At 67.4% G+C, this 55,577-nt stretch carries 53 protein-coding genes, 1 tRNA gene and 1 other RNA gene (2 of these 55 cut by a window edge); 32 read left to right on the forward strand and 23 right to left on the reverse strand.

Going from position 1 to position 55,577, the window contains the following annotated elements; all coding sequences use genetic code 11:
* Both SI859A1_RS01265 and SI859A1_RS01270 read right to left on the reverse strand, forming a co-directional pair.
* On the reverse strand, positions 1-1,063 hold the 5' portion of the coding sequence (locus SI859A1_RS01265) for an EAL domain-containing response regulator (protein ID WP_009208072.1). 134 nt of this gene lie to the left of the window's left edge; the window shows 1,063 of its 1,197 coding nt (coding positions 1-1,063); the start codon lies at positions 1,061-1,063; its stop codon lies off the left edge, out of view.
* Between the two features lie 419 nt (positions 1,064-1,482).
* Positions 1,483-1,572, reverse strand: a tRNA-Ser gene (locus tag SI859A1_RS01270).
* 348 nt (positions 1,573-1,920) lie between these two features.
* On the opposite strand from SI859A1_RS01270, the gene SI859A1_RS01275 reads away from it, so the two are divergent.
* From SI859A1_RS01275 to SI859A1_RS01290, 4 genes are all read left to right on the forward strand, one after another.
* On the forward strand, positions 1,921-2,214 hold the full coding sequence (locus SI859A1_RS01275; RefSeq protein WP_148233692.1) for a hypothetical protein: 294 nt from the start codon (positions 1,921-1,923) through the stop codon (positions 2,212-2,214).
* A 34-nt stretch (positions 2,215-2,248) separates the two neighbouring features.
* Positions 2,249-2,920 carry a peptide-methionine (S)-S-oxide reductase MsrA gene (msrA, locus tag SI859A1_RS01280; protein WP_009208073.1) on the forward strand — a complete coding sequence of 224 codons (672 nt, stop codon included), beginning with the start codon at positions 2,249-2,251 and terminating at the stop codon, positions 2,918-2,920.
* 339 nt (positions 2,921-3,259) lie between these two features.
* A complete protein-coding gene (locus tag SI859A1_RS01285) occupies positions 3,260-4,255 on the forward strand; it encodes a BMP family lipoprotein (protein ID WP_009208074.1) in 996 nt (331 codons plus the stop codon).
* Between the two features lie 143 nt (positions 4,256-4,398).
* On the forward strand, positions 4,399-5,340 hold the full coding sequence (locus SI859A1_RS01290) for a nucleoside hydrolase (RefSeq protein ID WP_040324963.1): 942 nt from the start codon (positions 4,399-4,401) through the stop codon (positions 5,338-5,340).
* 19 nt (positions 5,341-5,359) lie between these two features.
* Here the strand turns inward: SI859A1_RS01290 and SI859A1_RS01295 are convergent, their stop codons facing one another.
* Both SI859A1_RS01295 and SI859A1_RS01300 read right to left on the reverse strand, forming a co-directional pair.
* On the reverse strand, positions 5,360-5,581 hold the full coding sequence (locus SI859A1_RS01295; protein WP_024351583.1) for a SlyX family protein: 222 nt from the start codon (positions 5,579-5,581) through the stop codon (positions 5,360-5,362).
* Positions 5,578-6,030, reverse strand: a complete 453-nt coding sequence (locus SI859A1_RS01300; protein ID WP_009208076.1) for an acyl-CoA thioesterase — start codon at positions 6,028-6,030, stop codon at positions 5,578-5,580. The genes SI859A1_RS01295 and SI859A1_RS01300 overlap by 4 nt, the downstream gene beginning before the upstream one ends.
* A gap of 159 nt (positions 6,031-6,189) precedes the next feature.
* Here SI859A1_RS01300 and SI859A1_RS01305 point away from each other — a divergent pair, with 159 nt between their 5' ends.
* Genes SI859A1_RS01305 through deoA form a run of 8 tightly spaced genes read left to right on the forward strand, consistent with a single transcriptional unit; the run spans position 6,190 to position 13,539 of the window.
* Positions 6,190-7,722: an ABC transporter ATP-binding protein gene (locus tag SI859A1_RS01305; RefSeq protein WP_009208077.1), complete on the forward strand. Its 1,533-nt coding sequence runs from the start codon at positions 6,190-6,192 to the stop codon at positions 7,720-7,722.
* Complete coding sequence (locus SI859A1_RS01310; protein ID WP_009208078.1) at positions 7,719-8,156, forward strand: VOC family protein; 438 nt, start codon at positions 7,719-7,721, stop codon at positions 8,154-8,156. Before SI859A1_RS01305 ends, SI859A1_RS01310 begins: the two co-directional genes overlap by 4 nt.
* A gap of 7 nt (positions 8,157-8,163) precedes the next feature.
* Entirely contained in the window at positions 8,164-9,306 is a 1,143-nt protein-coding gene (locus SI859A1_RS01315) for an ABC transporter permease (RefSeq protein ID WP_009208079.1), read from the forward strand.
* Positions 9,306-10,274, forward strand: a complete 969-nt coding sequence (locus SI859A1_RS01320; RefSeq protein WP_009208080.1) for an ABC transporter permease — start codon at positions 9,306-9,308, stop codon at positions 10,272-10,274. Before SI859A1_RS01315 ends, SI859A1_RS01320 begins: the two co-directional genes overlap by 1 nt.
* 2 nt (positions 10,275-10,276) lie before the next feature.
* Positions 10,277-10,672 (forward strand): cytidine deaminase, encoded by a 396-nt coding sequence (locus tag SI859A1_RS01325; protein ID WP_009208081.1) that lies wholly within the window; start codon positions 10,277-10,279, stop codon positions 10,670-10,672.
* Entirely contained in the window at positions 10,669-11,475 is an 807-nt protein-coding gene (locus SI859A1_RS01330; RefSeq protein WP_009208082.1) for a purine-nucleoside phosphorylase, read from the forward strand. The genes SI859A1_RS01325 and SI859A1_RS01330 overlap by 4 nt, the downstream gene beginning before the upstream one ends.
* Positions 11,468-12,229 (forward strand): deoxyribose-phosphate aldolase, encoded by a 762-nt coding sequence (deoC, locus tag SI859A1_RS01335; protein WP_009208083.1) that lies wholly within the window; start codon positions 11,468-11,470, stop codon positions 12,227-12,229. The genes SI859A1_RS01330 and deoC overlap by 8 nt, the downstream gene beginning before the upstream one ends.
* Positions 12,229-13,539, forward strand: coding sequence for a thymidine phosphorylase (gene deoA, locus SI859A1_RS01340; RefSeq protein ID WP_009208084.1), 1,311 nt, complete (start codon positions 12,229-12,231; stop codon positions 13,537-13,539). Before deoC ends, deoA begins: the two co-directional genes overlap by 1 nt.
* An 18-nt stretch (positions 13,540-13,557) precedes the next feature.
* Here the strand turns inward: deoA and SI859A1_RS01345 are convergent, their stop codons facing one another.
* The 5 genes from SI859A1_RS01345 to SI859A1_RS01365 all read right to left on the reverse strand — a co-directional run bounded on the left by SI859A1_RS01345 (position 13,558) and on the right by SI859A1_RS01365 (position 17,736).
* Positions 13,558-14,094 carry a retropepsin-like aspartic protease family protein gene (locus SI859A1_RS01345; protein WP_009208085.1) on the reverse strand — a complete coding sequence of 179 codons (537 nt, stop codon included), beginning with the start codon at positions 14,092-14,094 and terminating at the stop codon, positions 13,558-13,560.
* A 136-nt stretch (positions 14,095-14,230) separates the two neighbouring features.
* Complete coding sequence (gene upp / locus SI859A1_RS01350; RefSeq protein WP_009208086.1) at positions 14,231-14,860, reverse strand: uracil phosphoribosyltransferase; 630 nt, start codon at positions 14,858-14,860, stop codon at positions 14,231-14,233.
* Positions 14,861-14,893: 33 nt separating this feature from the next.
* A complete protein-coding gene (add, locus tag SI859A1_RS01355; RefSeq protein WP_040326134.1) occupies positions 14,894-15,889 on the reverse strand; it encodes an adenosine deaminase in 996 nt (331 codons plus the stop codon).
* Positions 15,890-15,942: 53 nt separating this feature from the next.
* Positions 15,943-17,136: a phosphopentomutase gene (locus SI859A1_RS01360; RefSeq protein ID WP_040326135.1), complete on the reverse strand. Its 1,194-nt coding sequence runs from the start codon at positions 17,134-17,136 to the stop codon at positions 15,943-15,945.
* A gap of 135 nt (positions 17,137-17,271) precedes the next feature.
* Positions 17,272-17,736 (reverse strand): pilus assembly protein N-terminal domain-containing protein, encoded by a 465-nt coding sequence (locus tag SI859A1_RS01365; protein WP_148233693.1) that lies wholly within the window; start codon positions 17,734-17,736, stop codon positions 17,272-17,274.
* Positions 17,737-17,976: 240 nt separating this feature from the next.
* On the opposite strand from SI859A1_RS01365, the gene SI859A1_RS01370 reads away from it, so the two are divergent.
* The 9 genes from SI859A1_RS01370 (at position 17,977) to SI859A1_RS01410 (ending at position 26,893) form a co-directional block, all read left to right on the forward strand.
* Positions 17,977-18,162 carry a Flp family type IVb pilin gene (locus SI859A1_RS01370; protein ID WP_040324969.1) on the forward strand — a complete coding sequence of 62 codons (186 nt, stop codon included), beginning with the start codon at positions 17,977-17,979 and terminating at the stop codon, positions 18,160-18,162.
* 97 nt (positions 18,163-18,259) lie between these two features.
* Positions 18,260-18,772, forward strand: a complete 513-nt coding sequence (locus SI859A1_RS01375; RefSeq protein ID WP_009208090.1) for an A24 family peptidase — start codon at positions 18,260-18,262, stop codon at positions 18,770-18,772.
* 111 nt (positions 18,773-18,883) lie between these two features.
* Positions 18,884-19,702: a Flp pilus assembly protein CpaB gene (gene cpaB, locus SI859A1_RS01380; RefSeq protein WP_040324971.1), complete on the forward strand. Its 819-nt coding sequence runs from the start codon at positions 18,884-18,886 to the stop codon at positions 19,700-19,702.
* 35 nt (positions 19,703-19,737) lie between these two features.
* Positions 19,738-21,321 (forward strand): type II and III secretion system protein family protein, encoded by a 1,584-nt coding sequence (locus SI859A1_RS01385; RefSeq protein ID WP_148233694.1) that lies wholly within the window; start codon positions 19,738-19,740, stop codon positions 21,319-21,321.
* A gap of 68 nt (positions 21,322-21,389) precedes the next feature.
* Positions 21,390-22,052 (forward strand): CpaD family pilus assembly protein, encoded by a 663-nt coding sequence (locus tag SI859A1_RS01390; RefSeq protein WP_148233909.1) that lies wholly within the window; start codon positions 21,390-21,392, stop codon positions 22,050-22,052.
* Between the two features lie 17 nt (positions 22,053-22,069).
* The gene (locus tag SI859A1_RS01395) at positions 22,070-23,344 is read left to right on the forward strand and encodes a CpaE/TadZ family protein (RefSeq protein WP_148233695.1); all 1,275 of its coding nucleotides are present in this window, start codon (positions 22,070-22,072) and stop codon (positions 23,342-23,344) included.
* A 7-nt stretch (positions 23,345-23,351) separates the two neighbouring features.
* Positions 23,352-24,845, forward strand: coding sequence for a TadA family conjugal transfer-associated ATPase (locus SI859A1_RS01400; RefSeq protein WP_009208095.1), 1,494 nt, complete (start codon positions 23,352-23,354; stop codon positions 24,843-24,845).
* Positions 24,845-25,852, forward strand: coding sequence for a type II secretion system F family protein (locus SI859A1_RS01405; RefSeq protein ID WP_009208096.1), 1,008 nt, complete (start codon positions 24,845-24,847; stop codon positions 25,850-25,852). The genes SI859A1_RS01400 and SI859A1_RS01405 overlap by 1 nt, the downstream gene beginning before the upstream one ends.
* A 60-nt stretch (positions 25,853-25,912) precedes the next feature.
* Positions 25,913-26,893, forward strand: a complete 981-nt coding sequence (locus SI859A1_RS01410) for a type II secretion system F family protein (protein WP_040324973.1) — start codon at positions 25,913-25,915, stop codon at positions 26,891-26,893.
* Between the two features lie 307 nt (positions 26,894-27,200).
* Here the strand turns inward: SI859A1_RS01410 and SI859A1_RS01415 are convergent, their stop codons facing one another.
* Entirely contained in the window at positions 27,201-28,046 is an 846-nt protein-coding gene (locus tag SI859A1_RS01415) for a tetratricopeptide repeat protein (RefSeq protein ID WP_009208098.1), read from the reverse strand.
* Between the two features lie 105 nt (positions 28,047-28,151).
* On the opposite strand from SI859A1_RS01415, the gene SI859A1_RS01420 reads away from it, so the two are divergent.
* The 3 genes from SI859A1_RS01420 to SI859A1_RS20105 all read left to right on the forward strand — a co-directional run bounded on the left by SI859A1_RS01420 (position 28,152) and on the right by SI859A1_RS20105 (position 32,924).
* A complete protein-coding gene (locus SI859A1_RS01420; protein ID WP_009208099.1) occupies positions 28,152-29,561 on the forward strand; it encodes a leucyl aminopeptidase family protein in 1,410 nt (469 codons plus the stop codon).
* Between the two features lie 78 nt (positions 29,562-29,639).
* Positions 29,640-30,521: a C40 family peptidase gene (locus SI859A1_RS01425; protein WP_009208100.1), complete on the forward strand. Its 882-nt coding sequence runs from the start codon at positions 29,640-29,642 to the stop codon at positions 30,519-30,521.
* Between the two features lie 195 nt (positions 30,522-30,716).
* Positions 30,717-32,924 carry a methyl-accepting chemotaxis protein gene (locus SI859A1_RS20105; RefSeq protein ID WP_009208101.1) on the forward strand — a complete coding sequence of 736 codons (2,208 nt, stop codon included), beginning with the start codon at positions 30,717-30,719 and terminating at the stop codon, positions 32,922-32,924.
* A 97-nt stretch (positions 32,925-33,021) separates the two neighbouring features.
* On the opposite strand, the gene SI859A1_RS01435 is transcribed toward SI859A1_RS20105, so the two are convergent.
* The 9 genes from SI859A1_RS01435 to SI859A1_RS22345 all read right to left on the reverse strand — a co-directional run bounded on the left by SI859A1_RS01435 (position 33,022) and on the right by SI859A1_RS22345 (position 45,244).
* Positions 33,022-33,963 carry a 2-hydroxyacid dehydrogenase gene (locus tag SI859A1_RS01435; protein ID WP_009208102.1) on the reverse strand — a complete coding sequence of 314 codons (942 nt, stop codon included), beginning with the start codon at positions 33,961-33,963 and terminating at the stop codon, positions 33,022-33,024.
* A 3-nt stretch (positions 33,964-33,966) separates the two neighbouring features.
* Positions 33,967-34,626: an NUDIX domain-containing protein gene (locus SI859A1_RS01440; RefSeq protein WP_009208103.1), complete on the reverse strand. Its 660-nt coding sequence runs from the start codon at positions 34,624-34,626 to the stop codon at positions 33,967-33,969.
* On the reverse strand, positions 34,623-36,290 hold the full coding sequence (locus tag SI859A1_RS01445) for an ABC transporter ATP-binding protein (protein ID WP_244400856.1): 1,668 nt from the start codon (positions 36,288-36,290) through the stop codon (positions 34,623-34,625). Before SI859A1_RS01445 ends, SI859A1_RS01440 begins: the two co-directional genes overlap by 4 nt.
* A 23-nt stretch (positions 36,291-36,313) precedes the next feature.
* Entirely contained in the window at positions 36,314-37,315 is a 1,002-nt protein-coding gene (locus SI859A1_RS01450; RefSeq protein WP_009208104.1) for a cation diffusion facilitator family transporter, read from the reverse strand.
* 79 nt (positions 37,316-37,394) lie between these two features.
* Entirely contained in the window at positions 37,395-38,519 is a 1,125-nt protein-coding gene (locus tag SI859A1_RS01455) for an ABC transporter permease (RefSeq protein ID WP_029703493.1), read from the reverse strand.
* A gap of 110 nt (positions 38,520-38,629) precedes the next feature.
* Entirely contained in the window at positions 38,630-39,763 is a 1,134-nt protein-coding gene (locus tag SI859A1_RS01460) for a microcin C ABC transporter permease YejB (protein WP_040324975.1), read from the reverse strand.
* A 148-nt stretch (positions 39,764-39,911) separates the two neighbouring features.
* Entirely contained in the window at positions 39,912-41,792 is a 1,881-nt protein-coding gene (locus tag SI859A1_RS01465) for an extracellular solute-binding protein (protein ID WP_009208106.1), read from the reverse strand.
* A complete protein-coding gene (locus SI859A1_RS01470) occupies positions 41,792-43,642 on the reverse strand; it encodes an extracellular solute-binding protein (RefSeq protein ID WP_009208107.1) in 1,851 nt (616 codons plus the stop codon). The genes SI859A1_RS01465 and SI859A1_RS01470 overlap by 1 nt, the downstream gene beginning before the upstream one ends.
* 324 nt (positions 43,643-43,966) lie before the next feature.
* Positions 43,967-45,244, reverse strand: a complete 1,278-nt coding sequence (locus SI859A1_RS22345; protein WP_081451304.1) for a c-type cytochrome — start codon at positions 45,242-45,244, stop codon at positions 43,967-43,969.
* A gap of 193 nt (positions 45,245-45,437) precedes the next feature.
* On the opposite strand from SI859A1_RS22345, the gene SI859A1_RS01480 reads away from it, so the two are divergent.
* Complete coding sequence (locus SI859A1_RS01480; protein WP_009208109.1) at positions 45,438-46,172, forward strand: 3-deoxy-manno-octulosonate cytidylyltransferase; 735 nt, start codon at positions 45,438-45,440, stop codon at positions 46,170-46,172.
* Positions 46,169-47,053, forward strand: coding sequence for a prephenate dehydratase (locus SI859A1_RS01485; RefSeq protein WP_009208110.1), 885 nt, complete (start codon positions 46,169-46,171; stop codon positions 47,051-47,053). Before SI859A1_RS01480 ends, SI859A1_RS01485 begins: the two co-directional genes overlap by 4 nt.
* A 24-nt stretch (positions 47,054-47,077) precedes the next feature.
* Here SI859A1_RS01485 and nudC read toward each other — a convergent pair whose 3' ends face one another.
* Positions 47,078-48,037 (reverse strand): NAD(+) diphosphatase, encoded by a 960-nt coding sequence (gene nudC, locus SI859A1_RS01490; RefSeq protein WP_009208111.1) that lies wholly within the window; start codon positions 48,035-48,037, stop codon positions 47,078-47,080.
* 27 nt (positions 48,038-48,064) lie between these two features.
* On the reverse strand, positions 48,065-48,478 hold the full coding sequence (locus SI859A1_RS01495; protein WP_009208112.1) for an HIT domain-containing protein: 414 nt from the start codon (positions 48,476-48,478) through the stop codon (positions 48,065-48,067).
* 67 nt (positions 48,479-48,545) lie between these two features.
* Here SI859A1_RS01495 and ffs point away from each other — a divergent pair.
* Positions 48,546-48,643, forward strand: an RNA gene (ffs, locus tag SI859A1_RS20655) — signal recognition particle sRNA small type.
* Between the two features lie 75 nt (positions 48,644-48,718).
* Here ffs and SI859A1_RS01500 read toward each other — a convergent pair.
* Positions 48,719-49,321: a methyltransferase family protein gene (locus SI859A1_RS01500; protein WP_009208113.1), complete on the reverse strand. Its 603-nt coding sequence runs from the start codon at positions 49,319-49,321 to the stop codon at positions 48,719-48,721.
* 250 nt (positions 49,322-49,571) lie between these two features.
* On the opposite strand from SI859A1_RS01500, the gene SI859A1_RS01505 reads away from it, so the two are divergent.
* The 3 genes from SI859A1_RS01505 to recR are packed head-to-tail and all read left to right on the forward strand — an operon-like array spanning position 49,572 to position 52,456.
* Positions 49,572-51,491 carry a DNA polymerase III subunit gamma/tau gene (locus SI859A1_RS01505; RefSeq protein WP_009208114.1) on the forward strand — a complete coding sequence of 640 codons (1,920 nt, stop codon included), beginning with the start codon at positions 49,572-49,574 and terminating at the stop codon, positions 51,489-51,491.
* A gap of 9 nt (positions 51,492-51,500) precedes the next feature.
* Positions 51,501-51,824 (forward strand): YbaB/EbfC family nucleoid-associated protein, encoded by a 324-nt coding sequence (locus tag SI859A1_RS01510; protein ID WP_009208115.1) that lies wholly within the window; start codon positions 51,501-51,503, stop codon positions 51,822-51,824.
* A 26-nt stretch (positions 51,825-51,850) separates the two neighbouring features.
* A complete protein-coding gene (gene recR, locus SI859A1_RS01515) occupies positions 51,851-52,456 on the forward strand; it encodes a recombination mediator RecR (protein ID WP_009208116.1) in 606 nt (201 codons plus the stop codon).
* Between the two features lie 26 nt (positions 52,457-52,482).
* Here recR and SI859A1_RS01520 read toward each other — a convergent pair whose 3' ends face one another.
* Positions 52,483-52,875 carry a GFA family protein gene (locus tag SI859A1_RS01520; protein WP_009208117.1) on the reverse strand — a complete coding sequence of 131 codons (393 nt, stop codon included), beginning with the start codon at positions 52,873-52,875 and terminating at the stop codon, positions 52,483-52,485.
* Positions 52,876-52,996: 121 nt separating this feature from the next.
* Here SI859A1_RS01520 and SI859A1_RS01525 point away from each other — a divergent pair, with 121 nt between their 5' ends.
* Both SI859A1_RS01525 and SI859A1_RS01530 read left to right on the forward strand, forming a co-directional pair.
* On the forward strand, positions 52,997-54,229 hold the full coding sequence (locus tag SI859A1_RS01525; protein WP_009208118.1) for a lytic murein transglycosylase: 1,233 nt from the start codon (positions 52,997-52,999) through the stop codon (positions 54,227-54,229).
* A 378-nt stretch (positions 54,230-54,607) separates the two neighbouring features.
* Positions 54,608-55,577, forward strand: partial view of a ChaN family lipoprotein gene (locus tag SI859A1_RS01530; RefSeq protein ID WP_148233699.1) — the 5' portion only. It continues 338 nt past the right edge of the window; 970 of the gene's 1,308 nt are visible here — the first part of the coding sequence; the start codon lies at positions 54,608-54,610; the stop codon falls past the right edge of the window.

The following is a 55,577-nucleotide window of genomic DNA, read 5'->3' on the forward strand; positions in this document are numbered from 1 at the left end:
CGCTCGTCTCGACCCCCTCGGCCACCACAGCCATGCCCAGATCCTTCGCCGTGATCGCGGTGTTCTCCAGGAAACGCCGCGAGATGCGGTCGTGGACGCAGGCCTGGACGATGGATCGGTCGACCTTCAGCTCGCTGAACGGACACAGGCGCAGCAGCGCGAAATTGGCGCTGCCGGTGCCGTAATCGTCGATCGAGACGCCGAAGCCCGCCATGCGCGCCCGCGTCAGGATCTCGATCATGTCGGTCATCGAGCTGGGCAGGGCGGTTTCGGTCAGCTCGAAGGTGATGCCGGACGGGGCGAGGTCGCGCTCGGCCGCCAGACCGAACAGCGCCGGCATGACATGGGGCACCTCGATGATCCGGGCATCGAGATTGATCGAGACGCGGCGCGTGACGCCCTTGGCCCGCCATGCGGCGATGTCGTCCATGACCCGCGTCGCGATCTCGATGGTCAGGGGGGGAAGGTCGGCCTCGCGAAGACCGGGATGGAAGACCGCCTGCGGCCCCAGGATCTCGCCGCCGACGGTATCGAGACGGATCAGCGCCTCGAGGCCGGTGACTTCCAGCGAGACGAGATCCACCTGGGGCTGGTAATAGGGCAGCAGCGTTCCGCGCGCGGTGGTGGACGCTGCGCCGCTGGCCGGGCCCCTGGCAGGCTTCTGCGTCTGCGAACGGGCCTCGCAGGTCTCCAGGAGCGCAACGAAATCGGCTGTCCGGATCGGCTTCTTCAGGGAGCCGCAGATGTGCACGCCGAGCATCTCGCCCATGCGGCGAGCCGCGTCGAGAATGGCCTCGGATTCGCCGCTCGACAGCAGCACGGCGCCGCCATAGCCCTGCTCGCCGAGGCTGCGCAGATAGGCCAGGCCGTCCATCTTCGGCATGTTCAGGTCGAGCACGATGACGTCGATCGGATGGCGTGCGGCACGCAGCGCCGCCAGTCCCTCGACGCCGTCGCAGGCCGTCGTCACCGTATGGTCACCCAGGGACAGCACGACGCTCTCGGCCACTGCGAGAAAGACGGGGTCGTCGTCAACGACGAGAATATGATGCGCAGTCGCCATGAAGCCTCCTGGGGACCGCTAACATCCCAGCCGGGAACGAAAAAAACGGTTACCAGAGCAGGGCAGATGCGCGATTGTCCGACGGAAAGGTCAGGTATTTGCCAGCCGGGTATCGATCGGACCGCGTGGCCAGGCAGGGATCGTCACGTGGGCGCTGGCCGAGGGCCCGCCGCCTATGCCGGTTCGCGATGGCCGTCGGCGAGGATATTCAGGCTCGCAAGGCGTGGGGCAAAGAACAGGGACTACCCCTGTAGCGGATGAAGTCCCGCAAGGGCAGGTCCAGCGCCGTCGTTGTATCCTGTCAGCGATGTCGCAACTCGACATGACACGGTCCGCCGGGCTTCTCTTGCGTACGTCGAACCGACGGCGCGCGACGGCGCAGACTATGGCTGTCCGGTTCTGAAGATGAGTCGGGAGAATGGCGGTGAGAGAGGGATTCGAACCCTCGATACGGTTTCCCGTATACACGCGTTCCAGGCGTGCGCCTTCAACCACTCGGCCACCTCACCAGATGTTCGAGGCTACAAACGGGCGGTCTGGCCGTCTGTGACGCCTGAAAGGCGACCGGGCCGGAGCGCACCAAATCAGTGCGTTCGCGGCCCTCTCGAACGGCGCGGACTATAGCCAGAACGCTTCGCGGTTCAAGAGCCGATTTCGCCAAACCGTGATGCGGCCTTCCGTCGGTCGCGATTGTGCCGGCGCGTCAGTGCTCCCACCTATCCTCAGTGGGCCATTCGAATGTGCTAGTCTCGCCGTCACGGCTGCTTCGCCGCAGGCTGTCGGCATGATGGGTCGAGATGACGGGCCGGGCCGCCGGAAGCGCGAAGCGGGCCACGGAACGATGCGAGGGAGAGACGATGCGATTGTTGCTGCGCCTGATCGGAACGCTGTTCCTCTGCGTCTGCGTGGTGTTCGCCGTCGGCGACATCGCCCGCAGCCTGGCGGCCGAGACGGCGCGGCTTCTGACTGTCGCCGAGGCGCTGGCCCTGATCGGCAGCAGCCTGCCGCCGGCGACCGACAGCGCGACGCTCGCCACGGCGACCCGCGAGATCGGCGGCTGGTCCGTGGCCATCACCGCGGGCGTCGCCGGCCTCGTCTTCCTCGTCCTCGGCCGCACGCCATGGTCCCGGCGCCGGCCTTCGCCGCGCTGACCGGACCGCCAGAAACGACAGCTAGGAGCAGACCATGTATATTCTCGACATGTTTTCCAAGAAGATGAAGCTGCCGGGCGCCGAGGATGCGCTGCCGGGCCGCGATGCGCCGATCGAGACGGCGGAGACCCATTTCGTCAATGGCGAGGCGCTGAAGGGCCCGTTCGCCGACGGGCTGGAGACGGCGATCTTCGGAATGGGCTGCTTCTGGGGCGTCGAGCGCAAGTTCTGGCAACTGCCGGGGGTGGTGGTGACGGCCGCCGGCTATGCCGCCGGCACGACGCCGAACCCGACCTACCAGGAAGTCTGCACCGGCCAGACCGGTCACAACGAGGTGGTGCTGGTGGTCTTCGATCCGTCCAAGATCAGCTACGAGGCCTTGCTCAAGACCTTCTGGGAGGGCCACGATCCGACCCAGGGCATGCGCCAGGGCAACGACATGGGCACCCAGTATCGCTCGGGCATCTACCTGACCTCCGAGGATCAGCGGGCCGCCGCCGAGGCGTCGAAGGCCGCCTACCAGAAGGCGCTGACGGCCGCTGGCCACAAGGGGACGATCACCACCGAGATTCGCCCCGCCGGCGAGTTCTACTATGCCGAGGGCTATCACCAGCAATATCTGGCGAAGAATCCGAGCGGCTATTGCGGTGTCGGCGGGACCGGCGTGTCCTGCCCGGTGGGTCTCGGGGCAGAAGCGGCGCAATAGGCGCCGGCGGCGTGGCCGAGGTCGTGCACGAGCCATCGGTCGCTGCGGCACTTCGGGATCTCGTTCGTCGCCGGAGTGGCGGTTGGAGCGTCTCGGCATGGGTCCTCGGGTCAAGCCTGAGGATGACGCTGCGGATGGGGGCGTAGGAATCGCGTGCCGCGGCGCAGGGCGATCTGTCCGGTGCAGTGGCGGCGCGTACACCAAGTGATTTGAATCCGCGTGATTTCCGGCTTCTGCCGTGTCAGTCTTCGGGCCAGACGCGGGGCTGTCCCAGCGCCGCGAGCCAGACGGGTCCCAGGGCCTGTCGCCACCAGCCCATTGCAACAGGGATCCGATCACATGAAACAGTTCCTGGCCGGACTTCTGGCCGCCACGCTCCTTTCGGCTTCCTCGGCCTCGGCCGCCGATTTCGCCCCGGCGCTTCTCTACGACCTCGGCGGCAAGTTCGACAAATCCTTCAACGAGGCCGCCTATAACGGCGCCGAGAAGTACAAGGCCGACAGCGGCACCGAATATCGCGAATTCGAGATCACCAACGACGCCCAGCGCGAGCAGGCGCTTCGCCGGTTCGCCCGTGACGGCGCCAGCCCGATCATCTCGGTCGGCTTCAGCCAGGCCGCGGCGCTGGAAGCGGTGGCCAAGGAATATCCCGACACCCAGTTCGCCATCATCGACGCCGTCGTCGACGCGCCGAACGTCCAGTCGATCCTCTTCAAGGAAGAGGAGGGCTCCTACCTCGTCGGCATCCTGGCGGCGATGAAGTCGGAGACCGGCACGGTCGGCTTCGTCGGCGGCATGGACATTCCGCTGATCTCGAAATTCGCCTGCGGCTATGCCGGCGGCGTCAAGTCGGTGAAGGCGGACGCCAAGGTCCTGGAGAACATGACCGGCACGACGGGCGCGGCCTGGAACGATCCGGTGCGCGGCGGCGAACTGACCAAGTCGCAGATGGACCAGGGCGCCGACGTCGTCTTCCATGCTGCCGGCGGCACCGGCATCGGCGTGCTGCAGGCCGCGGCCGACGCGGGCAAATACGGCATCGGCGTCGATTCCAACCAGAACATGCTGTTTCCCGGCCACGTCCTGACCTCGATGGTCAAGCGCGTCGACACGGCGGTCTACACGACCTTCGAGGACGCGGCGAAGGGCGAGTGGAAGCCCGGTATCGTGACCCTCGGCCTCGAGAGTGACGGCGTCGCCTATGCCCTCGACGAGCACAATGCCGATCTGATCACCGAGGAGATGAAGGCCGCCGTCGACCAGGCGCGGCAGGACATCATCGACGGCAAGATCGAGGTGCACGACTACAGCACCGATTCCAGCTGCCCTTACTGATCCCTCGCGTCGTCGTGGCATGATCGAAAGGCGTCCCGTTCACGGGGCGCCTTTTTCGTATCGGGGCTCGGTACCTGCACGCTTTCGCCGTCCGGCGCGCGGTGCTATCGGCGGGCCGCGGACAACGGCGAAGGACAGGAACGATGACCCAGAAAGTAATCTTCGACACCGATCCCGGCCAGGACGACGCCGTTGCCATCCTGACGGCGCTCGCCTCGCCGGAGGAGCTCGACATTCTCGGCATCGTCACCGTGGCCGGCAACATTCCGCTGTCGTTGACCACGAAGAACGCGCTGAAGCTGCTGGAGCTGGCCGGCCGGCCGGAGATCCCGGTTCATGCCGGCTGCGAACGGCCGATGCTGCGCCCGCTGGTCACCGCCGAGCACGTGCATGGCCAGACCGGCCTCGACGGGCCGGACCTGCCGGAGCCGACGCTCACGGCGCGCGAGGGCCATGGCGTCGATTTCCTGATCGAGACGATCCGCGCCCATCCGGCCGGGACGATCAGGCTGATGGCGCTCGGCCCGCTGACCAATCTCGGCGTCGCCTTCACCAAGGCGCCCGACATCGCGGCGCGGCTGAAGGACATCGTCCTGATGGGCGGCGGCTGCTTCGAGTGCGGCAACATCACGCCGGCGGCCGAGTTCAACATCTATGTCGATCCCGAGGCCGCCGCGATCGTCTTCGCCAGCGGCGCGGCGATCACCGTCCTGCCCCTCGACGTGACCCATTTCATGCGCTCGACGCGCGCCCGGATCGCCGGCTTCGGCGATCTCGGCAACAGCTCGGGCGCCGCGGTCGCGGCGATGCTGAATTTTTCCGAACGCTTCGACGTGGAGAAATATGGCTGGGAGGGCGCGCCGCTGCACGATCCCTGCGTCACCGCCTTCGTGCTGCGCCCCGACATTTTCACGGCGCGCCCGGTCAATGTGGAGGTCGAGACCGGCAGTCTTCTGACCCGCGGCATGACGGTCTGCGACTATTGGGGCGTCACCGGCCGGCCGCAGAACGCCCATTGGGTGCGTTCGGGCGATTCCGATGCCTATTTCGCGCTTCTGACCGAGCGGATCGCCCGGCTGCTGTAACGTCCGGCCGGGCCGCCGCCTAGTAGTGCGGCGGCTTGGTGTTTTCCGGGCGCGGCATCGCCACGTCCTCCAGCGCCTCGAAGCGGTCGCCCAGCGAGCGCAGGCTGCGCTGCATCCGTTCGATCGCCGCGGAGGCCCGCTGCAGTTCCTCCGACAGATCCTCGATCATCTGCGCCTGGTGGGCCGCCATGATCTCCAGATCCTCGATCCGCTTTTCGTTGCCGTCGTCGGTCTCGCTCATATGGTCAGCTCCAGAAGCCTGTTGCGCAGCCGGTCGTCCAGCGGGGCCGGGCGGCGGGTGTGGCGGTCGACATAGACATGGACGAAGAACCCTTCCGCCGCCGCGGTGTCGGCCTCGCCGCGAAACAGCCCGACTTCGTAGCGCACCGATGAGGTGCCCAGCCGGCCCACCCTTATGCCGGCCGTGACCGGGTCGGGGAAGGCGAGTTCGGCAAAGTAGCGGCAGCTGGTCTCCACCACGAGCCCGATCCGGTCACCGCGATGGATGTCCAGAAGATCGTTGGCGATCAGCCAGCCATTCACCGCGCTGTCGAACAGGGCGTAGTGCACGACATTGTTCATGTGGCCGTAGATGTCGTTGTCCGACCAGCGCGTCGTCAACGGCACGAAGGCCCGGTAGGCCTCGCGTCGTCCCGGCCCCGGTCTGTCCTGTTGTCTGTCGTCCGGCATCGCCGCTCTCGTCCGTCGTCCCCGTTCGCCGACTCATCCCGTATGCGTGCCGCCAACGCAACGCCCGATCCGGCGATGCGGTGCGGGCCGCTTATGGACTGGCATTCACGGCCCCCGCTCTCTAAGCTCCGGCGAACGACGTCAGGCCAGAGAATCTGCATGCCCGATCCGGCGATCGAACTGATCGACATCGACAAAAGCTTTGGCGTGGTGCGGGCCAACAAGCGCATCAATCTGGCGGTGGAACGTGGCACGATCCACGGCATCATCGGCGAGAACGGCGCCGGCAAGTCGACGCTGATGTCGATCATCTACGGCTTCTACCAGGCCGATTCCGGCACGATCAAAGTCGGCGGCAAGACGGTGGACATCTCCGATCCGAACGCCGCCATCGCGGCGGGCATCGGCATGGTCCACCAGCATTTCATGCTGGTCGAGAACTTCACCGTGGTCGAGAACGTCATGCTCGGCGCCGAGCAGTCGCCGCTGCTGTTTTCCGGCATCGCCAGGGTGCGGGCCGAGCTGAAGCGGCTGGAGCGCGACCATTCGCTCGACGTCGACCCCGACGCCATCGTCGAGGAGCTTCCCGTCGGCCGCCAGCAGCGGGTCGAGATCCTCAAGGCACTGTATCGCGGCGCCGACATCCTGATCCTCGACGAGCCGACCGGCGTCCTGACCCCGGCCGAGGCCGACCACCTCTTCGCGGTGCTGCGGCAGCTGCGCGACGAAGGCAAGACGATCATCCTGATCACCCACAAGCTGCGGGAGATCATGGCGATCACCGACAATGTCTCGGTGATGCGGCAGGGCGAGATGGTGGCGACGCGCCGTACCGCCGATACCGATGTGGCCGAACTCGCCGAGCTGATGGTCGGGCGTCGCGTGCTCCTGACGGTGGACAAGGCGCCGGCCGCGCCGCGCGACGTGAAGCTGAGCGTGACGGGTCTGACGGTGCGCGACCGGCGCGGCGTCGTCATGGTCGAGGATGTGTCCTTCGACGTGAAGGCCGGCGAGATCGTCGGTATTGCCGGCGTCGCGGGCAACGGCCAGTCGGAACTTCTGGAGGCGTTGGCCGGTATCCGCCGGGCCGAAAGCGGCCGCATCGCCATGCTGGGGCGCGACATCGACCCCTCGCAGGAGGTCGATCCGGCCGAGATTCGCCGCATGGGCTGCGCCCATGTGCCGGAGGATCGCCACCATATGGGCCTCGTCCTGCCCTTCGAGGAAAACGAGAACGCCATTCTCGGCTACCAGGGCGATCCGCGCTTCGCCAAGGGGCCGCTGCTCGACCGCGACGCCATGCGCCGGGACGCCGAGGCCAAGATCAAGGCCTATGATATTCGTCCGCCGGACTGCCGGCTGAAGACCTCGAACTTTTCCGGCGGCAACCAGCAGAAGATCGTGCTGGCCCGCGAGATGGAGCGCGATCCGGACGTGCTGTTGATCGGCCAGCCGACCCGCGGCGTCGATGTCGGCGCGATCGAGTTCATCCACCGGCGTATCATCGAGATGCGAGACGCCGGCAAGGCGATCCTGCTCGTCTCGGTCGAGCTCGACGAGATCCGCGCCCTGTCGGACCGCATCCTCGTCATGTTCGCCGGCCGCATCGTCGGCGAGCGTAGCCCCGATGCCGGCGAAGGCGAGCTCGGCCTGCTGATGGCCGGGATCGAGGGCCAGGAGGCGGCGGAATGAGCGCGGCGCGGGTTTCCCTCGTCACGCTCGGCGTTGCCGATGTTGCGCGGGCCGTGGCCTTCTACGAGGCGCTGGGCTGGACGAAAGCGCCACAGAGCGTCGAATCGACGGCCTTCATGATCGGCGCGTCGATCGTCCTCGGCCTGTGGAATCGCGACGAGATGATCGCCGATGGCGGCGAGGGCGAATTGCCGGTGGGCTCCGGATCGGTGGCGCTGGCGGTGAATTTCGCCTCCGTCGACGCGGTCTCCGAGGCCTATGATCGGGCACTCGCGGCCGGTGCCCTGCCGGTGAAGCCGCCGGCAGAGGTCTTCTGGGGCGGGTTCTCCGGCAATTTCCGCGATCTCGACGGGCATCTGTGGGAATATGCCCACAACCCGTTCTTCAAGCTGTCCGACGACGGTCATCTCGACCTTCTCGCGAGCGACGAGTGACCCCCACATGAGCCGCCCCTACGCCAAGCTTCCGCCGTTGATCGACTACGGCCTGATCCCGCTGATCAATCTCGTCGTGGCCTTCGCCGTCGCCGGTCTCGTCGTCCTCGTCGTCGGCGAAAGCCCGGTCGAGGCCGCGGCGCTGATGATCCGCGGCGCCTTCGGCTATGGCGAGGGCATCGGCTTCACCCTCTATTACGCCACCAGCTTCATCTTCACCGGCCTCGCCGTGGCGGTCGCCTTTCATGGCGGGCTGTTCAATATCGGCGGGGAGGGGCAGGCTTATATCGGCGGCCTCGGCGTCGCCGCGGTGGCGCTGACGCTGGGCGGCATCCTGCCCTGGTGGCTGAATCTGCCGCTGGCGGTCGCCCTGTCCTGCGCCTTCGGCGCGGCCTGGGCCTTCATCCCGGCGATCCTGCAGGCCAAGCGCGGCAGCCACATCGTCATCACCACGATCATGTTCAATTTCATCGCCGCCGCGGTGATGGTCTATCTCCTCGTCGGCGCGCTGAAGCCCGCCGGCACCATGTCGCCGGGCACCGGTACCTTCGAGGCGGGCGGGCAATTGCCGAAGCTGAAGGAGCTGTTCGCGCTGTTCGGCTTCAATCTCGGCGGCGCCCCGCTCAACGTCTCGCTGTTCGTGGCGCTCGCCGCCGCCTTCTTCGTCTGGGTGCTGATCTGGCGCACGCGGCTCGGCTACGAGATCCGTACGCTGGGCTTTTCGCCGCGCGCCGCGCGCTATGCCGGCATGTCGCATACACGGCTGATCGTCGTGACCATGATGGTGTCCGGCGGGCTCGCCGGCATGATGGCGCTGAACCCGGTGATGGGCGACCAGTACCGGCTGCTGATCGATTTCCCCGGCGGCGCCGGCTTCGTCGGCATCGCCGTCGCGCTGATGGGGCGCGGCCACCCGGCCGGCATCATCCCTGCCGCCATCCTGTTCGGCGTCCTCTATCAAGGCGGGGCGGAACTCGCGTTCGACATGCCGGCGATCTCGCGCGACATGATCGTCATCATCCAGGGCCTCGTCATCCTGTTTGCCGGGGCCATGGAGAACATGTTCCGGCCCGGCGTCGGCGCGGCCTATCAATGGGTGCGGTTCCGCACCGCGGAGCCGGCGGGCGCCGATGTCGAGGAGTCCCGCTGATGGATGCCGGCGCCTGGATCAACGTCATCGATTCGACCATCCGGCTGTCCACGCCGCTGCTCTTCGCGGCGCTGGCGGGCCTGTATTCCGAACGCTCCGGCATTTTCGACATCTCGCTGGAAGGCAAGATGCTGATCGCCGCCTTCGCCTCGGCCTCGGCCGCGGCGGTCTGGGGCTCGGCGCTGCTCGGGCTGCTGGTCGGCGTTCTCGCCGCGACCGGCTTCTCGCTGATCCACGGCCTTGCCTCGATCACCTACCGCGGCAACCAGATCGTCTCGGGCGTCGCGATCAACTTCATCGCCGCCGGCCTGACCATCATCCTCGGCCAGGCCTGGTTCGCCCAGGGCGGGCGTACGCCGAGCCTGTCCGGCGACAGCCGCTTTGGCGCCATCGAACTGCCGGGGGCAGCCGTCATCGCCGACGTGCCGGTGATCGGCCCGATCTATGCCGACATCCTCTCCGGCCACGCGATCCTCGTCTATGTCGCCTTCCTGATGGTGCCGCTGACCTGGTGGGTGATGTTCCGCACCCGCTTCGGTCTGCGCTTGCGCGCCGTCGGCGAAAACCCTGCGGCGGTCGACACGGCGGGCATCTCGGTGACCTGGCTGCGCTACCGGGCGGTGATCATCTGCGGCATCCTCACCGGCTTTGCGGGGACCTATCTGGCGGTCGCGCAGGCGGCGGGCTTCACCCGCGACATGACCGCCGGCAAGGGCTACATCGCGCTGGCGGCGCTGATCTTCGCCAACTGGAAGCCGCTGCCGGTGATGCTGGCCTGCCTGCTCTTCGGCTTCCTCGACGCCATCTCGATCCGCGTCCAGGGCGTCGAGATTCCGCTGATCGGCGAGATTTCGGTGCAGTTCGTGCAGGCGCTGCCCTACATCCTCACCGTGATCCTGCTCGCCGGCTTCGTCGGCAAGGCCACTCCGCCCAAGGCCGGCGGCGTTCCCTATGTGAAAGAAAGATAGAAATGGCGGACGATCTCTTCGCGCTGGCGAAGTCCGCGATGCGGCGCGCCCACGCGCCCTATTCGAAATTCCCTGTCGGCGCGGCCCTGCGCACCACGGACGGACGCATCTTCTCCGGCTGCAATGTCGAGGTCGTCAGCTTTCCCGAAGGCTGGTGCGCCGAGACGACGGCGATCGGCCATCTGGTGATGGACGGCGGCGGGCGGATCGCCGAAGTCGCGGTGGTCGCCGAGAAGCTGCCGCTGTGCACCCCCTGCGGCGGCTGTCGGCAGCGCATCGCCGAATTCGCCGACGCGGGAACGAAGGTGCATCTGTGCGACGCCGAGGGCGGCGTTCGCGAGACCGTCACCATGGGCGAACTCCTGCCGCGCGCCTTCGACCCCCAGAGCCTGGCATGAGCGCGGCGGCCGATTATCTGCGGTACCGGCTCGGCGACCGCCGCCCGGTGGCCGCGATGGTGCTGGGTTCGGGACTGGGGCTGCTGGTCGATGCGATCGCGGATGCGGTCCGGATCCCCTTTGCCGAGGTTCCGGGCTTTCCGGTGAGTGCGGTGACCGGCCATGCCGGCGAGATCGTCGTCGGCCGGCTCGGCGGGCGCGACATCCTCGTCCTGTCGGGCCGCGTCCATTATTACGAGGCCGGCGATGCGGCGGTGATGCGCCCGGTGATCGCGGCGATCGCCGACCTTGGAATCGAGCGGCTGCTCCTGACCAATTCGGCCGGCTCGGTGCGCGAGGACATGCCGCCCAGCTCGGTGATGATGATCGAGGATCACATCAATTATTCCGGGCTCAACCCGCTGATCGGCGAAGCCTCCGACGCCCGCTTCGTCGGCATGACGGCGGCCTATGATGCCGAGCTGCGCGAGCGTCTTGCCACTGCGGCGGAGACGGCCGGCGAGACGCTGTTCGGCGGCGTCTACATGTGGTTCTCCGGCCCGTCCTTCGAGACGCCCGTCGAGATCCGCATGGCGCGCACGCTGGGCGCCGACGCGGTCGGCATGTCGACGGTGCCCGAAACCATCCTGGCGCGGTTCTTCGGCATGAGGGTCGTCGCCGCCTCGGTGATTACCAATTACGGGGCCGGCATGACCGGCGCCGAACTCTCCCATGCGGAGACCAAGGACATGGCGCCGAAGGGTGGCGCGCGGCTGGCGCGGATTCTCGGCGCCATGCTGGAAAACGGAGGCTTCGATGACTGATGCCGACATGCAGGCCCGCGCACGCCAACTGATCGCCTGCCTCGACCTGACCAATCTCAACGACGACTGCACCGAGGCCGATGTCGCGGCGCTCTGCGAGCGGGCGGCGACGCCGGAAGGGCCGGTGGCGGCGATCTGCATCTGGCCACAATTCGTCGCCTTCGCGCGCGAAAGGCTGGCGCCGGCCATCCGCATCGCGACGGTGGTGAACTTCCCGGCTGGCGGCGAGGATCTGGACGCGACCCTCGCCGAGACCCGGGTGGCGGTCGCCGACGGTGCCGAGGAGATCGACTTGGTGATCGCCTATCGGAAGATTCCGGCCGATCCGGATTTCGTCGAGAACCAGGTGCGCCAGGTGAAGGCGGTCTGCCGCACGGCGCGGCTGAAGACGATCCTGGAGACCGGCGAGATCGGCGACCCGGACGCGATCCGCGTGGCCTGCCAGGCGGCGCTCGACGGCGGGGCCGACTTCCTGAAGACCTCGACCGGCAAGGTCGCCGAGAACGCCACGCCCGTCTCCGCCCGGCTGCTGCTCGGCGCGATCGCCGATTCCGGCCGTGACGTTGGTTTCAAGCCGGCCGGCGGCATCAAGACCTTCGAGGACGCGAACGGCTATCTCGAACTCGCCGAGGCGATCTGCGGGCCCGGCTGGGCGACGCCGGAGCGCTTCCGTCTGGGCGCGTCCAGCGTCCTGGGCGATCTTCTCGCGGTGGCGGGCGGCAAGCCCCGGGCCGGCGGGGCGGCCGGCTACTGATGGCGATCCTGCCGCAGGAGTTCATCCGCGCCAAGCGCGACGGCGAGACCCTCGATCCGGACGCCATCAAGGCCTTCATCGCCGGCTTCGACGACGGCAGTGTCACCGAGGGGCAGGTCGCGGCCTTTGCCATGGCGGTGTTCTTCCGGGGCATGGCGCGGGACGAGACCGTCGCGCTGACCGAGGCGATGCGCGACAGCGGCGAGACGCTCGACTGGTCCGATCTCGACCGTCCGGTCGTCGACAAGCATTCGACCGGCGGCATCGGCGACAATGTCTCGCTGATGCTGGCGCCGATCGTTGCCGCCTGCGGCGCGGCCGTGCCGATGATCTCGGGCCGCGGGCTCGGCCATACGGGCGGCACGCTGGACAAGATGGAATCGATCCCCGGCTATTCGGTGACGCCCGACAATGCGACGTTCCGGCGAACCGTGCGCGAGGTCGGCTGCGCGATCATTGGCCAGACCGGCCAACTCGCCCCGGCGGACAAGCGCTTCTACGGCGTGCGGGATGTCACGGCGACGGTGGAATCGATCCCGCTGATCACCGCCTCGATCCTGTCGAAGAAGCTCGCCGGCGGGCTCGAAGGCCTGGTGCTCGATGTCAAATGCGGCTCCGGCGCCTTTATGGCCAGCGAGGCGGACGCCAGAGCGCTGGCAACGAGCCTCGTCGAGGTGGCCAACGGGGCGGGGCTGAAGACCACGGCGCTGATCACCCGCATGGACCAGGCGCTGGCCTCGGCCGCCGGCAACGCGGTGGAAGTGCGCAATGCCGTCCGCTTCCTGACCGGCGAGCACCGGGACGCGGCACTGGAGGAGGTGACGCTGGCGCTGGCGGCGGAGATGCTGGTGCTGGCAGGGCTTGCGCCGGATCTTACCGCCGCTGAAGCCAAGGCGCGCACCGCCCTCGACGACGGACGCGCAGCGGAGATCTTCGGCCGGATGGTGGCCGCGCTGGGCGGACCTGCCGATTTCGTCGAGCGGATGGATGCGTATCTGCCCAAGGCGCCTGTCATTCGACCGATTGCAGCGACGAGGCAGGGGACCGTCACGGCCGTCGATGCGCGGCAGCTCGGGCTTTGTATCGTCGGTCTCGGCGGTGGACGCACGCGGCCGCAGGACGCGGTCGACCATTCGGTCGGCCTGACGGAACTCGCCGCGATCGGCACGGTGCTGGGCGAAGGCGATCCGATCGCCATGGTTCATGCGCGGGACGGGGCGGCGGCCGAGGCGGCGGTCCGGGCAGCTTACAGCTTCGGCGATGCAGAGCCGGACGGCTCACGCCCGGCGGTCATCGACCGCATCGGCTGAGCGCCTCGGGCTGGGGTCTTATTGCTTCAGCGTCAGCTGATCGCTCGCGATCTCGAATTTCGACAGGCGGCCGAGGAAGCTCATGCCGAGGAGGGCGACGGGCAGGGTGCCGTCGCGGGTGACGAGCGTGTCGACGTCGCGCAGCTCGATCGGGCCGAGTTGCAGGCGCTCGACGGTGACGAGGGCGGCCGTGGTCTCGCCATTGGCCGTCTGCACCCGATAGCGATATTCGTCGAGTTGCGGGGCGACACCAAGGCGGCGAGCGGTGGTTTCATTGATGGAAACGTAAGTTGCGCCGGTATCCACCAGGACCGGGACGGAGCGGCCGTTCATCCGCGTGTCGGTCCGGAAATGGCCGCTGGCATCGGCGGCGAGGCGCGCGACGCGGCCGGACAGGCTGGCGGGACGTTCCACCGCCGCGTCGATGACCACGGGGGCGGGTTCGACGGTCTCCACCTGACCGGACAGCATGCCGGCGCGGTAGTGCTCGAAGGCCGAGGGCACGGCCAGCGCGACCAGCGAGGTCACGGCGAGGATGATGACGAAGTTCTGCATCCGGCTGTCCGACCCGTTGCGACTGGATCGGACAGTCTGGGCGCGGCCGGGTTAACCGGAGGCGAAAAGCCGGCGATGCCGGGCGGCAATCGCCCGGCGCGGTTGCCGATCGGTTAAGACCGGCCTGCCATGGCGGCTATTTGGTGCCGTACATCCGGTCGCCGGCATCGCCGAGGCCGGGCACGATGTAGCCCTTGTCGTTGAGGTGCCGATCGATCGAGGCGGTGAAGACCGGCACGTCCGGATGCGCCGTACGGAACCGCTCGATGCCTTCCGGGGCCGCGAGCAGGCAGAGGAAGCGGATGTTCTTCGCGCCGCGCTCCTTCAGCTTCTCGATCGCCGCGATGGCCGAATTGGCCGTTGCCAGCATCGGGTCGACGACGATGACGAGGCGGTTTTCCAGATCCTCGGGCGCCTTGAAGTAATATTCGACCGGTTGCAGCGTCTCGTGGTCGCGATAGAGCCCGATATGGGCGACGCGCGCGGCGGGCACGAGGTCGAGCATGCCCTCCAGAAGGCCGTTGCCGGCCCGCAGGATCGAGGCGAAGACCAGCTTCTTGCCTTCCAGCACGGGCGAATCCATTGCCTCCATCGGCGTCTCGATCCGGATCGTCGTCAGGTCGAGATTGCGCGTGACCTCGTAGCAGAGGAGCGTGGAGATCTCGCGCAGCAGCCGCCGGAAACTCGCCGTCGAGGTCTCCTTGTTGCGCATGATGGTGAGCTTGTGCTGGACCAGCGGGTGGTCGATCACGGTGACGCCGTCCATGGGGCCTCGCTTTCTGGCTGATTTGGCTTCTGCTTAACCGGACGATGACGGCGCGCCAAGGGCGATCGCCGAGACAACGAGCTGCTGGAGGAGACGCTGCCGGGTCGCCTCGTCGACGAAGGCGGCTTCGATGGCGTTGCGGGTGAAGCCGAGACGGTCGCCCGGCCCGAAGCCGGCAGACGCGGCAAAGGCGTATTCGGCCGCAAGATCGGTGGCGAAAAAGGGCGGGTCGTCGGAGTTCAGCGTGACCCGGCAGCCGGCTTCCACCAGCGGGCGCAGCGGATGCGAAGCCGCGTCCGGACAGACGCCGAGTGCAAGGTTGGAGTGGGGGCAGATTTCGAGGGCGATGCCTTTGTCGGCCAGCATCCGCACCACGTCCGGCGCCTCGACAGCGCGCACGCCATGGCCGATGCGGCTCGTTCGAAGAATCTCGACGGTCTCGCGGACATTCTCGGCCCCGTCGAATTCGCCGGCATGGGCGGTCAGGCCGAGCCCGGCGTCGCGGGCGATATCGAAGGCACGGGCGAAGTCCCGGGGCGTGCCGATCCGCTCGTCGCCGGCAAGGCCGAAGCCGGTCAGAAGCGGTTCGCGCACAGCATGGGTCGCGGCAAAGCGTGCGGCGGCCTCGACACGGTCGGCACCGAGATGGCGGACGCCGATGGCGATCATCCGCGCCTCGATGCCGGTCGCGGTCTTGGCGCGGCGGATACCTTCGGCGAGACCGGCCAGATAGGCTTCGCCGGGCACGCCGGCCGATGCCGCGTGGTCGGGCGACATGAAGAACTCGGCATAGACCGCGCCGGCGCGGGCAAGGCCGGTCAGATGGTCCTCGGCGAGGCGGCAATAGTCGGCCGCGTCGCGGAAGACCAGCGAGGCGCGATCATAGGCTGCGAGAAAGCTGGTGAAGTCGTGCCAGACATAGGCGCCGTCGCGGACGATGCCGCCGAGGTCGATGCCGTGGCGTTCGGCCAGTTCCAGCACCAGTGCCGGGCGGGCCGCGCCCTCGATATGGCAGTGGAGTTCGGCCATGGGGACGGCGCCGCCGGACCTTGCGCGGGCGAGGGCCGGGGCGGCGTCGGTATTCACAAAAAGCTCGTTCCGTGGCGGCCTTCCGGCAGGCCGAGATGCGCGGCGACGCTCTCGCCGATATCGGCGAAGGTCTCGCGATGGCCGATGGCGCGGGACGCGATGCCCGGCCCGAAGCCGAGCACGGGCACGTTCTCGCGGGTGTGGTCGGTGCCGCGGAAGGTCGGGTCGCAGCCGTGATCGGCGGTGATGATGGCGAGATCGCCCGGCCGCAGCCGCGCTTCGAGCTCGGGCAGCCGGGCGTCGAAGGCTTCCAGCGCCGCCGCATAGCCGGCCACATCGCGCCGGTGGCCGTAGAGCATGTCGAAATCGACGAAATTGGCGAAGACGATGTCGCCGTCGGCCGCGTCGTCCATGGCGTCCAGCATGGCGTCGAACAGCGCCATGTTGCCGTCGCCCTTGCGCACCTCGGAGATGCCCTGGTGGGCGAAGATATCGCCGATCTTGCCGATCGCGGTGACGCGGCGGCCGGCGGCGACGGCACGGTCGAGGATGGTGGGCTCGGGCGGAGGCACCGAATAGTCGCGGCGGTTGGCGGTCCGGCGGAAGGTCGCGGCGGTCTCGCCGATGAAGGGGCGGGCGATGACCCGGCCGATATTCAAGGGATCGACGTGCCGCCGTGCGACCGCGCAGAGCGCGTAGAGCCGCTCCAGGCCGAAATGGGTCTCGTGGGCGGCGATCTGCAGCACGCTGTCGGAGGAGGTGTAGAAGATCGGCTTGCCGGTCGCGATGCTCTCCTCGCCGAGATCTGCGATGATCGTGGTGCCCGACGCGTGGCAGTCGCCGAGAATGCCGGGAATGTCGGCGTCGTCGCCGATCTGCGCGATCAGGGAGGCGGGGAAGGTCGGCACGGTATGGGGAAAATAGCCCCAGTCGAAGGTCACCGGCACGCCGGCGATCTCCCAATGTCCGGACGGGGTGTCCTTGCCGTGGGAGACCTCGCCGGCCGAGCCCCAGAGGCCGTCGGGCGATCCGTTGCCGTCGAGGCCCGCGGCTTGGAAGAGACCGAGGCGGCGCATGTTGGGCACGGCAAGCGGACCCTGACGCAGTCCGGCACGATCGGCCTCGCCGGCTTCGGCGCGTTGCAGGATATGGCCGAAAGTGTCGGCTCCCACGTCGCCGAACGCCTCGGCGTCCCTTGCATGGCCGATCCCGAAGGAATCGAGAACGATCAAAACAGCGCGCGCCAACATTCTCTCCTTGCCGCGACCGGAGCCCCGGCCTGTCAGGCGCCGGCGGGCAGCCAAGGCCGACGCGGCGTGTGGTCAGCCAGATAGGCGGACCGGGACGGTTTCACAGGGGAGGTGGGGTGGCGCGGCGCAAGACTACTGCTTGGCGGCATCCATCGCCATGCCCTGGCGCTGGGCATATTGCTGCGCGGCCTCTCCGAAGCTGTCGACATTGTCGCCGATGGTCACGGTCGGCTCGCATTTGGGGGCGCAGGCATAGGTGACGCGGCTGGCCTGGCGGTAGACCCGCACCGTGTTGTCCTCGAAGCTCTGCACCGCCACCTGCTGGTCCATGACGATGTCGCCATTGGCGTCGAGGATGACGAGATTGGTGATGCCGTAGCTGCGGCCGGTGAGGACGAGGCGGTTCGAGGACAGCACCTCCACATCGACGATCGCCGGATTGCCGACGATCACCGTGGCAGCCGGGTTGTCGATCTGGACGATCCGGGCGTGATCCACCTCGACCGGCAGGACATCGCGGCTGTCGACGGCGGCGGCATTCCCGCATGCGGCGAGAACGGCGATCGCAGCCAGTGCGGCGCGCAGTGTGCTGGTCATGTGGCTCATCCCGTTCTGCTGCTGGAGTCCTCACTCTAGGTAGAACGGTCTTGGTAAACGCCGGATTAAGCCCGGTCGTGAAGCAAAGATGAAAATTCGATGCAAGTACCGAATGGAAAATAAACCACGCCGCTTAAGACGATCGCAACCGGCCAGCCTTAGACATGGCTCAATCCGATCGACAAGGCTGTCGACGGGGATACTGCTTCAAACGGGTATCTGGATATCAAGGAGTTCCCAATGTCCAAGCTTTTCGCTCGCTTCGCCAAGGATGAGTCCGGCGCAACCGCCATCGAATACGGCCTGATCGCCGCCATCATGGCTGTCGCCCTGATCGCCGCGTTCCCGTTCGTGACCGGCGGCCTCACCACCTCCTTCACCAACATCGGCACGATGCTCGGCTCCACGCCTGCCGCCATCAAGTAATCACGACGCGTCTCGCCGAGATGCAGTGTGATACCTTGATCATCAGGACCGGGACGGAGCAGACGCTTCGCCCGGTCCTGGCTCCTGGAGTGAGTGCATGACGGCCCTTGCGATCCTCGTCATCTTCCCCTTCGCCATGCTCTACGCGGCCGCGTCGGATCTGGTGTCGATGACCATCGCCAACCGTGTGTCCATCCTCCTCGCCCTGGCCTTTCCCGTCGTCGCCTATGCGGCCGGCATGGCGCCCGGTGCGATCGGTGCCCATCTCGGCATCGGCCTCGTCTGCCTGACCGTCTGCTTCGGCATGTTCGCCGCGGGCTGGATGGGCGGCGGCGACGCCAAGCTCCTGGCCGCCACCGCGGTGTGGTTCGGGCCCACCCCCATGCTCCTCGAATACATCCTCTTCGCCAGTATCTATGGCGGGCTCCTGACGATCGGGCTCCTGACCATCCGGGCCTTTCTGCAGCCCGTGACCGGCGTCGCCTTCATCGATCGCCTGCTCGAGCGGGAAACCGGTATTCCCTATGGGATCGCCCTCGGCCTTGCCGGCCTGACCGTCTATTCCGGCAGTGTCTGGATCGACATCGCGGCCCGCAGCGCCCCGTTCTGACGCCTGCCCGCCAAGGCGGAGAGATTTCGTTAACCATACATTGAGGGTTTGTCGGCGATAACCGTCGTGAACAGCCGCATGGTCGCGGCCTCGTTTGCGAGGAGTAGCCCGATGAATCTAGCCCGCATGGCAGTTGTGGCGGTCGCATTGGTCGCAGCCATGGGTGCGGCATTCGTCGCCTTGAACCTGCAGCCCGAAAAGGCCGAGCCGGTGATCATCACGGCGGCGCCGGCCGAGCCGCCGATCAAGCTCGCCGAAGTGCTGGTCACGTCCCGCGACCTGTCGATGGGCGAGGCGGTGGACGAGGCGCTCGACTGGCAGAGCTGGCCCGAGGACGGCATCGGACCGACGCTGATCCGCAAGTCCGACCGGCCCGACGCCCTCGAGACGCTCAAGGGATCGTTGGCCCGCCAGTCCTTCTTCGCCGGCGAACCGGTGCGCGAATCCAAGCTGATCCGTTCGGACCAGGGCTTCATGTCGGCCGTCCTGCCGGCCGGCAAGCGGGCGGTCGCCGTCCAGATCGCGGCCGAAACGTCGGCCGGCGGCTTCGTCCTGCCGAACGACCATGTCGACGTCATCATGACCCGCCGGGTTTCCAGCTCGGAAAACCGCGGCGACCAGGTCCTGACCGAGACCGTCCTGCGCAATCTGCGGGTCCTGGCCATCGACCAGACCATCCAGGAGAAGGACGGCGAGAAGGTCGTGGTCGGATCGACGGCGACGCTCGAAGTCGATCCCGAACAGGCCGAAGCCCTCACCGCCGCCCAGCAGATCGCCGACCGTCTGGTGCTGTCGCTGCGCTCGCTCGCCGATTCCGTGCCCGGTTCGCCCGGCTATGCGGCCTTCCTGCTCGCCCAGGAGAACGCCCGGAACGGCAAGATCCGGGTCGTGCGCTACGGCCAGTCCTCCGAAATCACCACCAAGGAATGACGGGCAACCCGATGAACGATTGGAGAGGATCCGACATGCTACGCGCCCGGCTTCGCAAACTGGTGGTCGTCATGGCCGCGGCGTCCACGGCACTCGCGCCGCTGGCAACGACCCTGCCGGCCCAGGCCGAGCAGACCGTCGTCAACGTCCGCCAGGGCTCCCAGTCCATCAATCTCGGTCTGAACAAGACCAAGGTCATCGTGCTCGAGGCCGATGCCCACGATATCCTGGTCGCGAACCCCGCGGTGGCCGACGCCGTCACGCGCGACGCCCGTCGCATCTATATCTTCGGCAAGCAGATCGGCCAGACCAACATCGTCGTCTTCGACCGACAGAACCGCCAGATCGCGTCCATCGACCTGAAGATCGAGCGCGACATCAACGGCCTCGAAGCGACGATCCGCAAATACGTCCCGTCCTCGGTGGTCCAGGTCGAGATGCTGAACGACAACGTCGTGCTGAACGGCACCGTGCAGACTCCCCAGGACGCCGCTAAGGTCGAGCGTCTGGCGCGGCTGTTCGTGACCGGCGGGGAGGGCACAACGGGTCAGTACATCCAGCAGGCCACCGCCTCGGGCGGGGCCGGCGGCGGCGATGGCGACGTCGGCTTCGCACAGGAAGACCGCCGCCAGAGCCAGATCGTCAATCTCCTGCAGATCCAGGGCGAGGACCAGGTGACGCTGAAGGTCACCGTCGCCGAGGTCCAGCGCTCGGTGGTCAAGCAGCTCGGCATTAACAGCACTGCGGGTAAAGGTGTAACCTACGGCCAGACTGACAGTCCGTTCGCCCTTGGTAAAGCGCTGTCCTCAAGCATGCTCGCGAGCGCAGGCAGTATTGGCGGCTTTGATATCACCGCGCAACTTAACGCCATGGAGCAGGCCGGTGTTATGCGCACGCTTGCCGAGCCTAGCTTGACGGCGATCTCAGGCGAGAAGGCCAGTTTCAAGGTCGGTGGCGAATTTACCGTACCTGATGCCCAGAGCTATGATCCCGGCACGCCCGCACGCAGGGAGTTCCAAGGGTACGATGGCAGCGGCCAAGCAATCTATGACACGATCCCAGCCGAGCCGCCGACTAGATCAATCGACAAAACTCGAGTCGAATACGGTATCGGTCTCGATTTTACTCCAGTTGTACTGTCACCGGGCCGCATCAGCCTAAAGATTAGGACCGCAGTATCCGAGCCGACTTTTGAGATGCCATTCAACATCTCGGGCGGCAAGGACGGCGGCGTCGGTACGGTCGGCATACGCAAACGTCTGGCCGATACGACTGTCGAACTGCCGTCGGGCGGCTCGCTGGTCATCGCTGGCCTGGTGCGCGACGAGGTTCGCCAGGTCATGTCGGGCTTCCCCGGCCTGTCGAAGATCCCGGTGCTGGGCACGCTGTTCCGCTCGCGCGACTTCCAGCGCTACGAGACCGAGCTGGTGATCATCGTCACGCCCTATCTGGTGCGCCCGGTTCCGCGCCAGGCACTGGCCCGCCCGGACGACGGCTTCGCCCTGTCCAGCGACGGTGCCGCCAACTTCCTCGGCCGCGTCAACCGCGTCTACGGCCACATGGAAACCAAGCTGCCACCCGGCCGGTATCACGGCGTCGTCGGCTTCATCTACAAATGACCGGTTCTGGGAGATCGCAGGTGCAAGACCGTTCGCAGATCATCGGCCGCCGCCGTCCCCGGACGTCCATGGCCGCCCTGTTGCCGCTGGCCGCGATGCTGATCGCCGGTGGTTGCGCCAACGTCCACAATGTCGAGGTCGGCTCGATCCCCGACGACTACCGCACGCGGCATCCGATCGTCGTGTCGGAGGACCAGGAAGCCATCGACATTCCGATCGTGATGTCCGACGCCCGCCTGTCCTACGCCAATCGCGGCCGCGTCGAGCATTTTGGCGACCGGTTCCGGGCCTCGGGCGCCGATTCCATCCAGGTGATGCTGCCGACCGGCTCGGCCAACCAGTATGCCGCCGAAAGGGTCAGCCACGAGATCGTCGAGGCGCTGCGCGGTCGCTACATCTCGCGCGACCGGATCTTCGTGCAGCCCTATTCGGCGGTGGGCGCCGAAGGACCGACGCCGATCCGGCTGACCTATGCGACGCTGGTCGCCAAGACCGGCCCCTGCGGTCGCTGGCCCGACGACATGACGGACACGTCCGAGAACAAGAACTACTTCAATTTCGGCTGCGCCAGTCAGCAGAACCTTGCCGCCCAGATCGCCGATCCGCGTGATCTGCTGTCGCCGCGCGGCGTCGATTCCATCGATGCCGGCCGACGCACCACGGTGCTCGACAATTACCGGCGCGGCGAGCCGACGACGACGGCGGCCGGTTCCAGCGAAATCGAATACTGATGGGAGCCGCGGAAACCATGTCTACCGCTTCGCGCGCCGCGCCGGACACCAGCTTCGACGATCCGGCCGGTCTGGAGAACGTCCGGCCGATCCCCCGCATCTCCATCCAGGCCTTCTGCGAAAGCGAGGCCGTGGCCCGGCCGATCGAGAATGCCGGGGCGGACCGCCGCATGGCCAAGACCCACATGCGGGTCAATCTCGGTGGCATCCGCGCCGCGGTGGAGCATTTCTCCGGCGCGCCGACGCCCAACCTCGTCATCCTGGAATCCAAGCTGCCGCCGCTCGAGCTGATCGCCGAGCTGGAATCCCTGTCGGAGGTCTGCGACCCGGGCTCCAAGGTGATCATCATCGGTCACTACAACGACGTGGCGCTCTACCGCGACCTGATGCATCGCGGCGTCTCGGAATATCTCGTCGCGCCGGTCTCGATCGCCGACATCATGACGATCATCGGCTCGCTGTTCACCGCGCCGGATTCCGAGCCGCTCGGCCGCTCGATCGCCTTTGTCGGCGCCAAGGGCGGCGTCGGTTCCTCGACGATCGCCCACAATCTGGCCTGGTCGATCTCCAAGCTGTTCTCCAGCGACGTGGTGATCGCCGATCTCGATCTGCCCTTCGGCACCGCCAACATCAATTTCGACCAGGACCCGGCCCAGGGCATCGCCGAGGCGGTGTTCTCGGCCGAGCGGATGGACGACACCATGCTCGACCGACTGCTGTCGAAATGCGCCGAGCATCTGTCACTGCTGGCCGCGCCGTCGCTGCTGGACCGCACCTACGACTTCTCGACCGAGGCCTTCTCGGCGCTGATCGAGACCGCCCAACGTGGCGCGCCGGTGGTGGCGCTCGACATCCCGCATGTGTGGAACGACTGGACCCGCAGCGTCCTCGCCTCGGCCGACCAGATCGTCATCACCGCGACGCCGGACCTGGCCAATCTGCGCAACGCCAAGAACCTCGTCGACATGCTGGCCAAGCTGCGGCCCAACGATCCGGTGCCGCACCTGATCCTCAATCAGCTGGCGATCCCGCGGCGTCCGGAAATCTCGCCCGAGGAATTCGCCGATCCCCTCGGCCTCGAGCCGATCGCCCAGATCAACTTCGACCCGCAGGCCTTCGGCAATGCGGCCAATAACGGGCAGATGCTCGCCGAACTCGACGGCAAGCATCCGGCCGTGGAGGCCTTCGAGCACGTCGCCCACGTCCTGACCGGACGCGGCACGGCCAAGAAGCCGAAGAAGCAGGGCCTTCTCCAGCGGCTGCGCCACAGCGGCAAAGCAACCAGGGAGTAGCTGCAGCATGTTCGGCAAACGCGGAGGCGAGCCTCGCAGCAATCCCGGCATGGGTCTGACCTCGACCCTGCCGAAGCCGTCGGCCGCGCCGGTCCCGGCGCCCAAGCCGCGCGAGCCCGTGTCGCGGGCGCCCGTCACGCCGCCGCCGGCGGCAGCGGCGCCGCGGGAAGCTGCCGCGACGAGCGACAATTCAGCGGCCGTGCGGCCGGACAGCTATTACGCCCGCAAGGCCGAGGTCTTCGCGGCGCTGATCGACACGATCGACCTGTCGCAGCTTGCCCGCCTCGACGCTGAGAGCGCGCGCGAGGAAATCCGCGACATCGTCAACGACATCGTCGCGATCAAGAGCTTCGCCATGTCGATCTCCGAACAGGAGGACATGCTCAGCGACATCTGCAACGACGTTCTCGGCTACGGGCCGCTGGAGCCGTTGCTGGCACGCGACGACATCGCCGACATCATGGTCAACGGCGCCCGCCAGACCTTCATCGAAGTCGCCGGCAAGGTGCTGGAGACCAATGTCCGCTTCCGCGACAACCAGCAGCTCCTGAACATCTGCCAGCGCATCGTCAGCCAGGTCGGCCGGCGCGTCGACGAGACCTCGCCGATCTGCGACGCGCGCCTGCCCGACGGCAGCCGCGTCAACGTCATCGCGCCGCCGCTGTCCATCGACGGCACCACGCTGACCATTCGTAAGTTCAAGAAGGACAAGCTCACCCTCGACCAGCTCGTCCAGTTCGGCGCGATCTCGCCGGAAGGCGCGCAGATCCTGCAGATCATCGGCCGGGTCCGCTGCAATGTGGTCATTTCCGGTGGTACCGGCTCGGGCAAGACGACGCTTCTGAACTGCCTGACCCGCTATATCGACACCGACGAGCGGATCATCACCTGCGAGGATTCGGCCGAGCTGCAGCTCCAGCAGCCCCATGTCGTGCGCCTGGAAACCCGTCCGCCCAACATCGAGGGCGAGGGCGAGATCACCATGCGCGATCTGGTCAAGAACTGCCTGCGCATGCGACCCGAACGCATCATCGTCGGCGAAGTGCGCGGACCGGAGGTTTTCGACCTCCTGCAGGCGATGAACACCGGCCATGACGGCTCGATGGGCACGATCCACGCCAACTCGCCGCGCGAGTGCCTGAACCGCATGGAATCGATGATTGCGATGGGCGGCTTCTCGCTGCCCTCGCGCACCGTCAAGGAGATCATCGTCGGCTCCATCGACGTCATCGTCCAGGCCGCGCGCCTGCGCGACGGGTCGCGCCGGATCACCCATATCACCGAAGTGCTCGGCATGGAGGGCGACGTGATCACGACGCAGGATCTGTTCGTCTACGACATGACCGGCGAGGACGCCCAGGGCCGGATCATCGGCCGCCACCGCTCCACCGGCATCGGCCGGCCGGCCTTCTGGGACCGGGCGCGCTACTACAACGAGGAGCAGCGCCTTGCCGCCGCCCTCGACGCCTCGGGCGCCGACGAGCCGGCGGGGATGCTGTAATGAACCCGGCCGGCATCATCCTGTTCATCCTGTTCTCGACGATCGCCGCCGGCGCGCTCGCCTTCGCCTTCCTGCAGCCGCGGATCGCCAAGGAACGCAAGGTGGAGAACCGGCGTGCGCAATATACGCGCGACGACACCGAGCGGCGTTCGCTGAAGGTCGCCCGCGACCGGCTGAAGGAGCAGGACAAGCGCCGCAAGACGATCCAGTCGTCGCTGAAGGAGCTGGAATCGCGCCAGAAGGAGCGCGACAAGCACACCGGCAAGCTGACCCTGCAGCGCCAGCTCGAACAGGCCGGCTGGACGATGAGCGTCAAGCAGTTCGTGCTGTTGAGCATTGTCATGGGGGTCGTCAGCCTGTTCGTGGCGGCGATCTTCGGCGCGCCGTTGCTGCTCCTGATCGGCGCGGTCGTCGTCGGCGGGCTCGGCCTGCCGCGCTTCCTCCTGTCGCGGGCGCGCAAGAAGCGCTTCCATAAGTTCGGCGAGGAATTTCCCAACGCCATCGATCTGATCGTGCGCGGCGTGAAATCGGGCCTGCCGCTGAACGACACGCTCAGGATCGTCTCCGGCGAGACGCTGGATCCGGTGCGCAGCGAGTTCCGCAAGATCATCGAGAGCCAGCAGATGGGCGTGCCGATCTCCGAGGCGGTCGAGAAGCTTTATCGCAACATTCCGACGCCCGAGGCGAACTTCTTCGCCATCGTCATCGCCATCCAGTCGCAGGCCGGCGGCAATCTGTCGGAAGCGCTGGGCAACCTGTCCAACGTGCTGCGCGACCGCAAGAAGATGCGGGCGAAGGTTCAGGCGATGTCGATGGAGGCCAAGGCCTCCGGCGGCATCATCGGCGCGCTGCCGGTGGTCGTCGCCGGCCTCGTCTACATCACCACGCCCGACTACATCTCCGTCCTGTTCACCACCGGTACCGGCCACCTGATCCTGGCGGTCTCGGGGCTGTGGATGGCGACCGGGGTCTTCGTGATGAAGAAGATGATCAGCTTCGATTTCTAAGGGCCGACCGGCGCCGCTCAGAAGGCGCAGCCGAAGCGGAAGGTGCAGACGAGTATGGATATGTTCGCGCTACTCGGGGTGTCCCCGGCGGTCGCCGCCAGCTTGGTCATGGCGATCGCGGTGTTCACCACATTCGTCGCCATCGCCATGCCGATGCTCGCCGGCAACCAGCTGAAGAGCCGGATGAAGGCGGTGGCGCTGGAGCGCGACGAGGTGCGGGCGCGCGAGCGGGCGCGCATGGCCGCCGAGAACGAGCGCGGCCGCTCTGGCCTGCGCCAGCAGGACAGCAAGGGCGTCGCCAGCCTCGTCGTCGAACGGCTCAACCTGCGCACGGCGCTGGCCGACGACAAGACCGTGTCGAGCCTGCGCAATGCCGGCTATCGCGGCCAGCGGCCGCTGACCCTGTTCCTGTTCGCGCGCGCCGTCCTGCCGCTATTGATGTTCGCCCTCGCGCTGTTCTACGTCTTCGGCCTCGGCCTTCTCGACACGCATCCGACGATGATGCGCATCGCGATCTGCCTCGGCGTCGCTTATGTCGGATTCGTCGCGCCGATCTTCTTTGTGAAGAACCGTGCCACCAAGCGCCGGCTGTCGATCAGCCGGGCCTGGCCGGATGCCCTGGATCTGCTGCTGATCTGCGTGGAATCGGGCAATTCGATCGAGGCGGCCTTTCGCCGGGTGGCCGAGGAGATCGGCATCCAGTCGATCCCGCTGGCCGAGGAGCTGGTGCTGGTCTGCGCCGAGCTTTCCTATCTGCCGGACCGCAAGGTGGCCTATGACAACCTCGCCACCCGAACCGGCCTAGACGGCGTGCGGACGGTCTGTACGGCGCTGGTCCAGGCCGAGCGCTACGGCACGCCGCTGGGCACCGCGCTGCGGACGCTGTCGCAGGAAAACCGCGATCAGCGGATGAACCTCGCCGAGAAGAAGGCCGCCGCGCTGCCGCCGAAGCTCACCGTACCGATGATCGTGTTCTTCCTGCCGGTGCTGTTCGCCGTCATCATCGGCCCGGCGATCATCAAGGTCATGGCCGTCCAGTAACGGCACCGTCAGCAGGGCGCCCGGCGCCGGCCGCCCGCCGGACCGGGTCTGGCCGCGCCGTGGAGTTGGCCTCGCAGGGCGCCGACCGGAACCTTCATGACCCGCGCAAAGACGATCCGGGAGCATCGCAGCGAAGCGTTGTCGCAGCACCCGAACACCTGAAGCTCGGCCACGGCTGTCCGACCTCCCTTGATCGCGGGGAACAAGGCCGGAGTGGGCCGCAGCTGCTGCCAACGCGAGAAGGGCGCACCCTGCAGGATGCGCCCTTCTCGTGTCTTCGCCTGTCAGCGTGAGGCGGTGGGGCCGATCAGTTCTCGGCCTTGTCCTTGTCCTTCAGCATCGCCCAGGTGTTCTGCTGGGCGAGCATCGCCTTGAGGAAGGCGACATTGGCTTCCGCCTCGGCCGGCGGCAGTTCGCTGCTGGCGATCTTCTCGGCCTCGTCGAAGCGACCCTGCAGGCCGACGACCAGTGCCAGGTTCTGGCGCACGCGGCTGTCGCTGCCGGGCTGGGAGGCAGCGGAGCGCAGATAGGATTCGGCCGACTTCAGATCGTTGCCGAGAAGGTAGGACATGCCGAGATTGGACAGGATCGTCGGCTCGTTCGGCTGCATGTCCAACGCCTTGCGATAGAGCGTGCGGGCCGGGACCTGCTGGCCCATCTGGTCGAGAATGGCACCCTCGGCAGAATAGAGCCGCCAGTCGGGATAGTCCGGCGTCTGGGCGCGGCGGATGGTCTCCAGCGCCTTGGGCAGGTCGCCGGCCGCGGCCAGCGCCTTGCCGTAGGCGGCGAGGACATCGCGATCTTCCGGATGGGCGATCGCCATCTGCTGCATCACTGCCAACGACTGGTCGTTGCGTCCGGCCATCTGCAGGGCGGCTGCATAGGAGAGGCCGGTGGGCTTGTTCTTGGGGTCGCGGTCATAGGCGGCGCCATAGGTGCGCACGGCCGACTGCAATTCGGTGGTGTTCATCTGGGCCACCGCTCGGCCCTGCTGCGCGGGGCGCTGGATCGAACCGGTGGTCTCGTTGGACACGGAGCCGCAGCCCTGGGTCACCATCAGGGCGAGGCACGCGCCAAGGAGCAGCCCCTGTTTCGCACGGCGTCCCGAACTAGTTCCGCGCCCGACCATGATCTGCTCCTGTTCCGCCTGCATGTCGGCCGCATCGAAAACGGGACGGCCTTCGACGGTGAGAGTATTTCGTTAACCCTAATGACCGGTTAATGCCGGTCTCAGGACGCAAACCTCAGGACACGCCCCATGCCGATCACCCTTGTCAGCGACAATGCCGCGACCGCCCTGCCTGTCTGGACGGCGACCCGTGACAGGCTCGACAACCTGCCGGAGGCGGCGCGGCGCTGGGCCAGGGCGACGCGGTTCGACGCCGGCGCCGGCCAGGTGCTGCTCGTGCCCGATGCCGACGGGGCGACCGCCGGCGCCGTTCTCGGCCTCGGCAAGGCCGCCGGAACGGGAGAGGGCGCGGCCGGACGCCGTGCGCTCGCCGCCGGTGCGCTGGCGACCCATCTGCCGGCGGGCAACTGGCAGTTTGCCGAGGGCGCCGATCTCGACGGATCGCTGGCGACACTGGCGGTGCTTCTCGGCGGCTATCGCTTCGATCGCTACCGGACCGGGGGCAAGGGCGAGGACGCGGCGGCCGACATCCGCTTCACGCCGCCCAGCGACGTGGACGCCGCCGAGGCACAGGCGCTGGCGGCCGGCGTGGCGCTGACCCGCGACCTCATCAACACCCCGACCAGCGACATGGGACCGGCCGAACTGGAAGCGGCGGCCCGGACGCTGGCCGATGCGTTCGGCGCGGCGGTGACGACGATCGAGGGTGACGCGCTGCTCGAGCAGAATTTCCCGATGATCCACGCCGTCGGCCGGGCCAGCGCCTCGGCGCCGCGCCTGATCGACATGCGCTGGGGCCGGGCGGACGCACCGAAGGTGACCCTCGTCGGCAAGGGCGTCTGCTTCGACACTGGCGGCCTCGACATCAAGCCGGCCTCGGGCATGCTCCTGATGAAGAAGGACATGGGCGGCGCCGCCAATGTGCTGGGCCTTGCCCACATGATCATGGCCTGCGGCCTCGATCTGCATCTGCGGGTGCTGATCCCGGCGGTGGAAAACGCGATCTCGGCCAATGCCTTCCGTCCCGGCGACATCTTGCACAGCCGCAAGGGCAAGACGGTTGAGATCGGCAACACCGACGCCGAGGGACGGCTGGTGCTCGCCGACGCGCTGGCGCTGGCCGACGAGGAGGCGCCGCAACTCCTGATCGACATGGCGACCCTGACCGGTGCGGCCCGTGTGGCGCTTGGGCCCGACCTGCCACCCTTCTTCACCGACGATGACGGCTTTGCCGGGGATCTCGCCACGGCGAGCATGGCGGTGGCCGACCCGGTCTGGCGGATGCCGCTCTGGGCGCCCTATGCCGCCAACCTCTCGTCACGGGTCGCCGACATCAACAATGTCACCAGCGACGGCTTCGCCGGTGCGGTGACGGCCGCGCTGTTCCTGCAGGGCTTCGTCGAAAAGGCCGAAAGCTGGTCGCATTTCGATGTCTATGGCTGGCGCGCCAAGGCGAGCCCGATCGGTCCTGTCGGCGGCGAGGCCCATGCCACCCGTGCGCTCTTCCAGGTGCTGAAGGCACGCTTTCCCCGGCGCTGACGGCCTGGGCCCGCAGGCGATCGGCCCGAGCGGGCCCGTCGCATCTTCTCCGTTTCGCACAGCAAGGCAGACGCGTTCATGACCGGCTCCCCCGATCCCCGCCTCAACGCCGTGCGCCCCGATCTCGCCGACCGCCGGCTCGAGGGGCAGGTCACGGCCGACCGCTTCGTCGACGGGGTCCCGCGCCGGATCATCGCCGCTCTGGCGCCGGTCCGGCGGCACCCGGCGGGCAATGCGCCGCTCGATACCGAGGCCCTGTTCGGTGAGGCCGTCACCGTCTTCGACGAGGACGACGAAGGCTGGGCCTGGGTCCAGCTCCGGAATGACGGCTATGTCGGCTATGTGCCGAGCGCGGCGCTCGGCCGGCCGGGCGCCGCCCCGACGCACCGGGTCTGCGTCCCGCGCACGCTGGTGTTTCCCGGCTACGACATCAAGCTGCCGCCGCTGCACGACCTGCCGATGGGCGCGGCCCTGGCGGTGGTCGGTGCCGGGCAGGACCATAACGCCGCCTATGCCCGGATCGAGCCGGCCGGCGCGGTCGTGCTCCAGCATCTGGAGCCGGTCGCCAGCGCCGCCGCCGACTATGCCGCCATCGCCGAGCGCTTCCTCGGCGTGCCCTATCTGTGGGGCGGCAAGAGCGCGTCGGGCATCGACTGTTCGGGCCTCGTCCAGATCGCCTGCCAGATGGCCGGGATCGACGCGCCGCGCGACACCGACATGCAGGAGCGCGCGCTCGGCACGCGGGTTGCCGGCGTCGAGGCGCTGCAGCGCGGCGATCTGGTCTTCTGGAAGGGACATGTCGGGATCATGCTCGACGGTGCCCGGCTTCTGCACGCCAACGCGCATCACATGCTGACGGCGATCGAGCCGCTGATGGAGACCATGGCGCGCTTCGAGGAGCGGGGCATCGCGGTTACCAGCGTCAGGCGATTGCGGCCCGCCGCTGCGGTCCACGGCTGATCCGCGCCCGGCTGCACCACGGCAAGGCATGGTGCGCCGCCGCCGCAGGACATCAGGAATTGCAATGGTTTGGCCAGCTTACGAAGCGCCGAAACCCCGGGTGGTTAAGCCCTTGTTAAACAGCGCAGCCTAGACGCATGGATTGCCGCGTTCGCCCTCCCCGAACGCCTTTGATGCCATAGGACATGCCCTGCCGTGCAGCTTTCGGACCTGAAGATTTCCACCCGTATCGCCGCGATCGCGGCGGTCAGTATCGCCGGCATGCTGGCTCTCGCTGCCATTTTCGTCACCGACCAGAGCATCCGGTCCGACTATGCGGCGGTGATCGACAGCGCACGTGACGCCGAACGCGTGACGCAGCGCATCGAGGTGGACTTCCTGCAGGCGCGGCGCGCGGAGAAGGACTTCTTCCTGCGCCGGACCGAGGCCGATATCGCCAAGCACGCCGCCGTCCGCGCCCGCCTCGCGGACGCGTTCCAGAACCTCTCCGACCGGTTGCAGGCGGGCGGTCTGAGCCAGCTGGCCGGCGAAGCGGAGGCTGTTCGCCGCAGCTTCACCCGCTATGGCGAGCTGTTCGAGCAGGCGGCGGCGGTCAATCGCTCGCTCGGCCTCGACGAGAACTCCGGCCTGCAGGGCGCGCTGCGGACTGCGGTCCACGATCTCGAAGCCGAACTGAGCGAGGTGGGCAATCCCTCGCTGCAGGTGATGATGCTGATGTTGCGCCGGCACGAGAAGGATTTCATCCTTCGCGGCGACCTCAAATATGTCGAGCGGCTCAACGCCCAGGCGAGCGACCTGGCGAGTGTCGGCCCGGCCGCCTTCGGTTCGGTGCAGACGCGCAACGCGGTCCTGGCCGACCTTGCGATCTACACCAGCAATTTTGCCGGCTATGCCGAGGCAATGGCGGCTGAAGCGGCGCTGCGTAAGGAACTGAGCGCGGTCTTCGCCGAGGTCGAGCCGCTGTTCCAGACGATCCTGTCGGGCGTGGCGGCGACGCGCGTCGATGCCGAGGCGGCCAGTGCCGCGGCCTCGTCCTTCGCCCTCAAGATCGTTCTGGCCCTGGCGGCCTTGCTGACGCTGATCATCGCGGCCACCGTTCTCGTCGTCGGTCGGTCGATCGCCACGCCGATCTCGGTCACCGCTGCCGCCATGCGCGACTTCGCCGCCGGCGACATGACCGCCCGCGTGCCCGACGGCGCCCGCAAGGACGAGATCGGCGACATGGTCAAGGCGCTGCTGTCGTTCCGCCGGTCGGAGGAGCAGAAGCGTGCGATGATCGCCGAACGCCAGGAAGCCGAGCGTCTGGGTCTGGAACAGCGGCGCAGCGCGGAGATCGACGCGGCGGAGACGGCGCGCCAGGCGTTCATCGCCGGCATCGCGCCGGCCTTCCGGGCGCTGTCGGAGGGTGACCTCACGGCCCGCCTCGACCGGGCGCGCATGGCGGGCTTCGAGGAGATCTGTGACCTCTACAACCAGTCGGTCGCCACCCTGGAGGAGACGGTGGGGGGCGTCGTCAACGCCGTCGGCTCGATCCGCATGGGGCTGGGGGAGATCACCACCGCCTCGAACGATCTCGCGCATCGCACCGAACAGCAGGCGGCCAGTCTCGAACAGACGGTCGCGGCGCTCAGCGTGGTGACGCAGGCGGTCAACGAAACGGCAGAGAGCGCCGGCAAGGCACAGCGCGTCGCATCGGACGCACGGGGCAAGGCCCAGAAGGGCGGCGAGGTCGTCGGCAAGGCGGTCGCGGCGATGGGCCAGATCGAGCACTCCTCGGAGAAGATCAACTCGATCATCTCGGTGATCGACGAGATCGCCTTCCAGACCAACCTGCTGGCGCTGAATGCCGGTGTCGAGGCGGCCCGGGCCGGCGAGGCGGGCAAGGGCTTTGCGGTCGTCGCCCAGGAAGTGCGCGGGCTTGCCCAGCGCTCGGCGGAAGCCGCCAAGGAAATCAAGACGCTGATCGCCACGTCCCGCGAGCAGGTCGGCACCGGCGTCGAACTGGTCACGGCCTCCGGCAAGTCGCTGGAAGAGATCGTCACCGAGGTTAGTGCCATGGCCGAGGTCATCTCGACCATTGCTTCGAGCGCTCGCGAACAGGCGACGAGCCTGCGCGAAGTCTCGGGTGCCGCCGACCAGATGGACAAGGTCACCCAGCAGAACGCCGCCATGGTGGAAGAGGCGACGGCTGCCAGCCAGTCGCTGGCCAAGGACGCCGATGCGCTGGATCAGCTCACCGGGCGGTTCCGTACGCGGGTCGAGCCGGTCCGCCAGACGCGCTTGTCGCGATCACGCCCGGTGGCTCCCAAGTCGCCCGTCATCCAGATGCGCCAGACCGGTCGCGGCAGTGCCGCGCCGGCCCGCAACACCGCGCCGCAGAACGAGGGCTGGGAAGAGTTCTGAGCCTTGTCACCGGGCGGCTCAGGCCGTCCCGATGCGCAGTCGAACGCCGGGCAGGGGCTTCCCCTGTCCGGCGTTTCTGCATGCGCTCAGCGGTCGGTCAGTAGCCGGCGGTGCGGTCGACGACGCCGCGCAACGGCTCGCCGCGCTCATGGGCCGCGATCTGGCGCATGACGGCGGGTGCCAGGGCGTCCGGGTCCGACACCGCCGCCGCATGGGGCGTCACGAAGACCCGCGGATGGCGCCAGAGCGGATGATCGGCTGGCAGCGGCTCGACATTGAAGACGTCGAGCGAGGCTTCCATCAGGGTGTCCTGCTCCAGCGCCTCGAGGATCGCGGCCTCGTTCTGCAGGCCGCCGCGCCCGGCATTGATCAGCACCGGACCGCCGAGCGGCGTGCGGCGCTTGAGGCGCGACAGGAACCCGGCGTCGATGATGCCGCGGGTCTCGGCGGTCAGCGGCAGCAGCACGACCACAATGTCCGAAGCCGCCAGGAAGCCATTCAGCCCGTCTTCGCCGGCAAAGGTCTCGACGCCTTCGGCCGTTTTTGCGGTGCGGCTCCAGCCGGCAACGTTGAAGCCGAGGGCACGCAGCTTGCCGGCCGCGTCGCGGCCGAGTTCGCCGAAGCCCATGATGCCGACGGTGATCTCTCTTGCCGCAGGCTGGAGACGCTCGTGCCAGATCGTCTGGGCCTGCTGGGTGCGATAGGCGCGCCCGCGGCGGAAATGATCGAGCACCCGCCACACGACATATTCGCTCATCCGCGCGGTGAGGTCGTCGGCGACGATGCGGACCACCGGCACGTCGGGCAGGGCCTTGTCGGCGAAGATGTGATCGACGCCGGCACCGAGCGAGAAGATCGCCTTGAGGTTCGGCAGGCCTTCCAGAAGGCCCGGCGGCTGCTTCCACACGACGGCGTATTCGATGGCCGGGTCGGCCGAATGGGCCGGCTCCAGAACGATGTCGCGGTCACCGTCGGCCGCCTCCAGGGCGGCGCGCCAGCGTTTCGGATCGAAGCCGGTGACGGAGAGGAGAAGGGTCATGGATCAGTCCTCCGGGCCGTCGAGGGTGCCGAGCAGCGCCTGGGCCCGCGAGCGGCCAAGCCGCGCGAACCAGTGGGCGCAGGCGATCAGATAGCCGTTCTCGACCCGCCGGTCGTCGACGGCGGCGACGAGGTCGTCGACCTTCGCAAGGATCGGGCGGATGTCCTCGTCCTCGTCGGCATTGCCGGCCGAAGTCGCAAGGTTCGACGCATCGACCAGCGCCAGGAAGATCGTCGCATGCTCGTCGGTGAGCCCGGGCGCTGCCAGCATCCGGAAGCAGTCCTCGACCGCCTGCGGAATGAGGCCCGTCTCCTCGGTCAGCTCGCGCCGCGCGGCGGCCTCGATGCTTTCGCCCGCATCGACCAGGCCGGCGGGCAGCTCCAGCGCGGCGCCGCATTCGGTCTTCAGCGCGGCGGCCAGGCGGAACTGGCGGATGACGACGATGGAATCCAGCACCGGGTCATAGGGGATGATGACGACCACCGAGCCGGTGTGCAGATATTCGCGCCGCACCGGGCCGACCATCCCTTCGCCATCGAGGCGGGCATGGCGCAGGGTGGCCACCTTGAAGTCGCGGAAGCCGCCATGCAGCAGCTCGTCGCTGACGAGCTCCGTCTCGATCGGCTGGTCGTCGAGCCTGTCGCGGTAGTGACCTGTACTCATTGCGATACAATTCCCGTCGGTGCGGCCTTGATGTCGAAGGCGGCGGCCATCAGCGCTTTGGTGTAATCGGTCTTCGGGTTGTCGAAGATCTCGTCGGACGGTCCCCGCTCCACCACGCGGCCATTGCGCATGACGATGACCTCGTTGGCCAAAGCCCGCACGACGCGCAGATCGTGGCTGATGAAGAGATAGGCCAGATTGTGCTTCTTCTGGAGATCGCGCAAAAGGTCCACCACCTGGGCCTGCACGCTCATGTCGAGGGCCGAGGTCGGCTCGTCGAGCATGACGAAGCGCGGATTGAGGACCATGGCCCTCGCGATCGCCACGCGCTGGCGCTGGCCGCCGGAAAATTCGTGCGGGAAGCGGAAGCGGGTGGCGGGGTCGATGCCGACCTCGTTCAGTGCGGTGACGACGCGGGCGTCGCGCTCGCTGGCCGACAGTTTGCGCTCGTGGATCTCCAGCCCCTCGGCGACGATGTCGGCGATAGGCATGCGCGGCGAGAGCGAGCCGAACGGGTCCTGGAAGACAATCTGCATGCGCTCGCGCAGCGGCTTCATCGCCTTGAAGGAGCGTTCGTCGATGCGTTCGCCGTCGAAGCGGATCTCGCCCGTCGAGCCGATCATCCGGGTGAGCGCCAGGCCCAGCGTGGTCTTGCCGGAGCCGGATTCACCGACGACGCCGACGGTCTGGCCGGCGTGCACGGTGAGGTCGATGCCGTCCACCGCCTTCACATGGTCGGTGGTGCGGCGGAAAAAGCCGGTCTTGATCGGGAACCAGACCTTCACGTCCTTGGCTTCGACGACCGCCGGGGAATTGGCATTGGCGGCCGGCGGCTGGCCCTTGGGCTCGGCCGCCAGAAGATGCTTGGTGTAATGGTGCTCGGGCGCCTCGAAGATGCGCTTGGTGGGCCCTTCCTCGACGATCTTGCCCCGGTACATCACGCAGACCCGGTCGGCGATGGCGCGCACGATGCCGAGATCGTGGGTGATGAACAGCATCCCCATGTTCTGCCGGGTCTGCATGACCTTCAGAAGTTCGAGGATCTGCGCCTGCACCGTCACGTCGAGGGCGGTGGTGGGCTCGTCGGCGATCAGAAGGTCCGGCTCGTTGGCGAGCGCCATGGCGATCATCACGCGCTGGCGCTGGCCGCCGGAGAGCTGGTGCGGATAGGCGTCGAGCCGCTTCTCCGGATCGCGGATGCCGACCTGCCGCATCAGTTCGAGCGTGCGCTCGCGGGCCTGCTTGTCGCGCATGCCGCGATGCAGCTTCAGGACCTCGCCGATCTGCCGCTCGATCGTGTGCAGCGGATTGAGCGACGACATCGGCTCCTGGAAGATCATCGAGATGCGGTTGCCGCGGACCTTGCGCAGGTCGCGCTCGTCGTCGTCGATCAGGTTCTGACCGTCGAACATCACCCGGCCCTCGCCGGGATGGCTGGCCGCCGGATAGGGCAGCAGCTTCAGGATCGACAGCGCCGACACCGACTTGCCGGAGCCGGATTCACCGACCAGCGCGACGGTCTCGCCCCGGCCGATGGAGAAGGAGACGTCGTCGACGGCGAGCTGCGTCTTGCCGCCCTGGGTGAAGGCGACCGACAGATTCTCGACGGACAGCAGCGTGTCCTGCGGTGCGGAAGGCTGGGCGATTTGGGCGGTCGGGCTCAAGCGTTGGAATCCTTGTTCCGGCGTCATCGCGGGGACGTGGCGGCCGCGCCTGGGGCGGGCATGTGACATGGGGCGGCGGCCGGTGCCTCGCCATGATGGTCATGGCCGTCGTCGGCGCAGATGCCGCGCTCGATCTCGACGGTCGCATGGTGGATGGCGAAGCGCTGGCGCAGTTCGGCCTTGATGGTGCGTACGACGGCCGTGCCGTCGGCTTCTTCCGCGATGCAGGCGTGCAAAGTGGCCATCGTGCGTTCCGGCGTGATCGACCAGGCGTGGACGTGGTGGACCTCGCGCAGGTCCGGCACAGCGGCAACCAGATGCGGCGCGATCTGCGCGATGTCGACGTCGCCGGGCGCGCCTTCGAGCAGCACATGGCCGGCGTCGCGCACCAGCCGCCAGGCCGAAACGAGGATGATCACCGAAACCAGCACCGACAGGATCGGGTCGATCGGGGTCCATCCGGTCCACAGGATGACGAGCGCGGCGAGGATCGCGGCCACCGAGCCGAGGAGATCGCCGAGGACATGCAGCACCGCGCCCCGGATGTTGAGATTGTCGCGGTCGGCGCCGTGGAGAACGAGGAAGACGCCGACATTGACCACAAGCCCGGCGACCGCGACCGCCATCATGGTGCCGCCAAGGATAGGGCTCGGCGCCTGCAGCCGGTGCCAGGCCTCGTAGATGATGAAGGCGGCGATCAGGAACAGGGCGAGGCCGTTGACGAAGGCGACGAGCACCTGGAAGCGGTCGTAGCCGAAGGTGCGGCGCGCATCGCTAGGCTTGCGGGCCAGCCGGAAGGCGAACCAGCCAAGCGCCAGGGCGACGAAGTCGGTCAGCATGTGACCGGCATCGGCGAGGAGCGCGAGCGAGCCGGAGACGAGACCGCCGATCACCTCGGCCACCATGAAGGCGCCGGTCAGCCCCGCGGCGATGGCAATCCGCGTCTCGTTGGCGCCCCCGGCATGGCCGGCAAAGCCATGCGCATGGTCGTGGCTGCCGTGGTGATGTTGGGAATGATCGCTCATGCGAGAGGCTCCGGCCGGCGGCTAGATCCGCCCCGGCTGCATCCACCGACGGAACGCGACGCCCCCCACGGTCCCCGCATCACCCGAAGCTCTTGCGGGGATCGAAGGCGTCGCGCACCGCCTCACCGACGAAGACCAGCAGCGACAGCATCAGCGAGATCACGAAGAAGCCCGAGAAGCCGAGCCAGGGCGCCTGCAGATTGTTCTTGCCCTGGGCCAGCAGCTCGCCGAGCGACGGCGAACCGGGCGGCAGGCCGAAGCCGAGGAAGTCGAGCGAGGTGAGGGTGGTGATCGAGCCGTTCAGGATGAAGGGCAGGAAGGTCAGCGTCGCCACCATCGCGTTGGGGAGGAGGTGTCGGGTCATGATCGTCCAGTCGCCGACGCCAAGGGCCCGGGCGGCGTTGACATATTCGAAGTTGCGGGCGCGCAGGAACTCGGCCCGCACCACGCCGACGAAGGCGACCCAGGAGAACAGCAGCATGATGCCGAGCAGCACCCAGAAGCCGGGGGGCAGGATCGCGGCGATGATCAGCAGCAGGTAGAGAACCGGGATCGACGACCAGATTTCGATGAAGCGCTGGAACAGGAGATCGAGCCAGCCGCCGAAATAGCCCTGCACCGCGCCTGCGGCGACGCCGATCACCGCCGAGGCGGCGGTCAGGATTAGGCCGAACATCACCGAAATGCGGAAGCCGTAGATCAGCCGTGCGGCGACGTCGCGAGCCTGGTCGTCGGTGCCCAGCCAGTTCATGTTGCCGAAGGTGCAGTTCGGGTCCTCGGCGCCGAGCGGATAGCGCTGGCAGCGCTCCTCCTTGGTGAACGTCCAGGAGGGCGCGGAGGGGGCCGGCGTCGGAATGGCGTTGTTGACGGTCTGGTAGGAATAGCGGATCGGCGGCCAGATCGCCCAGCCATTGGCGTCGATCTCGTCCTGCACGAAGGGGTCGCGATAGTTCGTCACCGGCAGGAAGCCGCCGAACACCTCCTCGGGATAGTCGACGACGATCGGGTAGTAGAATTCGCCCTTGTACTCGACCAGCAGCGGCCGGTCATTGGCGACGAGTTCGGCCAGCCCGGTGATCACGAACAGGATCAGGAAGATCCACAGCGACCAGAAGCCCCGCCGGTTGGCGGTGAAGTTCTGCCAGCGGCGGCGGTTCAGGGGCGACAGGCGCGGGCGCTTCGTCGTCTCCGATTCCGGCGCCATCTGGGCGATGCCGGCGGTCTGCTCGCGCGCGATGTCGGCGGCACGCTCGTCGGGCAGTGTCGGATCCCGCTTTTCGGCGGCGAGGCGGTCTTTCTGTGCGTCGTCCATCGTCACACCTCCCGCTTCTCGAAATCGATCCGCGGATCGATCCAGGTGTAGGTGAGGTCGGACAGAAGGGTCGTCACGAGGCCGAGCAGGGAGAAGATGTAGAGGGTGCCGAACACGACCGGATAGTCCCGCTGGTAGATGGATTCGAAGCCGAGCAGGCCGAGGCCGTCGAGCGAGAAGATCGTCTCGATCAGCAGCGAGCCGGCGAAGAAGGCCGAGATGAAGGCACCGGGAAAACCGGCGACGATGATCAGCATGGCGTTGCGGAAGACGTGGCCGTAGAGCACCCGCCGCTCCGACAGGCCCTTGGCGCGGGCCGTCGTGACGTATTGCTTGCGGATCTCGTCGAGGAAGGAGTTCTTGGTCAGGAGCGTCGTCGTGGCGAAGGCCGACAGCGACAGGGCGATCAACGGCAGGGTCAGGTGCCAGAAATAGTCCGGGATGGTCTGCGTGACGCAGCGGCCGAGATCGCCGGCCGGCGACCAGACCGCGCACCAGTCGCCGCGCACCCCGTCTGACAGGAGGCCGCGCAGCGGGAACCAGTCATAAAAGGACCCGCCGGCAAACAGCACGATGAGAATGATGGCGAAGAGGAAGCCGGGGATCGCATAGGCGACGATGACGACGCCGGAAGTCCACACATCGAAGCGCGAGCCATCGGTCAGCGCCTTGCGGATGCCGAGCGGGATCGAGATCAGGTAGGACAGGAGCGTGATCCACAGGCCGAGCGAGATCGATACCGGCATCTTTTCCAGGATCAGCTCCCAGACGGAGACCGAGCGGAAATAGCTGTCGCCGAAATCGAAGCGGACATAGTTCCACAGCATCATGCCGAAGCGCTCCAGCGGCGGCTTGTCGAAGCCGAACTGCTTTTCGAGCCGCTCGATGAAGGCGGGGTCGAGCCCCTGCGCGCCGCGATAGCCGGAATTGTCGCTGCCGCCGCTCGAGCCCGAGCCGAAATCGCCGCCGCCACCGGACACCCGGTCCATGGCGCCGCCGGCTTCGCCCTGCAGGCTGGCGATGACCTGTTCGATCGGCCCGCCCGGCGCGAACTGGATCACCAGGAACGAGATCGCCATGATGCCGACGAGCGTCGGGATCATCAGCAGGATGCGGCGGAGGATATAGGAGCCCATGGGCGGGTGATCGTCTCCGAGATGCAGATTGCGCCGGCGAACCGGGAGCCGGCATTACCGGCCGATTGCGGTGATAACGCGGGCGTGGCGCGATCGCAAAAGCGCGGCCGCGACCCGTCCCGTTTTCAGCGTGGTGCCCGGCCGCGGATCAGCCGCGGCCCAGCGCCTTGGCCTTCTCCGCTTCGTACCACCATAGAGTCTCGACGGGCCACGAATAGTCCGGCTTGTCCTCGCGAAAGCCGAAAATATCCCAGAAGGCGGCGCGGTGGCCGTCGGCCGTGATGTTGGGCAGCCAGTCGAGCCGCCAGCGCAACACCCGGTCGAGGGCCAGGAGCGCGGTCACCAGTTCCGCACGGTTCGTTGCGCGGGCAGCGTGGCCTATCAGCGTGTCGACGGCCTCGCTGGCCATGCCGGGATAATTGTAGGCGCCCGGACGGTCGACCGCGTCGCTGCCGAAGAACAGCGACAGGCCCTCGCGCGTCGGCGTGGCACCGAGGCTGAAGGCGGCCAGCACCATGTCGAAATCGTAGCGGTTGATCCGCTCCTGGTACTGGGCCGGATCGACGAGGCGCATGGTGGCGTCGACGCCCAGGGTGCGCAGCGTGTCGACGAACTTGGCGTAGACCCGCTTCTGCTCCTGGCCATAGGTCAGATATTCCAGCCGGAACGGCTCGCCGGCGGCATTGACCAGACGGTTGCCGTCGCGGCGCCAGCCGGCCTCGGCGAAGAGTTGCGAGGCTTCGCGCAGCAGCCGGCGGTCGCGGCCCGAGCCGTCGCTGACCGGCTGCACCCAGACCTCGCCGAAGACCTCGTCGGGGACCGTGCCGCGCAGGGGTTCCAGCAAGGCAAGCTCGGCTTCGGACGGCTTGCCGGTGGCGACGAATTCGGAGCCCTGGAACGGCGAGTTGGAATGGACGCGCTGGCCGAACAGGAGGTTGGCGTTGGTCCATTCGAAGTCGAAGCACATGTTGATCGCACGCCGGACCCGTGCATCGGCGAAACGCTCGCGCCGCTGGTTGAGCGCCCAGCACTGGAAGCGGGGGCGCTTCTCGGCGGCAAATTCCCGCTTGATGACCTCGCCGCGCTGGACCGCGGGGAAGTCGTATTCGGTCGCCCAGTCCTTGGTGGTGAATTCCTCACGAAAGGTGATCAACCCCTTCTTGAAGGCTTCCAGTGCCGGCTGGCGGTCGCGGAAGAAGTCGATCCGCAGCGTGTCGAAATGGCCGAGGCCGCGGGCGAAATTCAGATGCTTCGCCCAATAATCAGGGCGCTTGATATATTCGATGTAGCGGCCGAACTCGTAGCGCCCGATGGCATAGGCGCCGCTGCCGGGGATCGCCTCGGTGCTGACGGTGGCAAAGTCCCGGTCGGCAAAGAAGGCGCGCGGCAGGATCGGCATGCCGAGGGCGTCGAGGGCATCCTGGTAGCTCTGGGCGCCGGAGAAGGTGATGCGGACGGTCGCCGCGTCCTCGGCAACGGCCTCGGCGACGTTGCGGAGCGCCACCTGCAGGCTCGGATGCCCGAACTCCTTCAGCGTCTCGTAGGAGAAGACCACGTCGTTGGCGGTCACCGGATCGCCGGTGGAGAACCGCGCCTGCGGCCGCAGCTTGAAGGTGAAGCTGTTGCGGTCGGCCGAGAGGGTAACGGTTTCGGCCAGGGCGCAATAGATCGCGTCCGGCTCGTCCATCGCCGCGACGACGAGGGAATCGTAGAGCTTCTCGATCCGCGGCGGGGCGTTGCCCTGCAGGACGAAGCTGTTCAGCGTGTCGAAGGTCAGGGGCGACTGGTTGAGGGCCCAGTAGGCGACGGCCAGGTTCATCTGGCCGCCGGCCGGCGCGCCGGGCGTCGCATAGTCGAAATGGCCGAAATCCGGCGGATATTTCAGCTCGCCGAAGGCCGACAGGCCGTGCAGCGGCTGGTCCGTCGCCACCTGTGCGAAAGGCCGGCCCGGCAGCATCGCCGCCGCGCCGGCACCCAGCATCATCTGACCGAAATGGCGGCGGGTGAAATGACCGAGCGCCGTCGCCATCAGTTCGCTGCAGCCTTCTCGGCTTCGGCAGACTTCGTCCACCAGGAGAAAGGGTCGATGCCGTTATAGGCCGGGCCCTTCTCGGGCATCTGCAGCTTGTCCCAATAAGCCAGCCAGTCCTCCGACTTGTACCATTGCGGGACGACGTAATACTCCCACAGCAGCACCCGATCGAGCGCCCGCGTGGCGGCGACGAGGCTCTCGCGGTCCGGCGCATAGACGATGTCGTCGATGAGCTGGTCGACCGCCGGGTTCTTGATGCCGGAATAGTTGCGGCTGCCCGGGGCGTCGGCGGCGGTGGTGCTCCAGAAGTCGCGCTGCTCGTTGCCCGGGGAGAGCGACTGGCCCGGATAGCGCAGCCCGACCACCTCGAACTCGAAGCCGTTCATGCGCTCGATATACTGGTTGGTGTCGACGATCCGCACCTCGGTCTGGATGCCGAGACGCTGGAGCTGGCGGGCGAAGGGCTCGAGGGTGCGGTTGTCCATCGGGTCGTTGCCGAGGAACTCGATGGTGAAGGGCTCGCCGGTCTGCGCGTTCACGAGCGTCGTGCCGCGCAGCTCGTAGCCCGCGTCCTTCAGGAGGCCGAGCGCCTCGCGCAGATAGTTTCGGGCCGCGCCCGGGTCGTTATAGGCGGGCAGCGCGAACTCCTCGGTGAAGACCTCGTCGGGGATCTGGCCGCGCAGCGGCTCCAGATAGGCGAGCTCGCGTTCGTCCGGCAGCCCTTTGGCGGCCAGTTCGCTATTCTCGAAATAGGAGTGCATGCGCTCGTAGAGGCCGAAGAACAGCGTCCGGTTCATCTCCTCGAAATTGTAGGCCAGCGTCAGCGCCTTGCGCACCCGCCGGTCCTGGAACTTCTCCAGCCGGTTGTTCAGCACATAGGCCTGCATCGACTGCACGGAGCCGCTTTCGAGGGTCTTGCGGATGACGCGGCCGTCCTTCACGGCGGGGAAGTCGTAGCCCTCGGCCCAGCGGCGCGACATGTTCTCCAGCCGCCAGTCGTCGAGGCCGCCCTTCTTGAAGGCTTCCCAGGCCGCGTTGGTGTCGCGCAGATAGACGTAGCGGATCTCGCCGTAATTGTAGCGGCCGACCCGGGTCGGATTGTCGAGGCCCCAATAGTCGCTGACGCGCTCCCAGGTGATGGACTGGCCGATGTCGTAGGACTTGATGCGGTAGGGACCGGAGCCCAGCGGCACCTCGGAGGTGGGCTGGGTGATATCGCGCTTCTTGCCGTCGGCGTCGGTGCCCTCCCACCAGTGCTTCGGCAGAATTGTCAGGTCGCCGACGATGTTGGGCAGCTCGCGGTTGCCGGTCTGGTCGAACGTGAAGGTCACCTCGCCGTCGCCGGACTTCTCCGCCGAGACGATGTTCTTGTAATAGGCCGACCATTGCGGGTGCAGCCCGGTCAGCGTCTCGAAGCTCCAGATCACGTCCTCGACCGTCACCGGCTCGCCATCGTGCCAGCGCGCCTCCGGGTTGAGACGGTAGGTCACCGAGGAGAAGTCCGCCGGGTAGCGGACGGCTTCGGCGATCAGCGCATGGGCGGTGCCCGGCTCGTCCGGCGACTGGTCCATCAGCGTGTCGTACAGGAGGCCGCCGCCGAAGGTGGCAAGGCCCGCCGCCGGCGTGCCGCGCACGATGAAGGGGTTGAAGCTGTCGAAGGAGCCGATGGCGATCTGGTTCAGCGTGCCGCCCTTGGGCGCATCGGGATTGACGTAGTCGTAATGGGCGAAGTCGTCCGGATACTTCGACCCCTCGATCAGCGATGAAGATTCATGCCATTCGCCGGCGTCCTCGGCCTTTTGGGTGGCGGCCGCCGCGTTTCCGGCCTTTGCCGTTCCGGTATCCACCTGCTGGTCCGGCTGGCTGGCCGCTTTGTCCTGCGCAAGGGCCGGAGCGCCGATGACGCCGAAGGCGAGACTGCTCGCGACGGCAAGACGGACGAGACGGTTCGGCAACGACAAGGGCGGCCTCCATGCAATGGGCGGGCAATGGTCCCGCGATCGGGTCTTGACCCAATCTAGGGAAGGGGGGCGGGTAAAGTCACGTGACGAAAGCGTAATCGAGCCCGGACAGGGCTTCGGGCAGCGGGATCGACGGCAGGCCGAAACGAACAAAGCCCCGGCGAGGGCCGGGGCTTTGCAAGTGTTTCTCGATGTCGGTGCCGTGTCGGCTCAGTTGCCGGTGGTCGCGCCGCTCTCGTCGAAGGTGGCGAGATAGGCGATGACGTTGGCGACATCCTCGGGCTTCTTCAGGCCGGGGAAGACCATCTTGGTGCCCTTCACCAGACCGCGCGGATCGGCCAGCCATGCGGACAGCTCCTCGACGTTCCACGTCGGGTGCTCCTCGGCATAGGCGACCAGCGCCGGGGAGAAGCTGTAGCCCTCGACCGAGGCAATGGCCTCGCCGACGATGCCGTTCAGCTCAGGACCGACCTTGTTCTTCGCGCCTTCGCCGACCGCATGGCAGGCCTGGCACTTGCGGAAGACCTTCTTGCCGGCTTCCGGGTCGCCGGATACGGCGGCCGGCTCGGCCGCGGCGACCTGGGTCTCGCTCGCCGCACCTTCGGCCGGCGCTGCTGCGGCTTCCTCGTCCACGGCGTTCTCCCCGCCCGGAACGTTCTCCTCGGCGCCCGGAGCCGCCTCGGTGCCGCTGCCCTGCTGGTCGTTGGCCTTCGCTGCGCCGGCATCCTGCGGCTCGTCGGCGGCAGGCGGCGCCGGGCGCTCTTCCTCGCTCATGGTCGGGGCCTGTTCGGCGCCCGGCTGGGAAGCCGGCTCGGCATCGGCCGTGCCGCCGGCCTGGGCAGCGGATTCGCCGCCTGCGGCCGGATCGCCCTGCGTCGTCGTCGCGGCGTCGGTCGTCTCTTCGGCAGCGGCCTCTTCAGCCGGCGCCTCGGCCGGTGCTTCCGGCAGGGCCGCGGGGCTGTCGGCCTGCTCGCGCAGATAGGCGATCAGGTTCGCGCGGTCCTCCGGCTTCTTCAGGCCGGCGAAACCCATCGCGGTGCCGGGAATGTAGCCCTTGGGGTTCTTGATGAAGTGGTAAAGGTGGTCAAAGTCCCACTTGACCTCGCCACCCTCGGAAAATTCCTGCATGGCGGTCGAGTAGCCGAAGTCGGGCACCGATGCGATCGGGCGCATGACGACATCCCACAGATGCGGGCCGACCTTGTTCGGGCCGCCCTTCTCGATGCTGTGGCAGGCGGCGCACTTCTTGAACTGCGAGGCGCCGGCCTCGGCGTCGGCGGTCTGAAGCAGTGCGGCGATCGGCGGATCTTCCGCGGCGGCGGGCGCGGCATCGCCGTCTTCACCCGGCTCGGCGGCCACGATCACGTAGCCCGGCTGCTCCGGCGCTTCGGCATGGAACAGCGCTTCCGCCAGCAGACTGCCGCCGAACAGGACGAAGATGGTCCCGAGCACGGCTCCGAAGATCTTGTTGGCCTCGAACGAATTCATGGGCGGGAGGGCTCCCTCTGCAAGCAGGGGCACCAGGCGCCGCCGCTTTCTGTCTGACAAAAACGCGCGGAACCTAGGTCTTTTGCGGTTTCAAGGCAATATCTGTAAGAGGCGGTTCCACCGCGCCTTTTGTCATCCCGCGCCGCTACAGACAAGCGTTTTGCGGCTTCAATTTCCGGTTCCTCGCACGCTCATGTCGATCCTCGTTCTCATTCCCGCACGGCTGGCCTCCACGCGCCTGCCCCAGAAGGCCCTCGCCGACATCGCCGGACGGCCGATGATCGTGCGCGTCGCCGAGCGCGCCACGGCGGCCGATATCGGCCGCGTCGTGATCGCCACGGATTCGCAGGAGATCCTCGATGCGGTGGTCTCGGCGGGCTACGAGGCGGTGATGACCTCGGTCGATCACCAGTCGGGCTCGGACCGGATCTTCGAGGCGCTGCAGGGACTTGACCCCGACGGCGCGGTCGAGACCATCGTCAATGTGCAGGGCGATCTACCGACCATCGAGCCGGAGGCGATCCGCCAGGTGCTGGCCCCCTTCGAGGATCCGCGCTGCGACATCGCGACGCTCGGCGTCGCGATCACCGACGCGGAGGAGAAGACCAATCCCAACGTGGTGAAGATCGTCGGCTCGCCCAACGGCCCGTCGCGATTGCGGGCGCTCTACTTCACCCGTGCCACGGCCCCCTGGGGCGAAGGGCCGCTGTTTCACCATGTCGGCCTCTACGCCTATCGGCGGGCGAGCCTCGAACGTTTCGTGACGCTCGGGCCCTCGACGCTGGAAAATCGCGAGAAGCTGGAGCAGTTGCGGGCACTGGAAGACGGCATGCGCATCGACGCCGAGATCATCGACACCGTACCGCTCGGTGTCGACGGTCCCGCCGACCTGGAACGGGCGCGAATCATGTACGGGGTCGAGCCATGAGCGACATCCGACCCAAGATCGCCTTCCAGGGCGAGCCCGGTGCCAATTCCGACATGGCCTGCCAGGCGGTGCGGCCCGATCACGAGCCGATGCCGTGCCCGTCCTTCGACGACGCCTTCGACGCGGTGCGGTCTGGCGAGGCGGCGCTGGCGATGATCCCGATCGAGAACACGCTGGCCGGCCGGGTGGCCGACATCCATCATCTGATGCCCGATTCCGGCCTGCAGATCGTCGGCGAATATTTCATGCCGATCCATTTCCAGCTGATGGTGCTGCCGGGAGTCGCCCGCGACGAGATCCGCACCGTGCAGAGCCACATTCACGCGCTCGGCCAGTGCCGCCGCTACATTCGCGGCAATGGCTGGAAGCCGGTCGTGGCCGGCGACACGGCGGGGGCGGCGCGGGAGGTCTCGCAGGCTGGCGACCGCAGCCGCGCGGCGCTCGCCCCGGAGCTGGCGGCCTCGCATTACGGGCTCGACATCATCGAGCGCGACGTCGAGGATTCGGCCAACAACGTCACCCGCTTCGTCGTCCTCTCGCGGCCCGGTGCCCAGCCAACCGATTTGTGGGCTCCGGTCGGCCGCAACACGGTCACCACCTTCGTCTTCGAAGTGCGCAACCTGCCGGCGGCGCTCTACAAGGCGATGGGCGGGTTCGCCACCAACGGCGTCAACATGACCAAGCTGGAGAGCTACCAGCTCGGCGGCCAGTTCATCGCCACGCAGTTCTACGCCGATGTCGAAGGCCATCCGAACGACGATTCGGTCCGGCTGGCGCTGGAAGAACTGGCCTTCTTCACCCGCAAGGTGACGATCCTCGGTGTCTACGAGGCCGCGCCCGATCGGCTGAACGCCGGCACGGACCGTCCGGCCGGCGAATAGCCCGCCGGGACCGGCCGCGCCGCATCAGACCTCGCCGTCGGCGAAGGCCTTGATCAGATGGTGGGCGATGGCGAAGCGCCGTGGCAGGGCGAGACCGTCCGGATGGGCCCCGGCCAGCATCGCCTGCACTTCCGCACGGTCGAACCAGCGGCAGGCTTCCAGTTCGTCGCTGTCGAAATCGATCTCGAAGGTGTTGGCCCGCGCGATGCAGCCGATCATCAGGCTGCCAGGGAACGGCCAGGGCTGCGACGCCAGATAGCGCACGGAGGCCACGGCGAGCCCCGATTCCTCCAGCGTCTCGCGGCGCACCGCGGCCTCGACCGTCTCGCCGGCCTCCACGAAGCCCGCGAGGCAGGACCAGAAATTCTCCGGAAAATGCGGCTGGCGCCCCAGCACGCAGCGGCCGTTGCCATCGTGGACGAGCATGATCGTCACCGGATCGGTGCGCGGGAAGACTACGTCGTCGCAGCGCGTGCAGCGGCGGCGGTAGCCGGCCGCTTCGGACCGGGTTTCCCCGCCGCAGCGGGCGCAGAAACCGTTGCGCGCATGCCAGCCGAGGAGATGGGCGGCCTGCCCGAGCTGGCCTTCGGTGTCGGGGTCGAAACTCGCGTGCAGGGCAAGCGAGCGCAGATCGTTGTCCTCCAGCCCTTCGATGGGAAGCGTCACCGTCGGGGCGCTGGCGGCCAGCACCGGGCGGCCGTCCGGCTCGAAGCCGAGGAGGATGCAGGTGGACAAGTCCGCCCCGAGCGCTTCGGCGTCGGCGCGGGCGAAGCCGACATCGAGGGCCGGACCACCGGTGCGGTACAGCCATCGACCGCCCGGCGTCGCCAGGAAAATCCGCGCCCTGTCATGGCCCAGCGCCTCGGCGAGGCTGTCGTCGGTGCGCCGTTCGCCGTCGCGCCACAGCGTATTGCCGGCAAAGCCGGTGCGGGCGCTCACCTCGGCCAGATCGGCGATCGCGGCGCGCTGGTTGTCATCCTTCAAGGGTCGTTCTCTCGCTTGTCCGCAGGGTCAGGCCGGCAGGATGGCGCGACGCATCTCGTCGGCGAATCGCGCGGCCTCGCCGGCATCATAGGGCACCGGGGTGCCATGTCCCCAAATCGGGCCCGGCCAGTTGGGATCGCCCTTGCGCCGCGCCACCACATGCAGGTGGAACATCGGCACGATGTTGCCGAGGGCGCCGATATTCATCTTGTCGGCCTTCACCGCCGTCTGCAGTGCCTTGGAAACGAGACCCATCTCGAAGGTCAGCATGGTCTGGTCGAGCGGCGTCAGCTCGTGAAACTCGGTAATGGTATTGCGCTGCGGCACGAGGATGAGCCACGGCCAGCGGCTGTCATTCATCAGGCGCAGGTCGCAGAGGCCGAGCCGGCTGATCGACATCGTGTCCCTGGCAAGGCAGGGGTCGAGTTGGAAGGCTGGCATCAATTCCTGTCCTCGATCTGGGGTGCCCGGGTTGCAATTAGGGCAGCGATCGCAGATATGGAGCGCGGGAGGTTGGTGGTGGACGCGCCACTCGCCAACCGGGTCAGGTCCGGAAGGAAGCAGCCCCAACGAGCTCCGGCACGGGTCATCGTGCCAGCCTCCCACCCATTCCCCTTTTCCAGGACATGACTGCGTTCGAGCGTGCCGCCTCCAGGCCGCGCCCGTGACGCGCCGCGTCGCCTAGTAGAGACGCAAGAGCACCGGCAGATAGCCGCTGCCCTGCAGGAGCTCGACCGTCTCGAAGAACGGCAGGGCGAGGAAGAACACCAGCCCGTCCGTGAGCGTGCGATAGACGAGCCGGGTGTCGACGGTGACGCGGCGGATGTCCCGGTAGAGCGCCGGATTGGGCAGGAAGCGCGGGACGCGGGCGACGTAGCTGTCGAAATCGGCCCCGAAGGCGTCGCGCAGATAGCGCTCCTCGCGCAGGATCACGACCCGGAAGGCCACGGCGCAGCCGAGCATGAAGATCGCGCCGAGCAGCAGGCTGCCGGTGGCCGCGCCGGCGCCGCCCGCTGCGATGCTGGAAAAGACGTAGAGCGGATTGCGCGAGATCGAATACGGCCCGCTGGCGACGATTTCCGAGGCCTTGCGGCCGCCGATATAGAGCGTGCACCAGATCCGGCCGGCGATCCCGACGACGATAAGAGCGAGACCGGCGACCTCGATGGTCTCGTGGACCTCCTCGTTCCACGCCGAGCCGACGAAGATCAGCGCGAAAAAGGCGGCGATCAACAGAACGAACAGGGCCAGTCTGCGTCGCTCCTGATACTGCGTCAGTGCCATCGTTCGGCTCCGTTTTGCGCGACCGCATGTGACTGTACCCGGTGCGTCCTGCGCGCTTCTGCCTCGGCCTATCGTCGCCATGCAAGGCGAAAAAACGGCAGATGTCCATCGGCCACGCAGGACTTGCGTCCCCCGCCCATTCGCTTCAGAACCGGAAGCGAGCGCGGCATCGGTCACGGGGCCGCCGCGCCGGCCGACAGGTGGCAGGCGACCGCCATCCCGCGACGCGAATTTCCGGACCCAGGGCGCGATGAGCGATATCGAAAGCGGCACTGCGATTTCATCCGAGGCCGGCGCCGCCGCGCCCTATCGGGTGCTGGCGCGCAAGTATCGCCCGCGCTCCTTCGACGATCTGATTGGCCAGGAGCCGATGGTCCGCACCCTGACCAACGCCTTCGAGACCGGCCGCATCGCCCAGGCCTGGATGCTGACCGGCGTGCGCGGTGTCGGCAAGACCACCACGGCGCGGATCCTGGCGCGGGCGCTGAACTACCAGACCGACGAGATCGACCAGCCGACGATCCACATGGGCGAGCCGGGCATCCACTGCCAGGCGATCATGGAAGGCCGGCATGTCGACGTGGTCGAGATGGATGCGGCGTCCCACACCGGCATCGACGACGTGCGCGAGATCATCGCGCAGGTGCGCTATCGCCCGGTGTCGGCGCGCTACAAGGTCTACATCATCGACGAGGTGCACATGCTGTCGACGCAGGCCTTCAACGGCCTGCTGAAGACGCTGGAGGAACCGCCGGAGCACGTGAAGTTCGTCTTCGCGACGACCGAGATCCGCAAGGTGCCGGTGACGGTCCTGTCGCGCTGCCAGCGCTTCGACCTGCGACGCGTCGAATCGGCGACGCTGATGGCGCATCTGACGAAGATCGCGACCGCCGAGCATGTCGAGGTCGACGAGGACGCGCTGCGGCTGATCGCCCGCGCCGCCGAAGGTTCGGTGCGCGACGCCCTCTCCCTGACCGACCAGGCGATCGCCCACGGGGCGGGCGCGGTGACCGCGCAGGCAGTGCGCGACATGCTGGGCCTCGCCGACCGGGTCCGCATCATCGATCTGTTCGAGTATCTGATGAAGGGCGACGCCGCGGCGGCACTGAAGGAGCTGCGCGACCAGTATGTCGTCGGCGCCGATCCGGCCGTGGTTCTCGCCGACCTTGCCGATTTCACCCATCTCGTCACGACCCTGCGCTTCGTGCCCGATGCGGCCGAGGACGCGGCGCTGTCGCCGATGGAGGCCGAGCGCGGCCTGGAATTTTCCAAGAGCCTGTCGATCCGCACCCTCGGCCAGGTCTGGCAGATGCTGCTGAAGGCGCTGGAGGAGACGCGCAACGCCAATGCGCCGCGCCAGGCCGCCGAAATGGCGCTGATCCGCATCGCCCATGCCGCCGACCTGCCGTCGCCCGACGATCTGGTGCGGCTGATCCGCAGCGGCGAGATCGGCAATCTGCCGGCACCGGCACTGGCCGGCGGAAACGGCGCAGCCGGGCACGGTGAGGGCGGTGGCAATGGTGTGGGAGCGTCCGGCTCCGGCGGTTCTGCCGCGGCGGCGACGCAGGCCATCGCCGCCCCATCGGCGCCGGTTTCCACCGCACCTGCAGGCGGCCCGCAATCCTCCGGCATGATGAGTGCGCGCATGGGCGGTGGGCAGAGCTCGCGGCCGCAGACCCGTCCGGTCGTTCAGGAGGGCCAGCCCGAGATTCAGATCGCGTCGCTGGAGCAGCTCGTCGCGCTCTCCGAATCCAAGCGCGACTCGCTGATGACCGTGTCGATCCGGCGCTATCTGCGGCTGGTGAAGCTGGTGCCGGGGCGGATCGAGGTCGCGCTGACGCCGGAGGCGCCGCGCACGCTGATCACCGATCTCACCCGCAAGCTGCACGACTGGACCGGGCGCCGCTGGGTGGTGACCATTTCCAACGGCGAGGCGAAGCCGACCCTCGACGAGGTCGCGACCGCGCGCCGCAATACGCTGTTGCTCGACGCCGAATCCGACCCGGAAGTCGCGGCGATCCTCGCCTCGTTTCCCGGTGCCAAGGTGGTCGATGTGCGGCTGCGCGGCGACGCCGAGGCGGCGGCTGACGAGGCAGCGCTTGTTTCGGACGTGGTCGAGGACGACATTCTGGTCGATCCGTCGGAGCAGTCCGACGACGACGACATCTAGGAGATCGCGATGAAAGACCTGATGGGCATGATGAAGCAGGCCAAGGAGATGCAGGCCAAGATGGCCGGCCTCCAGGAAGAGATCGCTTCCATCACGGTGACCGGCCAGGCCGGCGGCGGCGTCGTGTCGGTCACGCTGACCGGCAAGGGCGAGATGCAGGGCATCGCGATCGATCCGTCGCTGCTGAAGGAAGACGAGAAGGACATCGTCGAGGATCTCGTCATGGCGGCCCATAACGACGCCAAGGGCAAGCTTGATGCGGCCATCCAGGAAAAGACCCAGGAACTGACCGCCGGCCTGCAGCTGCCCCCCGGCATGAGCCTGCCGTTCTGAGGCGTCCCGGCGGCATCTAGACCCTCATGGCCAAACCCATTGCAGGCCCGGAGATCGAGCGGCTGATCCAGCTGCTCGCCAAGCTCCCCGGCCTTGGTCCCCGTTCGGCGCGCCGCGCGGCGCTTCATCTCGTCAAGCGGCGCGAGCAGCTTCTGGCGCCGCTGTCGGCCGCCATGGGCGAGGCGCTGGACAAGGTGACGATCTGCTCGGTCTGCGGCAATATCGATACCTTCGATCCCTGCACGATCTGCACCGACGGCTCGCGCGACCAGTCGATCGTGATCGTCGTGGAAGACGTCTCGGACCTGTGGGCGCTGGAGCGGGCCAAGGCGCTGAATGCGGCCTATCACGTGCTCGGCGGCGTCCTGTCGCCGCTCGACGGGATCGGCCCCGACGACCTCACCATCCGGCAGCTCGTCGAACGCGTCCACAAGGGCGGGGTGAAGGAACTGATCCTCGCCGTGAACGCCACGGTCGAGGGCCAGACGACGGCGCATTACCTGATGGACCAGCTCGAAGGCTTCGAGGTGCGGGTCACGCGCCTCGCCCATGGCGTCCCCGTCGGCGGCGAACTGGACTATCTCGACGAAGGCACGCTCTCGGCGGCCATGCGCTCGCGCACAGGGCTCTGAGGGCGGCGGCTACTCGCGCCGGTGATCTACGGCTCGTCGCCATCCGCGGCGTCGCGATCGCGGGCGTATCGTGCCGCGACCGGGAAGGGCGGCAGCCAGGCTTCGCGGCGGATCGTCCAGCATTCATAGGCGGGTGTCAGCTGGTCCGGGGCGTCCAGCGCGCCGAGATGCAGTTCGGTCTCGTCACCGGTGCAGGCGAAGACGGACCCGCCGCAGCGCGGGCAGAAATGCCGCCCCGCATAGGCACGCGTTTCGCCGGTGACCGTCACGGCGTCGTGGCGGAAGATGGCAGCCGCGTAGAACAGGGCGCCGTGATGCTTGCGGCAGTCGAGGCAATGGCAAAGGCCGACACGGTCGGGCCGGCCCGTCGCAACAATGCGCACGTCGCCGCACAAACAGCCGCCGGTATATTGCTCCATGCCGCATCCTCCGCGTCGGTTTCATCCGTTTGCCGGCAGGAAGGCTAGGACGGGCGTCCGTCCTCGTCCATCCGTCGCAGCCGGTCTTGGCGCGCTTCGCAGGGCCGGCTACCCTCAAGCGATGCAGCTATCGCTTCGCTTCCTCATCGCCGTCGTTCTCCTGTGTGCCGCGACGCTCGCGCCGGCCCGCGCGCAGAACCTGACGGCCGGTTTCCGCAATTTCCTCGAGGCCGACATCTGGCCCGCCGCCAGAGCGCGCGGGGTGCCGCGTCCGGTGTTCGACGCGGCGTTCAAGGGCGTGTCGCCCAATCTGAAGCTGCCCGACCTGCAGCTTCCCGGTGCGAAGGCGGCCGTTGCGGAGACGAATTTCCAGGCCGAGTTCAAGAGCGGCGCGGCCTATCTGTCGGAAGGCGCGGTGGCCGGCAATGCCCGCCAGGGGCGCGCCCTGATCGCGAAATACCGGGCGGTTCTCGACCGGATCGAGGCGCGCTACGGCGTGCCGGCCCCGATCATCGTCGCCATCTGGGGCCGGGAATCGGCCTTCGGCGCGGCGAAGATCCCCCATGACGCCTTCGAGGTGCTGGGCACCAAGGCCTATCTCTCACGCCGCAAGGCGATGTTCCGCGAGGAGCTGCTCGCCGCCCTGCAGATCGTCGCAGACGGCCATCTGAAGACCTTGGAGATGAAGTCGTCCTGGGCCGGCGCGCTCGGCCAGCCACAATTCATGCCGTCGAAATTCCTGGCGCTGGCCGTGGATTTCGACGGCGACGGGCGAAAGGACATCTGGAATTCGGTGCCCGACACGCTGGCCTCGATCGCGCATTACCTGCAGCAGGCCGGCTGGCAGCCGGGTCGCGACTGGGGCTTCGAGGCGCGGGTACCGGCCGCCGTCTCCTGCGCCAATGAAGGGCCGGATCTCGGTCGGCCGATCTCCGAGTTCGTCGCCGCCGGAGTGACGCGTGTCTCGGGTCGGCCGTTTCCGGGCCACGAACTGGCCGCACGCGGCCATCTGCTGATGCCGGCCGGCCGCTTCGGCCCGGCCTTCATCGCCACGCCGAATTTCTATGTCATCAAGGCCTACAACAATTCCGACCTCTACGCCCTGTTCGTCGGCCATGTCGCCGACCGGATGCAGGGCGCCGGGCCCCTGGCCGGAGACTGGAAGGCCACGGACCGCCTGACGCGCGGCGACGTCGCGCGCATGCAGCAAAAGCTCGAAGCACGCGGCTACGATGTCGGCGGCGCGGACGGGCTCGCGGGCTTCAAGACACGGCGCTCGATCGGGGCGTTCCAGCTCAAGTCCGGAATGGGCGAGACGTGCTGGCCGACAAGGGCGCTCGCCGGCGCGCTGTGATGCTATCCACAGTTGATTTAACCTCTCGTACACGATCCCTGCCAAAACCTTTCCGCTGTTGCGGCGACGACCTTTCGCCGGCGGGGCGTGGCTTGTACCGAAGATGACGGAACCCGAGGAGAGCAGGCGGCACGATCGCCTGCCAAGCGGCGGGAGTTGCCTGGGGAGGCGACGCGGACGGTTCGAAGTTCATCTTCGAACCGTCCGCCCTATCCATCCGGCCCGTGACGGGCCCTCGCCCGAACCTGCGCCCCTTTCAGGGCTTGCGTGACCTTCGTCCTTCGCTGCAATAGTTTCGCCACATCCTGAGCCAATAGATTGCGGATCGGCTCGCACGATTCGCGCTCCGGGCCTTGCAATCGTTTTTGGGGAAACCGATTGAAACGACGGATCTGGATACCTTCCAGCATCATGCTCCTTGCGGGGCTCGGTTACGCCGTCGGCAAGACGGCCGACCTCGTCATGCCGCAGATGGACGCCGGCGCCGATGTCACCGAGTTCGTCGCGCCGAAATCCGATCTTTCTCTCGATGTCTCCCTCGTCGGTCATACCGACAACGCTTTCTCCGAAATCGCGGTCGCGACCGTCGAGCCGTTCGACGCGGATGGTGACGGCACGCCGGATGCCCACGAACTGGCTGTGCCTGCGGTTTCGAAGCCCGTCGCGACATCCGCTTCGGCCAAGCTCGCCGAACTCGCGCAGGCCGGAAGTTCCCGCACGCTGTCGCTGAAGGTGGCAGCCGCAGGCAGTACCGCCTCGACCGCCGACCTGCCGACGATGGCGACCGCCTGGCAGTCGGAGCATTTCCGCGACAATCCGCTGGTCGGCGAAGTCTTCGATGCGCGCGGCGCGCGCTCCAGCCGCGACACGCTGATGGGGGCCGCCAGCGGCGCCCGCTATCTTCTTCTCGGCGAAATCCACGACAATCCCGATCATCACCAGTTGCAGGCCGACATCATCGGAGGGCTGGCCAAGCTGGGCACCGAGCCGGCCGTGGTCTTCGAGATGATCCCGGAAAGCTTTGCCGACGTTCTGGAAGAGTTCACCGAAGCCGGGGATCGCGACGTCGCGTCGCTCTCAGAGCAACTGCAATGGTCGGAACGCGGCTGGCCGGCCTTCTCGATCTACCAGCCGGTCTTCGAGGCGGCCGCCGCCGAGGGCCTGACGCTTCGCGCCGGCGATCTCGATCGCCAGACAATCCGTGCGATCGGCGAGAACGGTCTCGATGCCCTGAGCGAGGCCGAGATCGAACGGCTGTCGCTGCGCCTCGAGGTGCCGGCGGAGCAGGCGGACGCGCTGGCCGAAACGATCAGGACCGCTCATTGCGGGCTGATGCCGGAGGGCGCCA

This window comes from Aurantimonas manganoxydans SI85-9A1 (assembly GCF_000153465.1).
In the GTDB taxonomy this organism is placed as follows: Bacteria; Pseudomonadota; Alphaproteobacteria; order Rhizobiales; family Rhizobiaceae; genus Aurantimonas; species Aurantimonas manganoxydans.

Excerpts from the sequence above, each read along its gene's own strand:
- SI859A1_RS01315 (WP_009208079.1), top strand. The coding sequence starts at position 8,164 with ATGAGCCGCCCCTACGCCAAGCTTCCGCCGTTGATCGACTACGGCCTG.
- SI859A1_RS01285 (WP_009208074.1), top strand. The coding sequence starts at position 3,260 with ATGAAACAGTTCCTGGCCGGACTTCTGGCCGCCACGCTCCTTTCGGCT.
- SI859A1_RS01370 (WP_040324969.1), top strand. The coding sequence starts at position 17,977 with ATGTCCAAGCTTTTCGCTCGCTTCGCCAAGGATGAGTCCGGCGCAACC.
- upp (WP_009208086.1), bottom strand. The coding sequence starts at position 14,860 with ATGGACGGCGTCACCGTGATCGACCACCCGCTGGTCCAGCACAAGCTC.
- SI859A1_RS01410 (WP_040324973.1), top strand. The coding sequence starts at position 25,913 with ATGTTCGCGCTACTCGGGGTGTCCCCGGCGGTCGCCGCCAGCTTGGTC.
- SI859A1_RS01305 (WP_009208077.1), top strand. The coding sequence starts at position 6,190 with ATGCCCGATCCGGCGATCGAACTGATCGACATCGACAAAAGCTTTGGC.
- SI859A1_RS01405 (WP_009208096.1), top strand. The coding sequence starts at position 24,845 with ATGAACCCGGCCGGCATCATCCTGTTCATCCTGTTCTCGACGATCGCC.
- deoC (WP_009208083.1), top strand. The coding sequence starts at position 11,468 with ATGACTGATGCCGACATGCAGGCCCGCGCACGCCAACTGATCGCCTGC.
- SI859A1_RS01415 (WP_009208098.1), bottom strand. The coding sequence starts at position 28,046 with ATGCAGGCGGAACAGGAGCAGATCATGGTCGGGCGCGGAACTAGTTCG.
- SI859A1_RS01465 (WP_009208106.1), bottom strand. The coding sequence starts at position 41,792 with ATGGCGACGGCGCTCGGTCATTTCACCCGCCGCCATTTCGGTCAGATG.
- SI859A1_RS01320 (WP_009208080.1), top strand. The coding sequence starts at position 9,306 with ATGGATGCCGGCGCCTGGATCAACGTCATCGATTCGACCATCCGGCTG.
- deoA (WP_009208084.1), top strand. The coding sequence starts at position 12,229 with ATGGCGATCCTGCCGCAGGAGTTCATCCGCGCCAAGCGCGACGGCGAG.
- SI859A1_RS01435 (WP_009208102.1), bottom strand. The coding sequence starts at position 33,963 with ATGACCCTTCTCCTCTCCGTCACCGGCTTCGATCCGAAACGCTGGCGC.
- SI859A1_RS01455 (WP_029703493.1), bottom strand. The coding sequence starts at position 38,519 with ATGGCGCCGGAATCGGAGACGACGAAGCGCCCGCGCCTGTCGCCCCTG.
- SI859A1_RS01500 (WP_009208113.1), bottom strand. The coding sequence starts at position 49,321 with ATGGCACTGACGCAGTATCAGGAGCGACGCAGACTGGCCCTGTTCGTT.
- SI859A1_RS01330 (WP_009208082.1), top strand. The coding sequence starts at position 10,669 with ATGAGCGCGGCGGCCGATTATCTGCGGTACCGGCTCGGCGACCGCCGC.
- add (WP_040326134.1), bottom strand. The coding sequence starts at position 15,889 with ATGGCCGAACTCCACTGCCATATCGAGGGCGCGGCCCGCCCGGCACTG.
- SI859A1_RS01275 (WP_148233692.1), top strand. The coding sequence starts at position 1,921 with ATGCGATTGTTGCTGCGCCTGATCGGAACGCTGTTCCTCTGCGTCTGC.
- SI859A1_RS01395 (WP_148233695.1), top strand. The coding sequence starts at position 22,070 with ATGTCTACCGCTTCGCGCGCCGCGCCGGACACCAGCTTCGACGATCCG.
- SI859A1_RS01290 (WP_040324963.1), top strand. The coding sequence starts at position 4,399 with ATGACCCAGAAAGTAATCTTCGACACCGATCCCGGCCAGGACGACGCC.
- SI859A1_RS01365 (WP_148233693.1), bottom strand. The coding sequence starts at position 17,736 with ATGACCAGCACACTGCGCGCCGCACTGGCTGCGATCGCCGTTCTCGCC.
- SI859A1_RS01295 (WP_024351583.1), bottom strand. The coding sequence starts at position 5,581 with ATGAGCGAGACCGACGACGGCAACGAAAAGCGGATCGAGGATCTGGAG.
- msrA (WP_009208073.1), top strand. The coding sequence starts at position 2,249 with ATGTATATTCTCGACATGTTTTCCAAGAAGATGAAGCTGCCGGGCGCC.
- SI859A1_RS01510 (WP_009208115.1), top strand. The coding sequence starts at position 51,501 with ATGAAAGACCTGATGGGCATGATGAAGCAGGCCAAGGAGATGCAGGCC.
- SI859A1_RS01310 (WP_009208078.1), top strand. The coding sequence starts at position 7,719 with ATGAGCGCGGCGCGGGTTTCCCTCGTCACGCTCGGCGTTGCCGATGTT.
- SI859A1_RS01300 (WP_009208076.1), bottom strand. The coding sequence starts at position 6,030 with ATGCCGGACGACAGACAACAGGACAGACCGGGGCCGGGACGACGCGAG.
- SI859A1_RS01325 (WP_009208081.1), top strand. The coding sequence starts at position 10,277 with ATGGCGGACGATCTCTTCGCGCTGGCGAAGTCCGCGATGCGGCGCGCC.
- SI859A1_RS01485 (WP_009208110.1), top strand. The coding sequence starts at position 46,169 with ATGAGCGACATCCGACCCAAGATCGCCTTCCAGGGCGAGCCCGGTGCC.
- SI859A1_RS01480 (WP_009208109.1), top strand. The coding sequence starts at position 45,438 with ATGTCGATCCTCGTTCTCATTCCCGCACGGCTGGCCTCCACGCGCCTG.
- SI859A1_RS01375 (WP_009208090.1), top strand. The coding sequence starts at position 18,260 with ATGACGGCCCTTGCGATCCTCGTCATCTTCCCCTTCGCCATGCTCTAC.
- SI859A1_RS01385 (WP_148233694.1), top strand. The coding sequence starts at position 19,738 with ATGCTACGCGCCCGGCTTCGCAAACTGGTGGTCGTCATGGCCGCGGCG.
- SI859A1_RS01420 (WP_009208099.1), top strand. The coding sequence starts at position 28,152 with ATGCCGATCACCCTTGTCAGCGACAATGCCGCGACCGCCCTGCCTGTC.
- SI859A1_RS01390 (WP_148233909.1), top strand. The coding sequence starts at position 21,390 with ATGGCCGCCCTGTTGCCGCTGGCCGCGATGCTGATCGCCGGTGGTTGC.
- SI859A1_RS01520 (WP_009208117.1), bottom strand. The coding sequence starts at position 52,875 with ATGGAGCAATATACCGGCGGCTGTTTGTGCGGCGACGTGCGCATTGTT.
- cpaB (WP_040324971.1), top strand. The coding sequence starts at position 18,884 with ATGAATCTAGCCCGCATGGCAGTTGTGGCGGTCGCATTGGTCGCAGCC.
- SI859A1_RS01400 (WP_009208095.1), top strand. The coding sequence starts at position 23,352 with ATGTTCGGCAAACGCGGAGGCGAGCCTCGCAGCAATCCCGGCATGGGT.
- SI859A1_RS01505 (WP_009208114.1), top strand. The coding sequence starts at position 49,572 with ATGAGCGATATCGAAAGCGGCACTGCGATTTCATCCGAGGCCGGCGCC.
- SI859A1_RS01450 (WP_009208104.1), bottom strand. The coding sequence starts at position 37,315 with ATGAGCGATCATTCCCAACATCACCACGGCAGCCACGACCATGCGCAT.
- SI859A1_RS01345 (WP_009208085.1), bottom strand. The coding sequence starts at position 14,094 with ATGCAGAACTTCGTCATCATCCTCGCCGTGACCTCGCTGGTCGCGCTG.
- recR (WP_009208116.1), top strand. The coding sequence starts at position 51,851 with ATGGCCAAACCCATTGCAGGCCCGGAGATCGAGCGGCTGATCCAGCTG.
- SI859A1_RS01460 (WP_040324975.1), bottom strand. The coding sequence starts at position 39,763 with ATGGGCTCCTATATCCTCCGCCGCATCCTGCTGATGATCCCGACGCTC.
- SI859A1_RS01440 (WP_009208103.1), bottom strand. The coding sequence starts at position 34,626 with ATGAGTACAGGTCACTACCGCGACAGGCTCGACGACCAGCCGATCGAG.
- SI859A1_RS22345 (WP_081451304.1), bottom strand. The coding sequence starts at position 45,244 with ATGAATTCGTTCGAGGCCAACAAGATCTTCGGAGCCGTGCTCGGGACC.
- SI859A1_RS01525 (WP_009208118.1), top strand. The coding sequence starts at position 52,997 with ATGCAGCTATCGCTTCGCTTCCTCATCGCCGTCGTTCTCCTGTGTGCC.
- SI859A1_RS01425 (WP_009208100.1), top strand. The coding sequence starts at position 29,640 with ATGACCGGCTCCCCCGATCCCCGCCTCAACGCCGTGCGCCCCGATCTC.
- SI859A1_RS01495 (WP_009208112.1), bottom strand. The coding sequence starts at position 48,478 with ATGCCAGCCTTCCAACTCGACCCCTGCCTTGCCAGGGACACGATGTCG.